Origin of the sequence: Leclercia sp. UBA5958 (genome assembly GCF_002430365.1) — a bacterium.
GTDB lineage: Bacteria > Pseudomonadota > Gammaproteobacteria > Enterobacterales > Enterobacteriaceae > Enterobacter > Enterobacter pneumoniae.
On the sequence record NZ_DJCE01000007.1, the window covers coordinates 572,900 to 628,078 of the forward strand.

Annotated in this window: 58 protein-coding genes and 2 pseudogenes (2 of these 60 only partly in view); 40 read left to right on the top strand and 20 right to left on the bottom strand. The window is 55.7% G+C overall.

Going from position 1 to position 55,179, the window contains the following annotated elements; all coding sequences use genetic code 11:
• A protein-coding gene (rimO, locus tag B2Q93_RS12130) for a 30S ribosomal protein S12 methylthiotransferase RimO (RefSeq protein WP_286933192.1) crosses the window boundary here: on the bottom strand, positions 1 to 541 show its beginning. Its footprint begins 785 nt before the window's first position; 541 of the gene's 1,326 nt are visible here — the first part of the coding sequence; it begins with the start codon at positions 539 to 541; the stop codon falls past the left edge of the window.
• A gap of 213 nt (positions 542 to 754) precedes the next feature.
• On the opposite strand from rimO, the gene bssR reads away from it, so the two are divergent.
• Positions 755 to 1,138, top strand: a complete 384-nt coding sequence (gene bssR / locus B2Q93_RS12135) for a biofilm formation regulator BssR (RefSeq protein ID WP_046886897.1) — start codon at positions 755 to 757, stop codon at positions 1,136 to 1,138.
• A 106-nt stretch (positions 1,139 to 1,244) separates the two neighbouring features.
• On the top strand, positions 1,245 to 2,363 hold the full coding sequence (locus B2Q93_RS12140) for a PQQ-dependent sugar dehydrogenase (protein WP_286933197.1): 1,119 nt from the start codon (positions 1,245 to 1,247) through the stop codon (positions 2,361 to 2,363).
• Here the strand turns inward: B2Q93_RS12140 and B2Q93_RS12145 are convergent, their stop codons facing one another.
• Positions 2,364 to 2,990 (bottom strand): glutathione S-transferase family protein, encoded by a 627-nt coding sequence (locus tag B2Q93_RS12145; RefSeq protein WP_046886895.1) that lies wholly within the window; start codon positions 2,988 to 2,990, stop codon positions 2,364 to 2,366. It abuts the gene before it with no gap.
• A gap of 255 nt (positions 2,991 to 3,245) precedes the next feature.
• Between B2Q93_RS12145 and dacC the strand changes: the two genes are divergently transcribed.
• Complete coding sequence (gene dacC, locus B2Q93_RS12150) at positions 3,246 to 4,451, top strand: serine-type D-Ala-D-Ala carboxypeptidase (RefSeq protein WP_046886894.1); 1,206 nt, start codon at positions 3,246 to 3,248, stop codon at positions 4,449 to 4,451.
• 65 nt (positions 4,452 to 4,516) lie between these two features.
• On the opposite strand, the gene deoR is transcribed toward dacC, so the two are convergent.
• From deoR to B2Q93_RS12165, 3 genes are all read right to left on the bottom strand, one after another.
• Entirely contained in the window at positions 4,517 to 5,275 is a 759-nt protein-coding gene (gene deoR, locus B2Q93_RS12155; RefSeq protein ID WP_040076415.1) for a DNA-binding transcriptional repressor DeoR, read from the bottom strand.
• Between the two features lie 65 nt (positions 5,276 to 5,340).
• Positions 5,341 to 5,949, bottom strand: coding sequence for an undecaprenyl-diphosphate phosphatase (ybjG, locus tag B2Q93_RS12160; protein WP_286808651.1), 609 nt, complete (start codon positions 5,947 to 5,949; stop codon positions 5,341 to 5,343).
• A 7-nt stretch (positions 5,950 to 5,956) separates the two neighbouring features.
• Positions 5,957 to 6,685, bottom strand: a complete 729-nt coding sequence (locus B2Q93_RS12165) for a phosphatase PAP2 family protein (RefSeq protein WP_286933203.1) — start codon at positions 6,683 to 6,685, stop codon at positions 5,957 to 5,959.
• Between the two features lie 166 nt (positions 6,686 to 6,851).
• Between B2Q93_RS12165 and B2Q93_RS12170 the strand changes: the two genes are divergently transcribed.
• Positions 6,852 to 8,087, top strand: coding sequence for an MFS transporter (locus tag B2Q93_RS12170; protein WP_046886892.1), 1,236 nt, complete (start codon positions 6,852 to 6,854; stop codon positions 8,085 to 8,087).
• A gap of 35 nt (positions 8,088 to 8,122) precedes the next feature.
• Here B2Q93_RS12170 and B2Q93_RS12175 read toward each other — a convergent pair whose 3' ends face one another.
• Positions 8,123 to 8,935, bottom strand: coding sequence for a Cof-type HAD-IIB family hydrolase (locus B2Q93_RS12175; protein ID WP_040076412.1), 813 nt, complete (start codon positions 8,933 to 8,935; stop codon positions 8,123 to 8,125).
• Positions 8,935 to 10,143 (bottom strand): MFS transporter, encoded by a 1,209-nt coding sequence (locus tag B2Q93_RS12180; RefSeq protein WP_040076411.1) that lies wholly within the window; start codon positions 10,141 to 10,143, stop codon positions 8,935 to 8,937. Before B2Q93_RS12180 ends, B2Q93_RS12175 begins: the two co-directional genes overlap by 1 nt.
• Before the next feature lie 81 nt (positions 10,144 to 10,224).
• Here B2Q93_RS12180 and B2Q93_RS12185 point away from each other — a divergent pair, with 81 nt between their 5' ends.
• The 7 genes from B2Q93_RS12185 to crtB all read left to right on the top strand — a co-directional run bounded on the left by B2Q93_RS12185 (position 10,225) and on the right by crtB (position 17,362).
• Positions 10,225 to 10,776 carry a TetR/AcrR family transcriptional regulator gene (locus tag B2Q93_RS12185; RefSeq protein WP_207293317.1) on the top strand — a complete coding sequence of 184 codons (552 nt, stop codon included), beginning with the start codon at positions 10,225 to 10,227 and terminating at the stop codon, positions 10,774 to 10,776.
• A 223-nt stretch (positions 10,777 to 10,999) separates the two neighbouring features.
• The gene (locus B2Q93_RS12190) at positions 11,000 to 11,578 is read left to right on the top strand and encodes a YrbL family protein (protein WP_046886889.1); all 579 of its coding nucleotides are present in this window, start codon (positions 11,000 to 11,002) and stop codon (positions 11,576 to 11,578) included.
• 260 nt (positions 11,579 to 11,838) lie between these two features.
• Positions 11,839 to 12,753, top strand: coding sequence for a polyprenyl synthetase family protein (locus B2Q93_RS12195; protein ID WP_207293318.1), 915 nt, complete (start codon positions 11,839 to 11,841; stop codon positions 12,751 to 12,753).
• Positions 12,750 to 13,781, top strand: a complete 1,032-nt coding sequence (gene fni, locus B2Q93_RS12200; protein WP_286933211.1) for a type 2 isopentenyl-diphosphate Delta-isomerase — start codon at positions 12,750 to 12,752, stop codon at positions 13,779 to 13,781. The genes B2Q93_RS12195 and fni overlap by 4 nt, the downstream gene beginning before the upstream one ends.
• Complete coding sequence (gene crtY, locus B2Q93_RS12205) at positions 13,778 to 14,956, top strand: lycopene beta-cyclase CrtY (RefSeq protein ID WP_286933214.1); 1,179 nt, start codon at positions 13,778 to 13,780, stop codon at positions 14,954 to 14,956. The genes fni and crtY overlap by 4 nt, the downstream gene beginning before the upstream one ends.
• On the top strand, positions 14,949 to 16,427 hold the full coding sequence (locus B2Q93_RS12210) for a phytoene desaturase (RefSeq protein WP_286933217.1): 1,479 nt from the start codon (positions 14,949 to 14,951) through the stop codon (positions 16,425 to 16,427). Before crtY ends, B2Q93_RS12210 begins: the two co-directional genes overlap by 8 nt.
• A complete protein-coding gene (gene crtB, locus B2Q93_RS12215; RefSeq protein WP_040076405.1) occupies positions 16,424 to 17,362 on the top strand; it encodes a 15-cis-phytoene synthase CrtB in 939 nt (312 codons plus the stop codon). The genes B2Q93_RS12210 and crtB overlap by 4 nt, the downstream gene beginning before the upstream one ends.
• Here the strand turns inward: crtB and B2Q93_RS12220 are convergent.
• Complete coding sequence (locus B2Q93_RS12220; RefSeq protein WP_286933220.1) at positions 17,289 to 17,837, bottom strand: sterol desaturase family protein; 549 nt, start codon at positions 17,835 to 17,837, stop codon at positions 17,289 to 17,291. The two genes, crtB and B2Q93_RS12220, sit on opposite strands and share 74 nt — an antisense overlap.
• Before the next feature lie 159 nt (positions 17,838 to 17,996).
• Complete coding sequence (locus tag B2Q93_RS12225; RefSeq protein ID WP_267936184.1) at positions 17,997 to 18,569, bottom strand: GIY-YIG nuclease family protein; 573 nt, start codon at positions 18,567 to 18,569, stop codon at positions 17,997 to 17,999.
• A 228-nt stretch (positions 18,570 to 18,797) separates the two neighbouring features.
• Here B2Q93_RS12225 and B2Q93_RS12230 point away from each other — a divergent pair.
• The 3 genes and pseudogenes from B2Q93_RS12230 to B2Q93_RS12240 form a co-directional block, all read left to right on the top strand.
• A pseudogene (locus B2Q93_RS12230) lies at positions 18,798 to 19,495 on the top strand (replication endonuclease); the annotation flags it as partial.
• 573 nt (positions 19,496 to 20,068) lie between these two features.
• Positions 20,069 to 21,082, top strand: a complete 1,014-nt coding sequence (locus B2Q93_RS12235; RefSeq protein WP_286933225.1) for a hypothetical protein — start codon at positions 20,069 to 20,071, stop codon at positions 21,080 to 21,082.
• The gene (locus tag B2Q93_RS12240) at positions 21,079 to 21,405 is read left to right on the top strand and encodes a hypothetical protein (protein WP_286933228.1); all 327 of its coding nucleotides are present in this window, start codon (positions 21,079 to 21,081) and stop codon (positions 21,403 to 21,405) included. Before B2Q93_RS12235 ends, B2Q93_RS12240 begins: the two co-directional genes overlap by 4 nt.
• Before the next feature lie 62 nt (positions 21,406 to 21,467).
• On the opposite strand, the pseudogene B2Q93_RS12245 reads toward B2Q93_RS12240, so the two are convergent.
• Together B2Q93_RS12245 and B2Q93_RS12250 are read right to left on the bottom strand one after the other, a co-directional pair.
• Positions 21,468 to 22,275 (bottom strand): annotated as a pseudogene (locus tag B2Q93_RS12245) (phage portal protein); the annotation flags it as partial.
• Positions 22,276 to 22,637: 362 nt separating this feature from the next.
• The gene (locus B2Q93_RS12250) at positions 22,638 to 24,323 is read right to left on the bottom strand and encodes an aspartate:alanine antiporter (protein WP_040076401.1); all 1,686 of its coding nucleotides are present in this window, start codon (positions 24,321 to 24,323) and stop codon (positions 22,638 to 22,640) included.
• A gap of 278 nt (positions 24,324 to 24,601) precedes the next feature.
• On the opposite strand from B2Q93_RS12250, the gene B2Q93_RS12255 reads away from it, so the two are divergent.
• Positions 24,602 to 24,991 (top strand): inner membrane protein YbjM, encoded by a 390-nt coding sequence (locus B2Q93_RS12255; RefSeq protein ID WP_040076400.1) that lies wholly within the window; start codon positions 24,602 to 24,604, stop codon positions 24,989 to 24,991.
• A 13-nt stretch (positions 24,992 to 25,004) separates the two neighbouring features.
• Here B2Q93_RS12255 and B2Q93_RS12260 read toward each other — a convergent pair whose 3' ends face one another.
• Positions 25,005 to 25,274 (bottom strand): GrxA family glutaredoxin, encoded by a 270-nt coding sequence (locus B2Q93_RS12260; protein ID WP_040076399.1) that lies wholly within the window; start codon positions 25,272 to 25,274, stop codon positions 25,005 to 25,007.
• A 183-nt stretch (positions 25,275 to 25,457) separates the two neighbouring features.
• Here B2Q93_RS12260 and nfsA point away from each other — a divergent pair, with 183 nt between their 5' ends.
• The 11 genes from nfsA to B2Q93_RS12315 all read left to right on the top strand — a co-directional run bounded on the left by nfsA (position 25,458) and on the right by B2Q93_RS12315 (position 36,116).
• On the top strand, positions 25,458 to 26,180 hold the full coding sequence (gene nfsA, locus B2Q93_RS12265) for an oxygen-insensitive NADPH nitroreductase (RefSeq protein WP_046886879.1): 723 nt from the start codon (positions 25,458 to 25,460) through the stop codon (positions 26,178 to 26,180).
• A 72-nt stretch (positions 26,181 to 26,252) separates the two neighbouring features.
• Complete coding sequence (gene rimK / locus B2Q93_RS12270; protein WP_046886878.1) at positions 26,253 to 27,155, top strand: 30S ribosomal protein S6--L-glutamate ligase; 903 nt, start codon at positions 26,253 to 26,255, stop codon at positions 27,153 to 27,155.
• A 61-nt stretch (positions 27,156 to 27,216) separates the two neighbouring features.
• Positions 27,217 to 27,693 carry a YbjN domain-containing protein gene (locus tag B2Q93_RS12275; protein ID WP_286933233.1) on the top strand — a complete coding sequence of 159 codons (477 nt, stop codon included), beginning with the start codon at positions 27,217 to 27,219 and terminating at the stop codon, positions 27,691 to 27,693.
• 346 nt (positions 27,694 to 28,039) lie between these two features.
• On the top strand, positions 28,040 to 29,152 hold the full coding sequence (gene potF / locus B2Q93_RS12280; RefSeq protein ID WP_040076395.1) for a spermidine/putrescine ABC transporter substrate-binding protein PotF: 1,113 nt from the start codon (positions 28,040 to 28,042) through the stop codon (positions 29,150 to 29,152).
• A gap of 94 nt (positions 29,153 to 29,246) precedes the next feature.
• Positions 29,247 to 30,380, top strand: a complete 1,134-nt coding sequence (gene potG / locus B2Q93_RS12285) for a putrescine ABC transporter ATP-binding subunit PotG (RefSeq protein ID WP_207293326.1) — start codon at positions 29,247 to 29,249, stop codon at positions 30,378 to 30,380.
• Between the two features lie 9 nt (positions 30,381 to 30,389).
• Entirely contained in the window at positions 30,390 to 31,340 is a 951-nt protein-coding gene (potH, locus tag B2Q93_RS12290) for a putrescine ABC transporter permease PotH (RefSeq protein WP_040076393.1), read from the top strand.
• Complete coding sequence (gene potI / locus B2Q93_RS12295; protein WP_040076392.1) at positions 31,337 to 32,182, top strand: putrescine ABC transporter permease PotI; 846 nt, start codon at positions 31,337 to 31,339, stop codon at positions 32,180 to 32,182. Before potH ends, potI begins: the two co-directional genes overlap by 4 nt.
• Positions 32,183 to 32,239: 57 nt before the next feature.
• Entirely contained in the window at positions 32,240 to 32,728 is a 489-nt protein-coding gene (locus B2Q93_RS12300) for a YbjO family protein (RefSeq protein WP_040076391.1), read from the top strand.
• Between the two features lie 40 nt (positions 32,729 to 32,768).
• On the top strand, positions 32,769 to 33,899 hold the full coding sequence (rlmC, locus tag B2Q93_RS12305) for a 23S rRNA (uracil(747)-C(5))-methyltransferase RlmC (protein ID WP_286933238.1): 1,131 nt from the start codon (positions 32,769 to 32,771) through the stop codon (positions 33,897 to 33,899).
• A gap of 70 nt (positions 33,900 to 33,969) precedes the next feature.
• On the top strand, positions 33,970 to 34,662 hold the full coding sequence (locus tag B2Q93_RS12310) for a response regulator transcription factor (protein WP_040076389.1): 693 nt from the start codon (positions 33,970 to 33,972) through the stop codon (positions 34,660 to 34,662).
• Positions 34,659 to 36,116 (top strand): sensor histidine kinase, encoded by a 1,458-nt coding sequence (locus B2Q93_RS12315; RefSeq protein WP_233801365.1) that lies wholly within the window; start codon positions 34,659 to 34,661, stop codon positions 36,114 to 36,116. Before B2Q93_RS12310 ends, B2Q93_RS12315 begins: the two co-directional genes overlap by 4 nt.
• Positions 36,117 to 36,148: 32 nt before the next feature.
• On the opposite strand, the gene artJ is transcribed toward B2Q93_RS12315, so the two are convergent.
• The 6 genes from artJ to B2Q93_RS12345 all read right to left on the bottom strand — a co-directional run bounded on the left by artJ (position 36,149) and on the right by B2Q93_RS12345 (position 40,677).
• Positions 36,149 to 36,880 (bottom strand): arginine ABC transporter substrate-binding protein ArtJ, encoded by a 732-nt coding sequence (gene artJ, locus B2Q93_RS12320; protein ID WP_040076387.1) that lies wholly within the window; start codon positions 36,878 to 36,880, stop codon positions 36,149 to 36,151.
• Positions 36,881 to 37,051: 171 nt separating this feature from the next.
• Positions 37,052 to 37,720, bottom strand: coding sequence for an arginine ABC transporter permease ArtM (artM, locus tag B2Q93_RS12325; protein ID WP_040076386.1), 669 nt, complete (start codon positions 37,718 to 37,720; stop codon positions 37,052 to 37,054).
• Positions 37,720 to 38,436 carry an arginine ABC transporter permease ArtQ gene (gene artQ, locus B2Q93_RS12330; RefSeq protein ID WP_040076385.1) on the bottom strand — a complete coding sequence of 239 codons (717 nt, stop codon included), beginning with the start codon at positions 38,434 to 38,436 and terminating at the stop codon, positions 37,720 to 37,722. The genes artM and artQ overlap by 1 nt, the downstream gene beginning before the upstream one ends.
• A gap of 6 nt (positions 38,437 to 38,442) precedes the next feature.
• A complete protein-coding gene (artI, locus tag B2Q93_RS12335; RefSeq protein WP_040076384.1) occupies positions 38,443 to 39,174 on the bottom strand; it encodes an arginine ABC transporter substrate-binding protein ArtI in 732 nt (243 codons plus the stop codon).
• A gap of 16 nt (positions 39,175 to 39,190) precedes the next feature.
• Positions 39,191 to 39,919: an arginine ABC transporter ATP-binding protein ArtP gene (artP, locus tag B2Q93_RS12340; RefSeq protein WP_040076383.1), complete on the bottom strand. Its 729-nt coding sequence runs from the start codon at positions 39,917 to 39,919 to the stop codon at positions 39,191 to 39,193.
• A 239-nt stretch (positions 39,920 to 40,158) separates the two neighbouring features.
• Positions 40,159 to 40,677, bottom strand: coding sequence for a lipoprotein (locus tag B2Q93_RS12345; protein WP_286933242.1), 519 nt, complete (start codon positions 40,675 to 40,677; stop codon positions 40,159 to 40,161).
• Between the two features lie 111 nt (positions 40,678 to 40,788).
• On the opposite strand from B2Q93_RS12345, the gene B2Q93_RS12350 reads away from it, so the two are divergent.
• From B2Q93_RS12350 to B2Q93_RS12360, 3 genes are all read left to right on the top strand, one after another.
• Positions 40,789 to 41,109: a heavy metal-binding domain-containing protein gene (locus tag B2Q93_RS12350; protein ID WP_040078541.1), complete on the top strand. Its 321-nt coding sequence runs from the start codon at positions 40,789 to 40,791 to the stop codon at positions 41,107 to 41,109.
• On the top strand, positions 41,109 to 41,957 hold the full coding sequence (locus tag B2Q93_RS12355) for an N-acetylmuramoyl-L-alanine amidase (RefSeq protein ID WP_040076381.1): 849 nt from the start codon (positions 41,109 to 41,111) through the stop codon (positions 41,955 to 41,957). Before B2Q93_RS12350 ends, B2Q93_RS12355 begins: the two co-directional genes overlap by 1 nt.
• A 272-nt stretch (positions 41,958 to 42,229) precedes the next feature.
• Positions 42,230 to 42,853: a helix-turn-helix domain-containing protein gene (locus B2Q93_RS12360; protein ID WP_286933424.1), complete on the top strand. Its 624-nt coding sequence runs from the start codon at positions 42,230 to 42,232 to the stop codon at positions 42,851 to 42,853.
• Here the strand turns inward: B2Q93_RS12360 and B2Q93_RS12365 are convergent.
• Both B2Q93_RS12365 and B2Q93_RS12370 read right to left on the bottom strand, forming a co-directional pair.
• Positions 42,847 to 43,368: a hypothetical protein gene (locus B2Q93_RS12365; RefSeq protein ID WP_286933247.1), complete on the bottom strand. Its 522-nt coding sequence runs from the start codon at positions 43,366 to 43,368 to the stop codon at positions 42,847 to 42,849. The two genes, B2Q93_RS12360 and B2Q93_RS12365, sit on opposite strands and share 7 nt — an antisense overlap.
• A gap of 1 nt (position 43,369) precedes the next feature.
• The gene (locus B2Q93_RS12370) at positions 43,370 to 44,932 is read right to left on the bottom strand and encodes a peptidoglycan-binding protein (protein WP_286933250.1); all 1,563 of its coding nucleotides are present in this window, start codon (positions 44,930 to 44,932) and stop codon (positions 43,370 to 43,372) included.
• A 255-nt stretch (positions 44,933 to 45,187) separates the two neighbouring features.
• Between B2Q93_RS12370 and gspC the strand changes: the two genes are divergently transcribed.
• The 11 genes in view from gspC to B2Q93_RS12425 are tightly spaced (at most 15 nt apart) and all read left to right on the top strand, a layout consistent with a single transcriptional unit that may run on beyond the window.
• Positions 45,188 to 45,961: a type II secretion system protein GspC gene (gene gspC, locus B2Q93_RS12375; RefSeq protein WP_286933253.1), complete on the top strand. Its 774-nt coding sequence runs from the start codon at positions 45,188 to 45,190 to the stop codon at positions 45,959 to 45,961.
• Between the two features lie 13 nt (positions 45,962 to 45,974).
• Positions 45,975 to 47,906: a type II secretion system secretin GspD gene (gspD, locus tag B2Q93_RS12380; protein ID WP_286933256.1), complete on the top strand. Its 1,932-nt coding sequence runs from the start codon at positions 45,975 to 45,977 to the stop codon at positions 47,904 to 47,906.
• Between the two features lie 8 nt (positions 47,907 to 47,914).
• Complete coding sequence (gspE, locus tag B2Q93_RS12385) at positions 47,915 to 49,393, top strand: type II secretion system ATPase GspE (protein ID WP_286933259.1); 1,479 nt, start codon at positions 47,915 to 47,917, stop codon at positions 49,391 to 49,393.
• The gene (gene gspF / locus B2Q93_RS12390; RefSeq protein WP_046886866.1) at positions 49,393 to 50,601 is read left to right on the top strand and encodes a type II secretion system inner membrane protein GspF; all 1,209 of its coding nucleotides are present in this window, start codon (positions 49,393 to 49,395) and stop codon (positions 50,599 to 50,601) included. The genes gspE and gspF overlap by 1 nt, the downstream gene beginning before the upstream one ends.
• 3 nt (positions 50,602 to 50,604) lie before the next feature.
• Positions 50,605 to 51,054 (top strand): type II secretion system major pseudopilin GspG, encoded by a 450-nt coding sequence (gene gspG, locus B2Q93_RS12395; RefSeq protein ID WP_046886865.1) that lies wholly within the window; start codon positions 50,605 to 50,607, stop codon positions 51,052 to 51,054.
• Positions 51,054 to 51,539, top strand: coding sequence for a type II secretion system minor pseudopilin GspH (gspH, locus tag B2Q93_RS12400; protein ID WP_046886864.1), 486 nt, complete (start codon positions 51,054 to 51,056; stop codon positions 51,537 to 51,539). Before gspG ends, gspH begins: the two co-directional genes overlap by 1 nt.
• Entirely contained in the window at positions 51,532 to 51,912 is a 381-nt protein-coding gene (gene gspI / locus B2Q93_RS12405; RefSeq protein WP_046886863.1) for a type II secretion system minor pseudopilin GspI, read from the top strand. The genes gspH and gspI overlap by 8 nt, the downstream gene beginning before the upstream one ends.
• Positions 51,909 to 52,571 (top strand): type II secretion system minor pseudopilin GspJ, encoded by a 663-nt coding sequence (gene gspJ / locus B2Q93_RS12410; RefSeq protein WP_046886862.1) that lies wholly within the window; start codon positions 51,909 to 51,911, stop codon positions 52,569 to 52,571. Before gspI ends, gspJ begins: the two co-directional genes overlap by 4 nt.
• Positions 52,568 to 53,575, top strand: a complete 1,008-nt coding sequence (gene gspK, locus B2Q93_RS12415; protein ID WP_046886861.1) for a type II secretion system minor pseudopilin GspK — start codon at positions 52,568 to 52,570, stop codon at positions 53,573 to 53,575. Before gspJ ends, gspK begins: the two co-directional genes overlap by 4 nt.
• A gap of 15 nt (positions 53,576 to 53,590) precedes the next feature.
• Complete coding sequence (gene gspL, locus B2Q93_RS12420) at positions 53,591 to 54,736, top strand: type II secretion system protein GspL (RefSeq protein ID WP_286933264.1); 1,146 nt, start codon at positions 53,591 to 53,593, stop codon at positions 54,734 to 54,736.
• Positions 54,733 to 55,179: the 5' portion of a type II secretion system protein M gene (locus tag B2Q93_RS12425; protein ID WP_286933266.1), read on the top strand. Its footprint extends 39 nt past the window's final position; 447 of the gene's 486 nt are visible here — the first part of the coding sequence; the start codon lies at positions 54,733 to 54,735; its stop codon lies beyond the right edge, outside the window. Before gspL ends, B2Q93_RS12425 begins: the two co-directional genes overlap by 4 nt.

Consider the following 55,179-nt stretch of genomic DNA (forward strand, 5'->3'; position numbering starts at 1 on the left):
GACGCTTCGCTTCCGCCAGCACTTCGCCAATCGGGCGGCTCACCAGATCGCCACGCATGGACGGGATGATGCAGAACGTGCAGCGATGGTTGCAGCCTTCAGAGATTTTCAGGTAGGCGTAGTGACGCGGGGTCAGCTTCACCCCCTGTTCCGGCACCAGGCTCAGGAACGGGTTGTGCTTCGGTTTCGGCACGTAGTGGTGAACGTGCTCCAGCACCTGCTCATAGCTGTGCGGCCCGGTGATCTCCAGAACCTTTGGATGCACTTCGCGGATCTGGTCCACTTTGGCGCCCAGGCAGCCGGTCACGATCACTTTGCCGTTTTCGGTGAGGGCTTCACCGATGGCTTCGAGGGATTCCTGCACGGCGCTGTCAATGAAGCCACAGGTATTCACGATAACCATATCGGCATTGTCATAGCTCGGCACCACATCATAGCCTTCGGTACGAAGCTCAGTGAGGATGCGTTCTGAATCCACCAGGTTTTTTGGGCAGCCCAGGGAGACGAAGCCGATTTTCGGCGGGTGGCTAACATTGCTCATAGATTAAAAAGTAGTCAGTTATAGGATTCTCAGGGCAGGGATTGTACAGCGTTCCACAGGCTATTTATAGCGATCTGTGCAGGCTACTTATCGGCCAGGTTGTAACATTGTAAATAATGTTAATTCGTTAATATTTATTGACCTGAAACATTAATTTGTACAAAAAACAGCCATAATCTAACTGGGCACATAGCTGACAAAGGGGGGAAAAGCATGTCCGTTGACAGACTCAAACGCGATCTTCTGAGCAAACTGATTAACGCCCGCATCGATCTGGACACCTATTTGACGCTAAGGAAAGCGAAAGGGTATATGTCAGTCAGCGAAAGCGACCATCTGCGAGATAACTTCTTCGAACTTTGTAATCACATGCGTGAGAAAGCGCCTCTTTTGCGTGAGCACTGCAGCGCTGAGGAGCAGGCGGTACTGTACCGCGCTGCGCAGTCGCTCTCTGCCGTAGGCGTTTGCATGATGACCGGGGGACACGACTGCCCCACTTTTATCGCCGTTAACGCAGAGAAGCTGGAGGTCTGTTTGACAGATTTAACCCGCTGTATTCAGTCTCTGAAGACGCAGCAACCGCTCAATCAGAATTAAGCCCCGGGGGAGGCCACTCCCCCTTATGTTTAAGTTTATGTAAAAGTGTTAACGCCCCTGCGCTATCTGGCTAATCTTTAAGCCATACGTCGAAAAGGAGTGCGTTATGCGTCGATCTTCGCTTATTTTACTGCCATTCATGCTGGTCTCCACCGCTGTGCTTGCCGCGCCTGCTGAAGTGAAAGTGGATGTGCTGCAAAACAAACTCGATCACCCCTGGTCGCTCGCTTTCCTGCCCCAGAATCAGGGCATGTTAATCACCCTGAAGGACGGTCAGCTCAAACGCTGGCAGGCCGGAAAAGGCCTCTCCGACCCGATTGTTGGCTTGCCTGACGTCTGGGCTAAGGGGCAGGGCGGCCTGCTGGATGTGGTGCTGGCGCCGGACTTCGAAAGCTCGCGGCGGGTGTGGCTCAGCTATGCCGAGGCCGGGAGTGACGGTAAAGCCGGAACCGCCGTAGGCTACGGGCGCTTAAGCGACGATTTCTCTCGTCTGGAGGCCTTTAAGGTGGTCTTCCGCCAGCAGCCGAAGCTCTCGACGGGCAACCACTTTGGCGGCAGGCTGGTCTTTGATGGCAAAGGCTATCTCTTTATCGGTCTGGGCGAGAACAACCAGCGTCCCACGGCGCAAGAGCTGGATAAATTGCAGGGTAAGGTTGTGCGGCTCACCGACGAGGGCGAGATCCCCAATGACAACCCCTTCGTAAATACCTCGGGCGCACGTCCGGAGATCTGGTCTTACGGTATCCGCAACCCGCAGGGCATGGCGATGAACCCCTGGAGCGACACGCTATGGCTCAATGAGCATGGCCCGCGCGGCGGCGATGAGATCAACATTCCAGAGAGGGGTAAAAACTACGGCTGGCCGCTGGCGACCCACGGTATTAATTACAGTGGCCTGAAGATCCCTGAAGCGAAGGGTGAGCACGTCGAGGGTACTGAGCCGCCGCTGTTTGTCTGGAAAAAATCCCCGGCCCTGAGCGGGATGGCTTTCTACAACAGCGATGTTTTCCCGCAGTGGAAGAACAAACTCTTTATTGGTGCGCTGAAAGAGAAAGACGTGATTGTCATGACGGTAAATGGCAACAAGGTCACGGAAGAGGGGCGGATTCTGGGGGAGAGGGATCAACGCATTCGTGATGTGCGGGTCGGCCCGGACGGCTACCTATATGTGCTGACGGATGAAACGGACGGGCAACTGCTGAAAGTTAGCCCGTCCGGTACCTGATTAGCTCACCGGGATCATGACCACTTTGCGGTAGGCAGGTCGCTCACTTAGGGCGGCCATCCAGCGTTCGAGGTGGGGGCGCGGCGTCCAGCTAAGGCCGATGTTGGTCAGGTTCCAGACAAAAGGCGCGACGGCGATATCCCCCAGACCGAAGGCGTCACCGGAGAGCCATGGCCCGGCGGCCAGCGTCTCATCCAGCATGGCAAACAGTCCTTCGAGGGTCTGCTTTGCCGCCTCAATGGCAGCGTGGTCGCGCTCAGCTTCTGGCGTTCTCACCAGCCCCATCAGCACCACCCGGTGCGCAGGGGAGAGGGTCTGGTTGGCCCAGTCCATCCATTTCTCGCCGATCGCGCGGGCGGCCGGGGCATCAATCCATAGCCGGTTAAGCCCATACTGTGCGGCCAGGTAGCGGACGATGGTGTTTGACTCCCACAGCGTGACGTGGGTTTCGTCGTCTCGCAGCAGCGGCACCAGCCCGTTTGGGTTCATCGCCAGGTACTCCGCCTCCTGGTTCACGCCATACTGCAAACCGGCCATGATCTGGTTGAACGGTAAATCGAGCTCCTCCAGCGTCCAGAGCACTTTTTTGACGTTGGTTGAGTTATTTCTGCCCCACAGCGTAATCATAATCACCCCTTTAAATGACAAACAACCGGCGGTTGCGATTCAATGTCCAGGGGGCATAGAGTGAGATAATCCAAACAATTACGCAACAAAAGAGAAAAAAATCGACAGCGTCAAAGCGTATCGGGGGGTTATTGCATAAACTTTAAAAACTTTACCAGGATTTGGTTTTATTGAACGCATTAGTACGTTATTACTCATCGTTTCTTGCGACGCGGTGACGTGGCGTGATTTTTGAATGGAAACTCGGGTGGCATTATGACGCGAAAAACAACTTCTCTGCGCAGTCTGGCGGCAGGCTCAGCGCTTCTTTTTCTTTTTGCACCTACGCTCTATGCAGCAGAACAGGCGGCACCGGAAGCCCCGCCGGTGGATGCACGCGCGTGGATCCTGATGGATTACGCCAGCGGCAAAGTGCTGGCAGAAGGGAATGCAGATGAAAAACTCGACCCGGCCAGCCTGACAAAAATCATGACCAGCTATGTCGTTGGTCAGGCGTTGAAAGCAGGAAAGATCAAGCTCACCGATATGGTCACCATTGGTAAAGACGCCTGGGCCACCGGTAACCCGGCGCTTCGCGGCTCGTCGGTCATGTTCCTGAAGCCGGGCGACCAGGTGGCGGTCTCGGACCTGAATAAAGGCGTCATTATCCAGTCGGGCAACGATGCCTGCATCGCGCTGGCGGATTACGTGGCGGGCAGCCAGGATTCGTTTATTGGTCTGATGAACGGCTATGCGCAAAAGCTCGGCTTAACCAATACCACCTTTAAAACCGTGCACGGCCTTGATGCCCCAGGGCAGTTCAGTACCGCCCGCGATATGGCGCTGCTGGGTAAGGCGCTGATTCACGACGTGCCGGAAGAGTATGCCATCCATAAAGAGAAAGAGTTTACCTTCAACAAGATCCGCCAGCCGAACCGCAACCGCCTGCTCTGGAGCAGCAATGTCAATGTCGACGGAATGAAAACCGGTACGACCGCCGGTGCTGGGTATAACCTGGTGGCCTCGGCAACGCAGGGGGATATGCGCCTGATCTCGGTGGTGCTGGGCACCAAAACCGACCGCATCCGCTTTAATGAATCGGAAAAACTGCTGACATGGGGCTTCCGCTTCTTCGAAACGGTCACCCCGATTAAGCCGGATGCGACGTTCGTTAGCCAGCGCGTCTGGTTCGGCGACAAAAGCGAAGTGAATCTCGGTGCCGGTGACGCCGGTTCGGTGACCATTCCACGTGGTCAGCTTAAAAATCTGAAAGCCAGCTTCACCCTGACCGATCCTCAGTTGACCGCCCCGCTGAAAAAGGGCCAGGTGGTGGGCACTATCGACTTCCAGCTGAACGGGAAATCTATCGAGCAGCGCCCGCTTATCGTGATGGAAGCGGTGGAAGAGGGCGGTTTCTTTAGCCGGATGTGGGATTTCGTCATGATGAAATTCCACCAGTGGTTTGGCAGCTGGTTCTCTTAAGCAAACGCAAACGGCAACCCGAAGGTTGCCGTTTTCATATCTACTGTTCTGAGATGGGCGAAAAATTAATACATCAGCTTAATCTGCTGCGCCTTCGCCAGCGCCACCATCTCATCGTCCGGACGGCAATTACTGACAATCACGTCAAATTGCCCTAAATCCCCCATCCGCGCCGGGCGTACTTTGCCAAATTTACTGTGGTCGGCCACCAGAACATGCTGTTGCGCCATACTCAGCGCCCAGTGTTTCACCGGTAACTCATCCAGATTGAAGCAGGTCGCCCCGTGACGGGGATGCAGGCCTGCCGCGGAGTAGAAGGCGATATCCGGACAGAGGTTGTTTAAGGTGTCATGCAGATTCAGCGGTTTGAAAATCGCATTACTGGCATGGAACTCGCCGCCGCAGAGAATCACCCGGCACGCCGGTTTTTCCTGAAGCGCGAGAAAAGTATTCAGCGAATAGCAGACCCCGGTAAAAGGCAGGGCGTTATCGATAGCGTCGATAATCCAGGGAGTGGTGGTACCGCAGTCAAAAAAGAGCGTCTGATGAGGCTGCACCAGGGTGGCGGCCAGCCGCGCCGCCTTGCGCTTCTCTTCTACCAGCCGGGTCTTCTGGTCACTCAGTAAATAGTGGCTGGCGCTGCGTGGCTCCAGCACGATATAGCCACCGAGAAGCACAACCGGACCGCTCTCACTATTAAGATCGCGCCGCACCGTCATCTCCGAGACGCCAAGCAGGGCGGCCGCCTCTTTCAGATGCAGTTTATCGCTGCGCTTGAGTGCGTTAATCAGTTGAGCCAGACGTTCTTCGCGACGTGTTTCCATAGGTCCTCGGCAGTTGGTAAGCCCCCGCTACGCTGGGGGCTCAAGTGTAACCTGCCGAACCAGGGTTAGTCACGTATCCAGCCTTTACGGATGGGGAGGGCGAAACAGATGCGGTACAGCTGAGAGAGGGCGCGATAAAGCGTCTCGCCAAAAAGGTTCCACAGGATCTGCGCGCTGAGGCAGCCCATCATCCCCACCATCAGTCCGCCGAGCATATCCAGCGGCCAGTGAACGCCGAGGTAGACGCGAGACCAGGCGATAGCGAGGGCCACCGCCATCAAGATGATTCCGGACCAGAGGCGATGCCAGAGGACGAAGGCCAGGGCAAAGGTGAAGATCACCGTGCCATGGTCGCTCGGGAAAGAGTCATCGGCGGCATGGTGCAGGAAGTTATAGCCAATATGATCAACGAACGGACGATCGTGCGGGAAGGTGTGGCCCAGCCCCCAGGAGGCCAGCAAGCTCACGCCCAGCGCCATCGCAATCTTGATGACCAGTTGACGCTGGGCACCTACCTGTTTGCGGGGTCCCCACAGCCAGAGAATGACCACCAACGCCGGGACGATATTAATTAAGTCTTTTGCCACAAAGGTGGCGAAGTCGATCATCCACGCCGGCGAAGTGGGGGTGGCATTGATCCAGTAAAACAGTCCATAGTTCAGATTTTCTAACATACCCTCGTCACTCTTTTGCAAACCAGCGGGTCATCAGCGCATAGGCTGCCAGCTGGGAAAACCAAACCCACCAACCCGCCCACAGGTTGTGTGAGAAAAAATGTGCGCCACGCATCACCTGGCCGTACCCCATCACCAGCCCGAGCACCACCCCGAGTGCCATCATTCCCCAGGCGAGGCGGGGGCGATCGTGCCAGAAGGCAAAAAACAGCCCCATCACCATAAAGCCGCTCGACGAATGGCCGCCGGGGAAGCAGCGCCCGGGGCCGCTGTTCAACGGCGTGGTGCCAAATAGCGGAAACGAGACGGCATCACCGCCGTACTCCACCAGATCCCAGGGGCAGCTATGATGGCTAACCGCTTTCAGCGTGCCCACTACCAGCGTGCCCAGCCCCATCAGCAGCGCCCCGACGACCAGCTGCGGATTACGTCTCCAGACCCCGTAGAGCAGCGTGACTGCCGCCAGGATGATGGTGAGATATTTCGCAAGCCGATGGTTAAGCACATCCAGCAAGACATTCTGCTTGAGCGGAAAGGTGTGCAACGCGGCGTCGTACCAGTAACCGGTCAGTAGCCTGTCCAGGGTTTCATCCCGGCCTAACCAGCTAAAAAGCGCGGCCAGAATCAGTAGCGCAATAAGCTGATAACCATAAAAACGGTTCGGCAAGGGGTAAAGTCTTTTTGTCTTAGTTGTCTTTAACTTAGACAATTCTGAAGCCGGGGTAATCTGTGTCATAATAAAGGTCAATGACGGAAAAACCTCAAGCATACGGATGCCAACTTAAGGAAACCTTAAACGACAGCGAAATGTGCGCAATTTCGGCTGCGTCTGGTTAATTTGCTACCGCTGGGGCGGCCATTTCATTACACTCAGCGCGATTTTTATCTAAGAAAGAGACTCCATGTTAAACCGTTCTTCTTCCGGCAACCGTCTGGGTCGTCAGGCGTTGCTGTTTCCTCTGTGTCTGGTGCTGTACGAATTTTCGACCTATATCGGCAACGATATGATCCAGCCGGGTATGCTGGCGGTCGTCGAGCAGTACAACGCGGGGATTGAGTGGGTACCCACGTCCATGACCGCCTATCTGGCCGGCGGGATGTTTTTGCAGTGGCTGCTGGGGCCGCTGTCGGATCGCATTGGCCGCCGCCCGGTGATGCTCACCGGGGTGGTCTGGTTTATTGTTACCTGTCTCGCCATCCTGCTGGCGCAGAACATTGAGCAGTTTACTTTCCTGCGTTTCTTGCAGGGGGTAAGCCTCTGCTTTATCGGTGCCGTGGGCTATGCCGCAATTCAGGAGTCGTTTGAGGAGGCGGTCTGTATCAAGATCACCGCGCTGATGGCGAACGTCGCGCTGATTGCGCCGCTGCTCGGTCCGCTGGTGGGCGCCGCCTGGGTCCACGTGGCGCCCTGGGAAGGGATGTTTATTCTGTTTGCGTTGCTGGCGGCCATCTCATTCTTTGGCCTCTGGAAAGCCATGCCCGAAACGGCGACCCGGCTGGGTGAGACGCTTTCCATGCGGGAGCTGGGACGCGACTATAAAGCGGTGATGAAAAATGTGCGCTTCGTGGCGGGGGCGCTGGCGACCGGCTTTGTTAGCCTGCCGCTGCTGGCGTGGATTGCCCAATCGCCGGTGATTATCATCAGCGGCGAGCAGCTCAGCAGCTATGAGTATGGTCTGCTGCAGGTGCCGATCTTTGGCGCGTTGATTATCGGCAACCTGGTGCTGGCGCGGCTCACCTCGCGTCGTACCGTGCGTTCTCTCATCATTATGGGGGGATGGCCAATTACGCTGGGCCTGCTGCTGGCCGCAGTGGCAACGGTCGTTTCTTCGCACGCTTACCTGTGGATGACCGCCGGGCTAAGCCTCTATGCGTTCGGTATTGGCCTGGCCAACGCCGGGCTGGTACGTCTGACCCTCTTCGCCAGCGACATGAGCAAGGGTACCGTCTCGGCGGCGATGGGAATGTTACAGATGCTGATCTTTACGGTGGGAATCGAGGTGAGCAAGCACGCGTTCAGCTTCGGTGGCAATGGTCTGTTCAGCCTCTTCAATCTGGCAAACGGTCTGCTGTGGCTGGTCCTGATGGTGATATTCCTGAAAGATAAACGGGTCGGAAACGCGCTGCAGCCCGATTAACCAGCAGGCCGGGCGATGGCCCGGCCTGTCAGTAGTTAATTAAACGGCGCTTCGCGTTTTAACACTTTATCAATCACCTGCAGCACACCCTCTTCGTTGTTGTGCGGCGCTTCAAAGCGGGCTACCGCTTTGATGTGATCCCCGGCGTTAGCCATCGCAAAACCAAATCCCGCCTGTTTGAGCATCTCGACGTCATTCCCGCTATCGCCAAACGCCACCACTTCATGATCTTCAATGCCCCACAGCGCCTGCAGCAGGCGCAGGCCATTGGCTTTATGCACGCCGGGAATAATCAGGTCGATGCTGCCGTTGCCGGTATGAACGGGCACCATGATGTCGCCCAGTTCGTCGTGGATCAGCGCCTGAATGCGTGGGATCTCTTCATCCGACACATTGAGGCCAAACTTGAAGAAAATATCGTTGAAGTTATCGAAATTCTCTACCTTTTCCAGGCGATGATAATATTTTGCCGCAATCTCGTGAAAGGCATCGCCATAGTGTTTTAGGGTGTAGGCGCTGTTCTTACCGCAGGCGATCACCTCTATTCCCGGCAGGGTGCAGAGATAGCGTGAGACGGTGGCGAAGTGCGATTGCGTCAATTCGCCGTTAAACACATCCTCTCCGGCATTCACTACCCAGCCGCCGTTTTCGGCGACAAAAGCGATCTCATGGGCAATCTCCGGGAAGAAAGAGATGAGCTGGTAATACTGATTGCCGCTGGCAACCACAAAACGTATTCCCTGTTCCTTCATTTGCGCGTACTGCTGCAAAAAGCGCTCGCGATTGTACTGCTTGCTATCGCTTAAAAAGGTGCCATCCATATCCACTGCAATCAGTTTGATGCTCATTATCCATTCTCCGTGGCAGATTCTGCCTGAGGCGCCGGTTTTGCCACCGCTCGCGCCACCAGCGCAGCAATAATCACTAACCCTAACACGACCAGCATTGCACTACGTAACCCGTAATGCTCGCCCAGGAATCCTAACAGCGGCGGGCCTACCAGGAACGCAAGGTAGCCGGTTGTCGCCACTACGCTGACGCGGGTTGGCGCATCCGGACCGGTATCGCTGGCCGCCGAGATAGTGAGCGGGAATCCCAGCGAGGCGCCCAGTCCCCAGAGGATCACCGAGACGCCGGCTACCCAGTCCACATCTACAAAGATAATCAGCGCGATGCCCAGGCCACCCAGCAGGGCGCTGGCGCGCACTACGCTGACGCGGCTGTAACGGTCGATGAACCAGCCGCCGGTGAAGCGTCCTACGGTCATACCCAGCGTAAACCCGGCATAAATCAGCGAGCCGGAGGTAGGGCTAAAGCCGTGGCCGTCCACCATCAACAGCGGCAGCCAGTCGTTGGCGGAACCCTCGGCAAAGGCCATGGCCAGCACCACGACGCCAATCAACATCAGTTGAATATCGCGATAGAAGGGCAGCCCTTTTTCGCCCCCGCTGGCCTCTTCGCCGGCGTTTTTTCCGGTGCCGTCAGGAATGGCGGTAATGCCAAGCAGGATCGGCGCGATACAGACCAGCGCTGCAAAAAGGATGTGCAGATTTGCGGCCACGCCAGAGGCGGTGAGTGCCATGCCCACCCCTGCGCCCGCCAGGGTACCGAGACTGTAAAAGCCGTGCATCATAGGCAATACCGTTTTGCCCATCTCGCGCTCGACCGCCGCTCCTTCGACGTTGATGGCCACTTCCGCCGCCCCGAAGCTGCCGCCGAAGACGGTAAGTCCCAGGGCAAACATCAGCGGTGACGTGAACCAGAGCGCCGTGCTGAGGATCACCATTCCTACCACTGCGCAGCACATGGTCGTGCGAATCACTTGTCGCGTACCAAAACGCTTTACCAGCCAGGCAGAGCAGAGAATGCCGCTCATCGAACCGACGGAGAGGCCAAACAAGACGATCCCCATCTCTGCCGTCGATACCGATAAAATATCGCGGATAGCGGGGGTACGCGTGGCCCACGAGGCCATGAGCAGCCCGGGAATAAAGAAGAACATAAAGAGCGCCCACATACGGCGCTGCAGAACTCTGCGAGGCGAAATGGCAGTCATGTTTTGTTCACCAGAGGGAGATTACTGACGACAACAGTAGCAAGCTTGTGTACATTTGTACACAAACTGGCAGAGGGTAAAATGAGCAGACGACCAAACGATCCGCAGCGCAGGGAGCGTATTCTTCAGGCGACGCTGGACACCATCGCCGAACACGGTATTCATGCCGTTACCCATCGTAAAATTGCCAGCTGCGCAGGCGTGCCGCTGGGTTCGATGACCTACTATTTTGCGGGCAAAGATGCGCTGCTCGAAGAGGCATTTACCTGGTTTACCCAGCAACAGATGTCCGTGCAGTACCGTGACTTCTTCGCTGGCGTCACCGGGCCCGAGATGGCGTGCGAGGCGATCACCACCCTGATATACAGTTCCCAGGTCACCACACCGCACAATATGGAGCTGATGTACCAGCTCTATGCGTTTATGAATCGCAGCGCTCCGCTAAAAAGCGTCATGCAGGACTGGATGAAAACCAGCCAGACGACGCTTGAGCAGTGGTTCGACCCGGTCACTGCCCGGGGGCTGGATGCCTTTATCGAAGGGATGACGTTGCACTTCGTAACGGACAGAAAACCGCTCACGCGGGAGGAGTTGCGTGCCATGGTGGGGAGAATTGCGGGAGAGGGGGGCTAAACGGGGCCCGCCACGCTAATATTGAAATAACACCCTAAATAAAAATAAATAACGCAGTGTGTTACTCGTCCTCTATTTTGCGCGTCTGACGGATATATCCACGGACGCCCGCCCTCTTAATTTGCATATTTGTGCGACTCTGGTGTCAGGATAATAATGACCCAGCCCTCGTTTAACATTTGTTTAGAAAGCAGAGGCGATCATTATTCATATAAGGAGAAATATGATGATGAACCTGCATAAAACAATTGGACGTGGCCGACACCGCATTTGCTATCAACATCCGCAGGATAGTAGTAAGTGCATTAAAATTCTCTACAATCCGGACGACGGCGGAGTAAAAGAGGTACGCCGCGAGGTTGGCTACTACCGCAAGCGCTTAACGCAAATTCAGCACAGCCGCGCGATCCCTGATTTTCATGGTAAAGTGGAAACGGCGCTTGGCGAAGGGTACGTTTTTGATCTGATAAGAGATTATGACGGCGAAATATCCAAAACGCTGGGGCACTACATTAAAAACGATTTACTGAGCGCCGAGGAAATTGACAACCTCCTCTATGAACTGCGCAATGATTTAATTGCCCATCGCATCGCGACCATGAACCTGAAGGATTATAATATCCTCTATCGCCGTACCTCAGAAAAAGACGGCTACCTGGTGGTCATCGATAATATTGGCGAATCTGAATTTATCCCGGTTGCTTCGTTATTTAGCAGCCTGCATCGCCGCAAAATTGACAGAATTTTCGCGCGTTTTATGGATACGCTCCCTCTGGCACCCGCCTGTGCTTCGCGATCCTGATCACTGATGCCGGCATGTCCCTCCTGCCGGCAGCGTTTTTTGTTCGCTCTAAATCTATACAAATGTAAATTCTTGTGTAATTTTAGGTTGTCCATACCTGTTAATCCATTGATTTAAAATATCAAATTTCGCTACCCATAATTCTTTTTCGTTCGCTAAAAACAAAACGCAAAAGGATGCGCTACGCTTTCTACATCCTCCCCGGGATCCGTTTACCCATCTTCTGCGGAGCTCGCCATAACAATAACGGGAAAGCGACTATGACTCTCAGCCATGAAGATGATGCAAAGATACTTCTGTCTGCGTTTGAACAACGCCTCGAGCAGCTTCTCCCTGCCGGTGAACAGGTAGGGCAGGTCTATGCGGCAATGCGCGATGCAACGCTTATAGCCGGCAAGCGGATGCGTCCGTTATTGCTGGTGTTGGCCGCCACAGACATGGGGTGCAAACGCGAGCAGCCGGGCCTACTGGATCTGGCCTGTGCCATCGAAATGGTCCATGTTGCCTCGCTTATCCTGGATGATATGCCCTGCATGGATAATGCGCAGATGCGCCGTGGGCGGCCGACCATTCACTGTCAGTATGGCGAAAACGTCGCCATACTTTCTGCGGTCGCGCTCCTGAGTCACGCCTTTAACGTTATCTCACGCGCGCCCGCGCTCACGCATGAGGCGAAAGCCCGCGCCATTGCCGAACTCTCTATGTCCGTCGGGCATATGGGGCTGGTGCAGGGGCAATTTCGCGATCTCAACGAAGCCCGGCAGGCGCAAAATGTGGATGAGATCCTGCTGACCAACGAGCTAAAGACCAGCAGCCTGTTTAACGCAACGTTGCAGCTGGCGGCGATTGCGGCCCAGGCTCCGCCTGCGGTTAATGAGCGGCTACGTTTTTTTGCCCGCGATCTGGGGCAAGCATTTCAGCTGATTGACGATCTTACTGACGGCTCCAATACCACCGGTAAAGATCCCCATCAGGATGAGGATAAATCCACGCTGGTGGCGGTCCTTGGCGCCCAGACCGTTTTTCAGCGTCTGCTTGAGCATGTCAACAGCGCCGACCAACACCTGGCGACAGCCTGTCAGCACGGAAGTGCCGCCCGCCGCTATATTCGTGCATGGTTTGATAAACAGTTGTCGCACATCAGCCAGAGCCTTTCCCTTTCGGAGTGTCAATGACCAGTCTGTCGCAACGGAAAAGCGATCATCTCGATATCGTCCTCAGGAATGCCGCAGGTGTCAGGAAATGCACCAGCGGCTTTGAACGCTGGCGGTTTGAACACTGCGCCCTGCCAGAGCTGCACCTTGATGAGGTTGATCTTTCAACCTCCCTGTTTGGCCGAACCCTGCAGGCACCGCTGCTCATCAGCTCCATGACCGGGGGCACGCAGCGGGCGACTTTGATTAATCAAAACCTGGCCAGGGCTGCCCAGACGCTGGGGCTGGCAATGGGGGTGGGATCGCAGCGCGTAGCGCTTGAAAGCCCCGCAACCCAGGGGTTGACCCGTTCCCTCCGGGATGCGGCACCGGATATTGTCCTGCTGGCGAATCTGGGCGCGGCGCAAATTGCCGGTCCTCAGGGACGCGATTTCGCGCAGCGCGCGGTAGAGACGCTGGCGGCTGACGCACTGATCATCCATCTCAACCCTCTGCAGGAGGCCTTGCAGCACGGCGGTGACCGCAACTGGTCCGGCGTGCTTAATGCCATTCAGCAGACGGTAGAAGCGCTGCCGGTACCGGTGGTGGTGAAAGAGGTGGGCAATGGTTTATCGGTGCCGGTTGCGCGCCAGCTGGCAGAGGCGGGGGTCGCCATGCTCGATGTGGCCGGTGCCGGCGGAACCAGCTGGGCCGCCGTAGAGGGTGAACGCGCCATCTCGGCGCACGACCGTGCGGTGGCCATGGCTTTCACCGACTGGGGGATTCCTACTGCGGTGGCCTTAAAAGATCTACATCAGGCGCTGCCGGAGATGCCGCTCATCGCCTCGGGCGGTATTGCCAACGGCGTGGAGGCGGCGAAGGCGCTCTGCCTGGGGGCCAGCCTGGTCGGACAGGCGGCTGGCGTTCTGCAAAGCGCGCTGATCTCCAGCGATGCGGTCATCGCCCATTTTGAGACCATGATTGCCCAGCTTCGGGTTGCCTGCTTCTGTACGGGCAGCGACAGCCTGGCGGCGCTTCGCAAGGCCACCCTGGTAGCCGGGACCCCATGACAACACGCCAATGGGATCTGATTCTGGCGGGAGGCGGGCTGGCCAACGGGCTGATCGCCTGGCATCTATCGCAACGTCGTCCTGAACTTCGCGTCCTGATGCTTGAAGCGCAGACGCGCCCTGGCGGGAATCATACCTGGTCCTTTCACCAGGACGATCTGACCCCTGACCAGCACCGCTGGCTGGCTCCGCTCGTCAGTTACCGCTGGCCGGGTTACGACGTCCGTTTTCCGGCGCTGACGCGTACGCTGCCAAGCGACTATCTCACGCTCACCTCAGACCATTTTGCCGATGTGCTCAGCCAGGATCTGGGCGACAGCCTGCAAACCGGGGTGAGCATCGCCTCCCTCACGCCGACGAGCGTTACGCTGACGGACGGTACCTTACTGGAGGCCGCGGCGGTGATTGATGGCAGAGGCTATCAGCCAGAGGCCCATTTACGTACCGGCAGCCAGTCTTTTCTCGGCCAGCAGTGGCGGCTCAAGAAGCCGCACGGCCTGACGCGCCCGATCCTGATGGATGCGACGGTCGACCAGCAGGGCGGATATCGCTTCGTCTATACCCTCCCATTTTCGGCCACTGAGCTTTTGATCGAAGACACCCACTATATTGATGATGCCCGGCTTGAGAGCGTCGATGCGCGGCAACATATCGCTGACTATGCCCGCCAGCAGGGCTGGCAGTTAGAGACGCTGGTGCGCGAGGAGCAGGGGCATCTGCCGATTATGCTCTCAGGGGATGTTCACGCTTTTTGGCGGGCACGTGAGGGACAGCCCTGCAGCGGCCTGCGGGCGGGGCTTTTTCATGCCACCACCGGCTACTCCCTGCCGCACGCCGTTACCCTTGCCGAAGCCGTTGCCGACGCGAAGGATATCAACGCACAAGCCTTGTCCCGGCTGATTCACCGATATGCCCTGCGCCAGTGGCGCGCTCAACGTTTTTTCCGCGTCCTCAACCGCATGCTTTTTCTGGCGGGAGAGGCGGATAACCGCTGGCGGGTGATGCAGCGATTTTACGCCCTGAATGAGGGGCTGATAGGCCGTTTTTACGCCGGGCAGCTTACGCCCGGTGATAAAGCACGAATACTGGCAGGCAAACCGCCTGTTCCGGTCGGCGAAGCGATGCTCGCCATTTTGCAACTTACTCCCCGGCTGCGAGCCTTTTATCATGACTAAAACTATTATTATCGGCGCCGGATTCGGCGGCTTAGCGCTCGCCATCCGGCTACAGGCGCAAGGGATTGACACGCTGCTGCTGGAGCAGCGCGATAAGCCTGGCGGGCGTGCTTACGTCTACCATGAAAAGGGGTTTACGTTTGACGCAGGGCCGACGGTGATCACCGATCCCAGCGCTATTGAAGCGCTCTTTACCCTCGCCGGAAAGCGGATGGAAGATTACGTCGAGCTGCTGCCGGTCACTCCGTTCTACCGCCTGTGCTGGGAGACGGGGGAGGTATTTGATTATGACAACGTCCAGGACAAACTGGAGGCGCAAATCGCGCGCTTCAATCCGCGCGACGTCGAAGGCTACCGCAAATTTCACGCCTACTCGCGGGAGGTCTTTAAAGAGGGGTATCTGAAGCTCGGCACCGTTCCTTTTTTATCATTCCGCGATATGCTGCGGGCCGGCCCCCAGTTAACCCGCCTGCAGGCCTGGCGCAGCGTTTACAGCATGGTCTCCCGCTTCATTGAGAACGAACAGCTTCGCCAGGCATTCTCCTTCCACTCGCTGCTGGTAGGGGGAAATCCCTTCGCCACCTCCTCAATTTATACCCTTATTCATGCCCTGGAGCGGGAGTGGGGAGTCTGGTTTGCCCGTGGCGGCACGGGGGCGTTGGTACAGGGGCTGGTGAAGCTCTATCAGGATCTTGGGGGCGAGATAAGGCTGAACGCCGAGGTGACCCGGCTGATTGCCGACAACAACCGCATCCGCGCCGTTGAGCTAAAGAACGGGGAAACTATCCAGACCGCGGCGGTGGCGTCTAACGCCGACGTGGTGCACACCTACGAAAAGCTGCTCGGCCATCATCCTGCCGGCGCGGCGCGTGCGGCCTCCCTGAAGCGTAAGCGGATGAGCAACTCGCTGTTTGTGCTCTATTTTGGTCTCAATAAGCAGCACGATCTGGCGCACCATACCGTCTGCTTTGGCCCGCGCTATAAAGCCCTGATCGATGATATTTTCAATAAAAACACCCTGGCAGAGGACTTTTCGCTCTATCTGCATGCCCCCTGTGTGACCGACCCTTCCCTGGCGCCGCCCGGCTGCGGCAGTTATTACGTGCTGGCGCCGGTGCCCCATCTGGGTACTGCCGATCTCGACTGGAATACTGAGGGGCCGCGCCTGCGCGACAGGATCTTTGACTATCTTGAAAAGCACTACATGCCGGGCCTGCGTAGCCAACTGGTGACCCATCGCATCTTTACCCCCTTTGATTTTCGTGACCAACTGGGCGCACACCTCGGTTCGGCCTTCTCCATTGAGCCCATACTGCGCCAGAGCGCGTGGTTCAGGCCGCACAATCGCGACAGCAAAATCGAGAACCTTTATCTGGTGGGCGCAGGTACCCACCCGGGCGCGGGAATTCCGGGAGTGATCGGTTCGGCAAAAGCGACCGCGGGGCTGATGCTGGAGGCGCTTTCCGGATGAATAACACCCTGATGGAGCACGCTGACCAGACTATCGCCGTCGGCTCGAAAAGCTTTGCCACCGCGGCGAAACTGTTCGATGCCCCCACCCGACGCGGCGTGCTGATGCTCTACGCCTGGTGTCGTCATTGCGATGATGTGATAGACGGGCAGGCGCTGGGGTTCAATATTGAGACCCCGGAAGCGACGCCGGCGGAGCAGCGCCTGGAGACGCTCAAAAGCGAAACCCGCCGTGCCTGGGAAGGGGCCGTGATGACGGAGCCGGCCTTTGCTGCTTTTCAGGAGGTGGCGCTGGGCCACAATATCCCCTTGCCGCTGGCACTGGCCCACCTTGAGGGTTTTGCCATGGACGTGCGCGAAACCCGCTACGAAACCTTCGAGGATACGCTGCTCTATTGCTACCGGGTCGCGGGGGTGGTGGGGTTGATGATGGCAAGGATCATGGGGGTGCGCGACGAAGCGGTGCTCGATCGCGCCTGTGATTTGGGTCTGGCATTTCAGCTAACGAATATAGCCCGGGATATCGTTGAAGATGCCCGCGTGGGCCGCTGTTATCTTCCTGCCCGTTGGCTGGCGGAGGTAGGCCTTACACCGGAGCAGGTCGCCGACCCTGGAAAGCGTCAGCAGGTTGCCCGCCTGGCACAGCGACTGGTGGCCGAGGCCGAGCCTTATTATGCGTCAGCCCGGGCGGGGCTGGCCGGTCTGCCTTTGCGCTCGGCGTGGGCGATTGCCTCCGCGCACGGCGTTTACCGGGAGATTGGCGTAAAGGTCAGCGCAGCAGGAGAGCAGGCCTGGGATAAACGCCAGGGCACCAACGCCCTGGAGAAATCCGCATTGTTGATGAAAGGCGCCGCCCTGGCGCTCACTTCTCGTTTCGGCTCTCAGGCGCCGCGACCGGCTGGTCTGTGGCAGCGTCCGCTTTTGGCGAGCGCGTAGCCTGCGCATCGGCCTTACGCTGACGTAAGGTCGCCTGCAACTTCTCCACCGGCGGGGCATAGAGAAAGCCAAAGGAGACGCAGCCCTCTTTTCCCCGCACCGCATGGTGCAGGCGATGGGCCAGGTAGAGTCGCTTCAGATAACCACGGCGCGGTATATAGCGGAACGGCCAGCGCTGGTGCACCAGCCCGTCATGGACCATAAAGTACAGCGCGCCGTAGAGCGTCATGCCTGCGCCAATCCACTGTAGCGGCCACATCCCCCAGGTTCCCCATGCAATTAAGCCAATCGCTAACAGCGCAAAGACGACGGCATAGAGGTCGTTGACCTCAAACCAGCCCGTGCGGGGTTCGTGGTGAGAGAGATGCCATCCCCATCCCCAGCCGTGCATGATGTACTTATGCGCAAGCGCCGCGATGAGCTCCATGGCGGCAACGGTTAAGAGTACGATCAAGGTGTTGTAAAGCGCGAGCATGCTTGCTCCTGTTTATAAGTCCTGGTGATTAAGCGTAACACCTAATTGCGGGAGTGGAGGGGGAGAGGAGAGATTTGTTGGGGGATTTTGGGGGATAAAAAGCAATTGGTCCCGGCAGCGGGATTTATCATTAAATCATCCCTCAAAGGCATCCCGTACTTACAAGACTTGCTGTACGGCCTTGGCTACTTTGCTCCGGCTAAAACCTGTTTCATCAGCGATCTCCATCAGCTTTGCCTCTGCCATTGCTCTGCTGCGCATTGCAGAAAGGACCGTTTTAAAAGGGTGTTTATTACCCTGGATATTCAATGGAAGAGAGACAGTGGCAATCAACGTTTCCTCCAGTACCCAGGGTTCTTCGTGGGGTATCCAGCATACCTTCGCATTCTCTTCCATCCACAGATCGAGCCACTGCTCACCCAGGTGAGTAAATGTTGTTCTCGTGCCAGATCCTACCCGGCGGAGCGGAAAATGACTCTCCTTCGCAAGCAACACCCCCAGAGTACGTCTGAGCGTTGAACCTTCAGCATTGCCACTGTAATGCGTCTTGATGCGAGTTTTGAGGTTGGCACGGCTGTTAGGTTTACCTTTTTTATCTGGGGAGATTCCCACATAGAGCAGGGTGTAACCTTCGTGAGTTAGACAGCCTTCAGTCGGTACGCATGGAGGGATTTCTTTAAACCACCAAAAATAGACGCCATTTACCGCGGGAACGGGCGTCGGTCGGCTCATAACTTCCGTTCTGCTGAACGTTTTATCAGGATAAAAAGGTAACACTGATATTCTCCGTGCTGATTGATTCCTGATATTTTACAGAATTATCGATTGATGTTGTTTGATTCGCGCGAGGATTGGTATGAGTTTAAACATCACGACACAGCACGTTGATACCTGGAAGAAACGTATCCAACGGGATGGATTGAAAGGGTCGACATATTTTGTCAGCAGGGAGGGACAGTATGGGTTAGCGCATCAGCCGATCATCAGGCCATCTGTCAGCGTGTATTAGGGAAAGATTCTGGAACCAGTTCGTTGGCAAGTTACCTACGTTGGGCATCCCTGCACCGCGTTCAGCTGTTTCGTTTCTTAAGCATTCCGGGCTGCCACGCATACCGTGAGTTGCGCCAGCTGGCAGAGCGCAGCGTGATAAAAAAGCAGGTGCGCTGGTTCTAATAAATACGCGACTGGATGTCGTGCTGGCTGCCACTGATGCGGGCTGCTTTTCCACTTACCTCATGAAGCAGGGCGGCCTTCTAGTTCCTCGCAAACATAACCTTAATCGAGCAGCTTACGAGCTAACAACGAGCCGGGCACCTACGGCGATCACGGCATCCGTAGCTATGGCATATGGTCCACGATTATTGAGGGCCGGATCTGCACGCACGCGATGAAGTGGAAGATGGTTCGTAAGGCCGTTGACGTTCAGGAGGCGACAGTCGACCAGGGCGCTCGCGCCCCTGGACTTGTGGCAATAACTGTCCCCTGTTGAAAAAACTTACTATACAGGGGGCGAACTACCGGGCAGCGAAGAACCTGCAGCGCTGCCGGACTTCGAAAGCATGAGCAAAAAGGAACTGCGCGAACTGACGGCAAGGCTGCGGCTGTTTTGCCGGAACCAGCGCCTACAGGAGGATGACAAATGGCGACAGTGGAACTGACTGTTCAGAGAAATAGCATAATTATTTATCAGAGAATTAGCTGAAATAAATAACTATCTCAGCTTTAAAATCATATGAAGAACTGTATATATAATTAGTCGATTAGAAGGGAGTTGTGAACGATTTGTTTATGGAGTCACTTGCACTGCAGCGGAGAGAACTTATGGCCCGGTTGGTTGCCAGCTACAGATTGTAGCGATGATGACAAAACGGTTACGATTTCATGACTGTCGGAGCTGATAAGCTATCTGGTTATCAGGCTGAATGACTATGGAGTAGGGCAGGGTGAGAGTAAGCATTAGTGATTTTGCACCGTGGGAAATTCCCTCCCGTACGGCATTCAACGGCATGACGATGCTGTGCATGTCTATGAAGCATGGATTCGCATGATCCAATAAGGATCACCATGGGTCGGTGCCGTCAGAACTGGCGCGCTTTCCGGCCTGTCATACAGCGCATGAAAACCACTTCATAAAGCGGGCAGGCGTGGCGGGGATACGATTGCGCGCTAAGGCCGAAAATGTTATTTTTAATTTACTTTGGATATAAATTAAATTGACAAAGGCTGGTCAAGTGAACTTGCTAACTGATTTAGGAAAACGTATCGAACGTTTGCTTTATTTGAGTATTTTTATAATGGCAGTTTGTTGGGGGTTTAATTATTTTGCCCAGACTGTTCTTTATACTCAAAAACTGAATCCTAATGGCTATGATGCCTTGATTAATGGGCTTGACGAAAATATTGACTATCTAAATGGTTTATTTTCTAATAAAAACGAAGCGTTGGATGATCCACTGGAGTTATTGCGATTAAATAAGGTCAGGGAAAAACTGGGTCTGGAAAGAAAAGAATCTAAGAAGCCCGTAAAACGTATGTCTTATGAGAATCAATTATCCATTATTGCTCAGGGTGCAGTTCGTATTAGTGGGATTGATTATGATGTTTTAATGGGGCAAATAGATTCTCGAATCAGCCCTTCTGATAATATTAAAAAATTACAGGAGCAGCGTAGTAAAATTAATGATATGTCAATAAACGTTTGGGGTATAGAATCTCCCAGTAAATTGCTATTATCTTATGGTGATTCTAAATATAAGGTTGCAAATAACCTCATAACGACAATTTTATTATATCTCACCCCATTGTTAATTATTGTTTGGCTTAGCTCTTTTTATATGACAAGAAATAGAGAGGCGAGTTTAATTAGAGATGCTAGTGATTATCGGATAACATACCCTCATATTCTTAATTTATTTTTTGTAACAAGCATTGACATGTCAAGAGAAAGTTGGGAGCTGCGTTTTGTTAATGCGAAAAATAAAAAAATAACTGACCAGTGGCTGTGTAGGCTATACACTCTTGTAAGAGTTATTATAATTGCCGTTCTGCTCTCTTTAATTTTCTATCCCTACGTTAGTGGCCTAAAGGCCATGTGTTCTGTTTCAAATTATAATGCTTATTTCATGTATGCTATCCATATTGTAAGCGTTATTATAATGCTGATTTTTTCTTTATCTTTATTGTTCGTCGAGATTACGTTTACTAATAAGATTTTTTCTGGGCGATTGGGTGGGGTCAAAATATGAAAAAAATCACACTTCTTTTGCTGAGTATCTTATTTGTGGGAGAGGCTAATGCTTATCCTACTTATGGGATCTCAGAATGTCGATATTGGATTGACGCTGAAAAGGGATCAGATAAGGACTCATTAGGCCTAAAAGTTTTATCCTTGAAGTCTTGGGTTTCAGGCTATATTTCAGGTATGAATACGGCACTCAAAATTGACGTTGCGAATGGAGCCGATGTTGTCACGACATATGACTATATAATTTATTATTGTTCTAAGCATAAAGAAGGGACATCATTTGATGCAATCGCTGATATGATAGATAAACTGTCAATTAAATAGATTGTGGGAGTATCCAATACTCCCACTTTAATTCATTATTCTTTATGTTTGATTAATTCAATTCATATTTTGAGAGATTTAATAATCTCTTCGCCTAACCATGTGTTAATTTCATTTATTATTTTTTTGAAGAGGTAATAGTTCATTCCTAACAATAACATTTGCCGCCTTCTCCACATCCCCAAATCCCCTAACATTACTCGGCATAATCCCCATCATCTGAGGCGGTACCCGGTGAGCCGCCATCATGTCATCCCGGCTCACGTTCTTGATGTTCAGAAACTCATCTTTTGCGGCCACTTCTGACAGCGGGATGATCTGAATGCCGTCCTTTTTGCCGTTAGGCGAGTACATAAACAGATTGCGGAAGTTACCCGACCCTTTGGCGCTTTTCATCGCATGGCGGATGTTGTTCACGTCCTCCTGGTTCTGCGCGGCATCGGTCTTATACATCATGAACCCCGCATGGTTGCCGTTGATGTAATACTTGCGGCGGAACAGGGTAGCGGACTCGTTCAGCAGGGCAGAAGGGATGGCGGACAGGTATTCCGGCAGGCCGTAAATCTCCAGGGTCAGCTCCGACACCATCAGGTGAAAGATGCTGCCTGTGGTGAACTCATACGGCTGCGTGGTCATGCCTTACTTAACAAACCAGTAAGTATCCAGATCCACACCGCGTCGGGTGTATTTAGCCAGCGATGGCTCCAGCGACAGAATACCGCCGAGCCGGTTGGTACGCTTCTCCAGATAGGCGTTACCGAACACCAGATAGTCCGGCACAAACCGGCTGAATGCCTGCTGGCGCAGCATCGGATGCGGGATTAAGGCGTTTGTAAGAATGTTGCGTTTGGCCGCGATCGGTATGCTGTTTGTTAGACGTTCCGCAAACAAAAACCAGGGCCTCACCACTACGACCGAAAAGGTCGCAGGAACAATTAGCTTACTGGTATTAATACGAGGCTGATGGATTTTATTGCCTCTTTTCGCCATCACTAAAGCGCTGCCGTCGCCTGGTCGCCAAGCGTGAAAATGTGGTTTCGTAAATGGTTGATTCAGAAGTTCATGAATTTCACCCAACAAAAAACCCATCAACCTTGAACCAAAACGGCGGGGTTGATGGGCTCCACAAATTGGGGACATCAAAGAAAAGCAGTGGCAATAGTTATGACTGACGTCTGGAGGAAAAGTTCTGTGCAAAGCGAAAATATTTTCATCTTTACGCAAATTTTCCGTTAGCCCAGTCCCGGCCAGATAATGATGATTAAGGTCCCCGCCAGCGTTAACAGGACGTTAGCGATAGCATAGGTGCCCGCGTAGCCCAGCGCTGGAATGTTGCTGCGGGCGGTATCGCTGATAATCTCCATTGCCGGGGCGCAGGTGCGTGCCCCCATCAGCGCGCCGAACAACAGGGCGCGGTTCATGCGCAGCACCCACACGCCGAAGAGGAAGCTTAATACTACCGGCACCAGACTGACGATAAGGCCTGCGCCCAGCATCTGCCAGCCGACAGACCCCAGGCTGTGGCCAATGCCGCTGCCCGCGCTCAGGCCCACACCGGCCATAAACACCATCAGACCAAACTCTTTCACCATATTCAGCGCACCCTGTGGGATATAGCCAAACGTCGGGTGGTTCGCACGTAAAAAGCCGAGCATGATCCCGGCAAACAGCAGGCCAGCGGCATTGCCGATGCCAAAACTAAAGTTGCTGAACTGGAAAGTGATCATCCCAATCATCAGGCCAACGATAAAGAAGGCGCAAAACGCCAGCAGGTCGGTCACCTGGCTGTGAATAGAGATAAAGCCCACGCGGTCAGCCACGGTTTTAACGCGGCGCGCGTCACCGCTCACCTGTAACACATCGCCTTTGTTCAGCACCACGTTGTCATCGATCGGCATCTCGATCTGGCTGCGGATCACCCGGTTCAGGAAACAGCCGTGATCGGTCAGCTTAAGCTGCGACAGACGGCGACCAACGGCGTTGTGGTTTTTCACTACGATCTCTTCGGTCACAATACGCATGTCCAGCAGATCGCGGTCAAACACCTCTTTACCGTTACGGAAGCTCGGATCAAGGCGGGCATGGGCATCCGGGTAGCCGACCAGGGCGATATCGTCCCCCATCTGCAATACCGCGTCCCCATCGGGGTTCGCCAGAATGCCGTTACGCCGAATACGCTCGATATAGCAGCCGGTCTGACGATAAATGCCCAGCTCGCGCAGGTTCTTACCGTCGGCCCAGGCGACCAGCTCTGGCCCTACGCGATAGGCGCGGATGACTGGCAGATAAACTTTGCGTTTACTGTCCGTATCCAGACCACGCTCACGCGCAATCTGCTGCGCGCTGGTCTGTAAGTCCTGATGCTGTAATTTAGGCAGGTAGCGGGCGCCGACGATCAAACTCACCAGGCCAATCAGGTAGGTGAGGGCATAGCCCAGGCTGAGGTGATCCAGGGCAAGAGAGAGCTGGGCATTATCCAGGCCGAGATGACGTAGCGTATCCCCCGCGCCTACCAGTACCGGCGTGGAGGTCATCGAACCCGCAAGCATGCCCGCGGTTAACCCGATATCCCAGCCAAACAGCTTCCCTAAGCCCAGCGCGATCAGCAGGGCACTGCCGACCATGACCAGCGCGAGCATCAGATAATTCTTACCGTCGCGAAAGAAAATAGAAAAAAAGTTGGGTCCGGCTTCCACGCCAACACAAAAAATAAACAGCATAAACCCGAGATTCAGGGCGTCGGTGTTAATGCTGAAATGTTGTTGGCCTAATAATAAAGAGACCACTAAAACGCCAATGGAATTACCAAGTTGTACTGAACCGAGGCGTAATTTCCCGAGGCAAAGACCCAGCGCCAGTACGACAAATAATAACAGGATGTAATTCCCGTTTAACAAATCTGCGACGTTTATATTCACGGAGGATAACTTCTTGTTTACCAGTAAGTGGTTGAATAGATGGGGTATTTAGGCTACTGTTTCTGCTATCAGAAGAGAGGCTAACAACGCCTTTTTTCGCAACATAATATATCCCAAACAATAATATCAGACCATTAGTTTAATCGTTACGGTGCACTGCCTCCGACAACGGTTAGGCAACCATGCAGCGTGTTTTGGCAAGGAATGCCGCATATCGTATCAAATTGGGCGTCCGGGGGACGATAAATTTATTTGAATGAAGAGAGGCAGGGGGTTGTTTGGATATTAAACGTCACTGGCCAGGAGTTGCTCGCTGTTTTTTACTGTACACGGCAGTCTGTCTCTGCCTGACATTAAATGTAAAAGGGGCATTTCTTGCTGGCAGGCATCCTGAGTTAGGGCTGCTGTTCTTTATCATACCCGGTGCCGTTGCCAGTGCGCTTACGCGCAGCGGAGAGGTGGTGAAGCCGTTGCTGGGGGCGACGCTGGCGGCGCCGTTCTGCCTGCTGGTGATGCGTCTGTTTACTGTCTCTGGGCGCTCCTTCTTTCAGGAGCTGGCGTGGTTGTTAAGCGGCGTCTTCTGGTTTGCTCTCGGCGCGCTGGTCGTTATGTTTGTGCGGCGGGCGCTCATCCATCCGCGTCGCAAAATAAAAACGCCCTCAAAGTGAGGGCGCTTTAACATTACTGAGCGGCAAACAGGCCCAGATTCTCTTTGGCGTAGGCTTCAAAATCGGTAAAGCCGCCAATGTGGGTCTGGTCGAGGAAGATTTGCGGCACGGTTTCAACCGGTTTACCCACGGTCTTTTCCAGATCCGCTTTGGTAATACCTTCCGCGTGGATATCAACATAACGGTAGTTGAAATCGTCACGCTCGGCGGTCAGTTTCTCTGCCAGCTCTTTAGCACGTACACAGTACGGGCAGCCCGGACGTCCAAAAATAACTGCAAACATGGTTCTCTCCTGAATTGAAAGCCTGACGGCGAATAACGCTATATTGCCGATAACTTACGGTAATAGAAAGCAGGTTTCGCCTGTTGCATTGATATCTTCAGGCTATGTTTCGCCAATTACAGCGCCAGATTCTTTGCCTATACTGGCTCCATTGCTGTTTTTAGCCAGGAGAAGAGAGACATTATGACCCCGACGATTGACCTGTTACGCGCTCACCGTTCCATTCGCCATTTTACCGACCAGCCCATTACTGATGCTCAGCGCGACGCAATCATTGCCGGGGCGCAGGGGGCCTCCAGCTCCAGTTTTCTGCAATGCACCTCAATAATCCGCGTTACCGATCCGGCGATGCGTGAACAGCTGGTCGGCCTGACGGGCGGGCAGAAGCATGTGGCCCAGGCGGCGGAGTTCTGGGTCTTTTGCGCCGATTTTAACCGCCATCTGCAGATCTGCCCGGACGCGCAGCTCGGTCTGGCGGAGCAACTGCTGTTAGGCGTGGTGGATACGGCGATGCTGGCGCAGAACGCGCTTACGGCGGCGGAGTCACTTGGGCTGGGTGGCGTCTACATCGGCGGCATTCGCAACAGTATCGAGGCGGTAACGGAGCTGTTAGCGCTGCCCAAACATGTGTTGCCGCTGTTTGGCCTGTGCCTGGGCTGGCCGGCAGACAACCCGGATGTGAAGCCGCGCCTGCCCGCCGCGCTGGTGGTGCATGAGAATCACTACCAGCCGGTCGATAAAGCGATTCTGGCCCAGTACGACGACGAGCTGGCCCACTACTATATGACGCGCGGCAGTAATAACCGTCGCGACACCTGGAGTGACCATATCCAGCGCACCATCATTAAAGAGAATCGTCCGTTCATCCTCGATTATTTGCACAAACAGGGCTGGGCAACGCGATAACCCCATTTTTCCTGCGCCAGCCTGCGTGTATGATACGCAGGCTTTTACCAGATCATGTCTGAGAGGTGCAGGGTGAAAATTGCCATATTGTCCCGGGATGGAACGCTCTATTCGTGTAAACGCCTGCGTGAAGCGGCGGCAAAACGCGGCCATCTGGTGGAAGTTCTCGATCCGCTGTCCTGTTATATGAATATCAGCCCGGCGGCATCCTCCATTCACTACAAAGGGCGCCAACTGCCGCACTTTGACGCGGTGATCCCCCGCATTGGCTCGGCCATCACCTTTTACGGTACCGCCGCGCTGCGTCAGTTTGAGCTACTGGGTAGCTATCCGCTCAATGAGTCTGTCGCCATTACCCGCGCCCGGGATAAACTTCGGTCCCTGCAGCTGCTTGCCCGTCAGGGAATCGATCTGCCCGTGACGGGCATTGCCCACTCCCCGGATGATACCAGCGACCTGATCGACATGGTCGGCGGCGCGCCGCTGGTGGTGAAGCTGGTTGAAGGCACGCAGGGCATCGGCGTGGTGCTGGCCGAGACCCGCCAGGCCGCAGAGAGCGTTATCGACGCCTTTCGCGGCCTGAATGCCCACATCCTGGTGCAGGAGTATATCGAAGAGGCCAAAGGCCGCGATATCCGCTGCCTGGTGGTGGGTGATGAAGTGGTGGCCGCCATTGAACGCCAGGCCAAAGAGGGCGATTTTCGCTCTAATCTGCACCGGGGTGGCGTCGCCAGGGTAGCCAATATCACCCTGCGTGAGCGGGAGATCGCGTTGAAAGCCGCCCATACGCTGGGGCTTGATATTGCGGGGGTGGATATTCTCCGCGCCAACCGCGGTCCGCTGGTGATGGAAGTGAACGCATCGCCAGGGCTTGAGGGGATCGAAAAAACCACCGGCGTGGATATTGCCGGTAAAATGATCGCCTGGATCGAACGTCAGGCAACGCCTGGCTTCTGCCTGAAAACGGGCGGATAAATAGATTGCCGCGCACATATTGCGTAAGCTATGCGAATTACAGTTAAGAGGCTCAACCTTTATGGAAACTCTCGTCGTACCCACGTTGGATACGCTACGTCAATGGCTCGACGATATGGGCATCAGCTTTTTTGAATGCGATACCTGTCAGGCATTACACATTCCCCACATGCAGAATTTTGATGGCGTGTTTGATGCCAAGCTCGATCTGATTAACGATGTGGTGCTGTTTTCTGCCCTCGCCGAGGTCAAACCCTCGGCGCTGCTGGCGCTGGCATCCGATCTCTCGGCCATCAACGCCAGCTCGTTGACGGTGAAAGCCTTCCTCGATATTCAGGACGATAACCTGCCGAAGCTGGTCGTGTGCCAGTCTTTATGCGTGGGGGCCGGTGTGACCTATCAGCAGTTCGCCGGGTTCTTACGCCAGAGCGAAGAGCAAATTTCGATGGTGATGATGGAAGCCAGCGCACACCACCTGCTCTATAACGCGGAAGAAGAACCAGAGAATAACGATTCATCCTCCCATTTTCTGCACTAACCTCGCCTGAGTAATACGCAGCCGCCACCAGCGTGGCTGCGTAACGCCATTTTTTCTGCTGCTTTTTCCCCTCATTGATAGCGTTAATCACTTCGTAATGACTCTTTTAGCTTACCCCATAGACATTTACCGCGCGAAAAATTGATAAAAGGCGTTTTTTAATCTGGGCTATAGCCGCAGGAACGAACTACATTTATTCTTGCGAAGCTTTTTTTACTGTGAGCAAACCTGCCACCAGAGTTTTTTCTTCTGATCCCGGCAGAGCGACAAAATATGCATGATTCTTGCATAAGTGAGAATGCACATTTTAAGTTCGTTTTAATGAACTCCTGGAAGGAATAAAGCTATGACCGCCTTAAATAAAAAATGGTTATCGGGTCTGGTTGCGGGGGCCTTGATGGCGATCTCCGCCGGTACGCTCGCCGCGGAACAGAAAACGCTGCATGTTTATAACTGGTCTGACTATATCGCGCCGGACACCGTCGCGAATTTTGAGAAAGAGACCGGTATCAAAGTGGTTTACGACGTTTTCGACTCCAACGAAGTGCTGGAAGGCAAACTGATGGCGGGCAGCACCGGCTTCGACCTGGTGGTACCGTCCGCCAGCTTCCTGGAGCGTCAGCTTAGCGCGGGTGTCTTTCAGCCGCTGGATAAAAGCAAGCTGCCGAACTGGAAAAACCTCGATCCTGAAGTGCTGAAACTGGTCGCAAAACACGATCCGGAGAATAAATACGCCTTCCCGTACCTCTGGGCTACCACCGGTATTGGCTACAACGTGGATAAAGTAAAAGCGGTGCTTGGCAAAGATGTGCCTCTCAACAGCTGGGATCTGGTCCTGAAGCCAGAGAACCTCGAAAAGCTGAAAAGTTGCGGCGTCTCATTCCTGGATGCACCAGAAGAGATTTTTGCCACCGTGCTTAACTACCTGGGCAAAGATCCAAACAGTAGCAAAGCGGATGACTACACCGGTGCGGCGACTGACCTGCTGCTGAAGCTGCGTCCGAATATTCGCTACTTCCACTCCTCACAGTACATTAACGACCTGGCGAACGGCGATATCTGCGTAGCAGTCGGCTGGGCGGGCGACGTCTGGCAGGCGGCTAACCGCGCGAAAGAGGCGAAAAACGGCGTGAATGTCTCTTACTTCATTCCGAAAGAGGGGGCGCTGGCCTTCTTTGACGTCTTTGCGATGCCTGCCGACGCGAAAAATAAAGACGAAGCCTATCAGTTCCTCAATTACCTGATGCGGCCAGAAGTGATTGCCCACATTAGCGATCATGTCTTCTATGCCAACGGCAACAAGGCCTCGGTACCGATGATCAGCGCGGAAGTGCGTGACAATCCGGCTATCTATCCGCCGGCAGATGTCTTTGCCAAGCTCTTCACCCTGAAAGTGCAGGAACCGAAAATCGACCGCGTACGTACCCGTGCGTGGACGAAAGTGAAAAGCGGTAAATAACGTCTGACGTCCTTGCCGGGTAGCCCGTAGCTGCCCGGCCACTGCACGTTGTTAGTGCAGTGGCACTGTTTTAGTTTATGCCGGAGAGCACCCCGTGAACGACGCGACCCCCCGCCCACAGGCGAAAACCCGTAAAGCGCTGACCCCGCTGCTGGAAATCCGTAATCTGACCAAATCTTTCGACGGCCAGCACGCCGTGGATGACGTCAGCCTCACTATCTATAAAGGCGAAATTTTTGCGCTGCTTGGTGCATCGGGCTGCGGCAAGTCGACGCTGTTGCGAATGCTGGCGGGCTTTGAGCAACCCACCGCCGGGCAGATTATGCTCGACGGGGTAGACCTCTCTCAGGTGCCGCCTTATCAGCGTCCAATCAATATGATGTTCCAGTCTTACGCGCTGTTTCCGCATATGACCGTGGAGCAGAACATCGCCTTCGGCCTGAAGCAGGACAAGCTGCCGAAAGCGGAAATCGCCAGCCGCGTGGCGGAGATGCTCAGCCTGGTACACATGCAGGAGTTCGCGAAACGTAAGCCGCATCAGCTGTCGGGTGGGCAACGCCAGCGTGTCGCGCTGGCCCGTAGCCTGGCAAAGCGCCCTAAGCTGCTGCTGCTGGATGAACCCATGGGCGCGCTGGATAAAAAACTGCGCGATCGCATGCAGCTGGAAGTGGTGGATATCCTCGAACGCGTGGGGGCCACCTGCGTCATGGTGACCCACGACCAGGAAGAGGCGATGACCATGGCCGGGCGTATCGCCATCATGAATCGCGGCAAGTTCGTGCAGATTGGCGAGCCGGAAGAGATTTACGAACACCCGACAACCCGCTACAGCGCCGAATTTATCGGCTCGGTTAACGTCTTCGAGGGGCTACTGAAAACCCGCGAAGAAGACGGGCTGGTGATTGATTCGCCCGGGCTGGTCCACCCGCTGAAGGTCGACCCGGATGCCTCGGTCGTGGATAACGTGCCGGTTTACGTGGCCCTGCGCCCGGAAAAAATCATGCTCTGCGATGACGTCCCCGCCGATGGCTACAACTTTGCCGTGGGTGAGGTGGTACATATTGCCTATCTCGGCGATCTGTCGATCTATCACGTGCGCCTGAAGAGCGGACAGATGATCAGCGCCCAGCTGCAAAACGAACACCGTTACCGGAAAGGCCTCCCGACCTGGGGCGATGAAGTTCGCCTCTGCTGGGATGCCGACAGCTGCGTTGTGCTGACGGTATAAGGAGTGGCCATGAGTAAAATTGACTCACCGATGCCCGCGCGCGCTGCGGGCGGGACCCGCTGGCTGACGCGCCTGCAGATGGCGCACGGGCGCAAGCTGGTGATCGCGCTGCCTTATCTGTGGCTGGTTCTGCTGTTTTTACTCCCTTTCCTGATCGTCTTTAAGATCAGCCTCGCCGAGATGGCGCGGGCGATCCCGCCCTATACCGATCTGATGGAGTGGGCAGACGATCAGCTCTCGATCACCCTGAATATCGCCAACTACCTGCAGCTGACGGACGATCCACTCTATTTCGAGGCCTACCTGCAATCGCTGCAGATTGCCGGGGTATCCACCCTCTGCTGTTTACTGCTGGGGTATCCGCTGGCCTGGGCAGTGGCGCACAGCAAGCCCTCGACGCGCAATATCCTGCTGCTGCTGGTCATCCTGCCCTCGTGGACCTCTTTCCTGATCCGCGTGTACGCCTGGATGGGGATCCTGAAGAACAACGGGGTACTGAATAACTTCCTGATGTGGCTTGGGGTCATCGACCAGCCGCTGGTGATCCTGCATACCAATCTCGCGGTCTATATCGGGGTGGTGTATGCCTATCTGCCGTTTATGGTGCTGCCTATCTATACCGCCCTGACGCGCATTGATTACTCGCTGGTGGAAGCCTCGCTGGACTTGGGGGCCCGCCCGCTGAAGACCTTCTTCAGCATTATCGTGCCGCTCACCAAAGGGGGGATCATTGCCGGCTCGATGCTGGTCTTTATCCCGGCCGTGGGAGAGTTCGTGATCCCGGAACTGCTCGGCGGGCCGGACAGCATCATGATTGGCCGCGTACTGTGGCAGGAGTTCTTCAATAACCGCGACTGGCCGGTGGCCTCTGCGGTAGCGATTGTGATGTTACTGCTACTGATCGTGCCGATCATGTGGTTCCACAAACATCAGCAGAAACAGATGGGAGACCACGGATGAACAACTTACCGGTCGTGCGCTCGCCGTGGCGCATCCTGATCCTCATCATCGGCTTTACCTTTTTATATGCGCCGATGCTGATGCTGGTTATCTACTCTTTCAACAGCTCGAAGCTGGTGACGGTGTGGGCGGGCTGGTCGACGCGCTGGTACAGCGAACTCTTCCATGACGACGCCATGATGAGCGCGGTGGGGTTGAGCCTGACGATTGCCGCCTGTGCGGCGACGATGGCGGCCATTCTCGGCACCATTGCGGCGGTGGTAATGGTGCGCTTTGGCCGTTTCCGCGGGGCCAACGGCTTTGCCTTTATGATCACCGCCCCGCTGGTAATGCCTGACGTGATTACCGGCCTGTCGCTGCTGCTGCTGTTTGTGGCCATGGGGCATGCCATTGGCTGGCCTTCGGATCGCGGTATGCTCACCATCTGGCTGGCGCATGTCACCTTCTGCACCGCCTATGTGGCGGTGGTGATCTCATCGCGCCTGCGCGAACTGGATCACTCCATCGAAGAGGCGGCGATGGATCTCGGCGCGACCCCGCTGAAGGTCTTTTTTGTGATTACCTTGCCGATGATCATGCCCGCCGTCGTCTCGGGCTGGCTGCTGGCCTTCACCCTGTCGCTGGATGACCTGGTCATCGCCAGCTTCGTATCAGGCCCGGGCGCCACGACCTTGCCGATGCTGGTCTTCTCCAGCGTGCGTATGGGGGTGAACCCGGAGATCAACGCCCTGGCGACGCTGATTCTGGGCGTGGTAGGTATTGTTGGCCTGATCGCCTGGCTGTTGATGGCAAGGTCTGAAAAACAGCGTGTACGTGATATCCAGCGTGCAAGACGCGGCTGAAGCTCCTAAAATCAGCCAACAAGCTTAACGGGTGCCGCGACAACGCGGCGCCGTTTCATGGAAGACACCACGTTGGGACTGATAAGCAAATCAAGCCATTCACACGCCCGCCTTAACGTTCCTGCCCTGGTGCAGGTGGCGGCGCTCGCCATTATTATGATCCGCTGCCTCGATTTACTGATGATTTTTAATACCCTGGGTCTGCGTGGACTGGGCGATTTTATCCATCGCAGCGTTCAGACCTGGAACTTAACGCTCATCTTCCTCGGCAGCCTGCTGCTGGTCTTTATCGAAATCTTCTGCGCTTTTTCGCTGGTTAAGGGGCGAAACTGGGCGCGGCTGATCTATCTCAGTACCCAGGTGATAGCCACGCTTTACCTGTGGGCGGCCTCGCTGGGCTATGGTTACCCTGAGCTGTTCAGCATTCCGGGGGAGTCCCGGCAGGAGATCTTTAAAACGCTGGTGATGCAGAAACTGCCGGACATGCTGGTGCTGCTGCTGCTGTTTGTGCCCGCCGCCAGCCGACGGTTTTTCCGGCTGCAATAACGTGTATAATCGCTGCCCCCAGACGTATTAAGGTTTCTGTATGCAGTGCGCACTCTATGACGCCGGCCGCTGTCGCTCCTGTCAGTGGATTGAACAGCCGGTCTCGCAACAACTTTCCGCTAAAATGGCCGATCTGCAGACCTTGCTGACAGGGTTGCCCGTCGAAGCGTGGTGCGCACCCGTCAGCGGTCCTGAACAGGGTTTCCGTAATAAAGCCAAAATGGTGGTCAGCGGCAGCGTAGAGAAACCGCTGCTGGGGATGCTGCATCGCGATGGCACACCAGAAGATCTGACCGACTGTCCGCTTTATCCTGCCTCCTTTGCGCCGGTGTTCGCCGCATTGAAGCCCTTTATCGCCCGCGCCGGGCTCACCCCCTACAACGTGGCGCGCAAACGGGGTGAGTTAAAATACCTGTTGTTGACCGAAAGCCAGAAAGACGGCGGCATGATGCTGCGCTTTGTTCTGCGCTCCGTCAGCAAGCTGGAGCAACTGCGTGCGGCTCTGCCGTGGCTGCAGGCGCAGTTACCGCAGCTGAAGGTCATTACCGCCAACATACAGCCGGTGCATATGGCGATTCTGGAAGGGGAGGAGGAGAACTTCCTCACCGAGTCCCAGACGCTGGCCGAAACCTTCAACGGCGTGCCGCTCTGGATCCGCCCGCAGAGTTTCTTCCAGACCAACCCCACCGTAGCGGCCAGCCTCTATGCTACCGCCCGCGACTGGGTGCGGGCTTTACCGGTAAATCACATGTGGGATCTCTTCTGCGGGGTTGGCGGCTTTGGCCTGCACTGCGCCACGCCCGACATGACCCTGACCGGCATTGAGATCTCCCCTGAAGCCATCGCCTGCGCGAAGCAGTCCGCCGCCGAACTGGGGCTGAAGAATCTGCACTTTCAGGCGCTAGACTCCACCCAGTTCGCCACCGGGCAGGGCAGCGTGCCGGAGCTGGTGCTGGTCAACCCGCCGCGTCGCGGCATCGGCAAGGCGCTGTGCGACTACCTCAGCCAGATGGCGCCGGCGTATATCATCTATTCCAGCTGCAACGCCCAGAGCATGGCAAAAGATCTGCACCATCTGCCAGGCTATGCCATTGCCCGCGTGCAGCTTTTCGACATGTTCCCCCATACCGCCCACTACGAAGTGCTGACCCTGCTGGTACGTAAAGTTTAAACAAAATGTGAACTCTTCCGCCGCCGGAAACGGGTAAGCTTGAGTAGTACCAGGAATGAAAGGCTAACCGATGAAACAGATCTTATTGGTGGAAGACGACGGCGATATCGCCGCTTTGCTACGTCTCAATTTAGAAGACGAAGGCTACCAGATTACCCACGAAGCAGACGGTAGCCGCGCGCTGCTGGCTATCGAAGATACGCGCTGGGACGCGGTGATCCTCGACCTGATGCTGCCGGGGGTGGATGGCCTGCAAATCTGCCGTCGCATTCGTCAGATGAGCCATTACCTGCCGGTGATCATTATCAGTGCCCGCAGCAGCGAAACGGAGCGCATTCTGGGTCTGGAGACCGGGGCCGATGATTATCTGGCCAAGCCCTTCTCGGTGCAGGAGCTGGTCGCTCGCGTTCGGGCGCTGTTTCGCAGGCATCAGGCCATGGGACAGCAGCCAGCCGGGCGTATTGAGGCGCACGGCATGACCATTGATCCGCTGGCCCGTAGCGTGACCCTGCATGGCCAGGCGCTGGATCTCACCCCGCGTGAATTCGATCTGCTTTACTTCTTTGCCCGTCATCCGGGTGAGGTGTTCTCCCGGCTGGCCCTCCTGGAACAGGTGTGGGGCTATCAGCACGAAGGCTACGAACATACGGTTAACACCCATATCAACCGCCTGCGCATCAAAATCGAGAAGGATCCCGCCGAGCCGGAGGTGATACGCACCGTCTGGGGCAAGGGCTATAAGTTTATGGGGAGTACATCATGACGCTCACCCGCCGCCTGACGCTGCTATTTGTGTTACTGCTGGTGCTGTGCGCCGCGGTGGCTTGCTCGGTGCAGCTCTGGACCAGCAAGCAGTACGGCAACGCCATGATTCAGCGTCTCTCAGGCGGGCTGGCGCAGCATATTATCCAGCGTGAGCCACTGCTGGATAACCAGGGAAGGGTGGATCGCACCGCGCTGAAACCGCTCTTTGACCGCCTGATGACCTTCAACCCCAGCGTTGAGCTGTATGTCCTCTCGGCGGATGGCGAGATTCTGGCCGATGCTGCTCCGCCGGGGCATATCAAGCGCCAGCGGATAGACATCAACCCGGTGCTGCGCTTTATGGGCGGTGAGATGATGCCGGTTTACGGTGACGACCCGCGCAGCCCGGATCGGCAGAAGGTCTTCAGCGCCGCGCCGCTGCGTCAGAATGGTGAGCTGCGTGGCTATCTCTATATCATTTTACAGGGCGAAGAGCTGAATGCGCTGGCTGAGATGGCCTGGGAAAAAACGCTCTGGCATACGCTTCTCTGGACGCTGTTGCTGGTGGTGCTCTTTGGCTCTCTGGCGGGTGGGCTGGTCTGGTACTGGGTTACTCGCCCGGTGCGGGTCTTAACGCAGGAGGTCAGCTTTCTTGACCAGGACAGTATCCGCGCCATTAAACAGCTGGCCGCCCAGCCGCAGGAAGAAAACCCCGCCAGCGAGGTTGCCTTACTGCGCAACACCTTTATTGAACTGGCTCAGCAGATAGCGTCTCAGTGGGATCGTCTGGCCGACAGCGACCGGCAGCGCCGGGAGTTCACCGCTAATATCTCCCATGATCTACGCACGCCGCTCACCTCGCTGCTGGGTTATCTTGAGACTCTATCGCTGAAAGCCGATTCATTGACGCCAGAAGAGACGAAGCACTACCTGACCATTGCGCTGCGCCAGGGGCAGAAGGTTCGCCACCTTTCGCAGCAGCTGTTTGAACTGGCACGGCTGGAACACGGCAGTATTCGGCCTCAGCGCGAGCGCTTTGCCCCCGGGGAGCTGATCTCTGATGTGGCGCAGAAGTTCGATCTGATCGTGCAGACGCGGCAGCTACGTTTAAAAATTGAGGTGCCGCAGCAGTTACCGATGGTCAACGCCGACCTCTCGATGATTGAGCGCGTGGTGACGAATCTGCTCGATAACGCGGTTCGCCATACGCCACCGGGCGGCGAAATCTGGCTGAAGGTGTGGCAGGAGGGCGAGGCGCTGCAAATGGAGGTGAGCGACAGCGGGCCGGGTATTGATGCCGCGATGCGTGAAGAGCTCTTCCAGCGACCCTCAGCGTTAAAGCCGGAGGCGCGCGAGCATCGCGGCGGGCTGGGATTGTTGATTGTTCGCAGAATGCTGGAGCTACACGGCGGCGGGATCAGGCTGATGGAGGCGGAGCAGGGGGCGCGTTTTCGCTTCTACGTGCCCCTGTAAATAAGGCCGGGGCATGCCCGGCCTGAGAGCCTTTACTGCGGGAACCACTGGTCGCTGATTTTCTGATAGGTGCCGTCAGCTTTGATCGCTTTCAGCGCGCCGTTCAGTTTCTCGAGCAGGGCTTTGTTATCCGGGCGAACCGCAATGCCCAGGCCAGTACCGAAGTACTGTGGATCGGTGACTTTCTCGGTGGCTGTACCCAACTGCGGGTTGGTTTTCAGCCACTCATTCACCACGGCGGTATCGCCGAATACCCCATCGATACGGCCATTTTTCAGGTCGATAATCGCGTTCTGGTAGCTGTCATAAGCCACCGTTTTCACTTCCGGGTGCTTGTCCTGCAGGTACTTCTGGTGCGTCGTACCGTTTTCCATGCCGATGCGTTTGCCTTTCAGCTGCTCGAAGGATTTATAGGTATCTTTCTTCGCAATCACCACCGCCGAGTTGGCATAGTACGGGTCAGTGAAGGAGACCTGCTTGCTACGCTCCGGGGTGATGTCCATACCGGAGATCACGGCGTCATATTTTTTGAATTTCAGTGACGGGATCAGGCTGTCAAAGGCGTGGTTAGTAAAAGTGCAGTCGGCCTGCATTTGCTTACACAGCGCTTTAGCCAGGTCGATATCAAAACCGACGATCTGGTTGCTGGCATCCAGCGATTCGAACGGTGGGTAAGTGGCTGAAACGCCAAAGCTGATTTTATCGGCAGCCGTTGCGCCAGCGGCGAAGGTTGCCAGTAATGCGGCCAGAACTAACTTTTTCATTTTGAAGCTCCCGTCTGTCTATCTTGTCGTTATATACCGTGTCTGCGGCTGGGAGTAACAATGTCAGAAAATGAATTTATATTCAATAAAAATGATTAAATATTTCTTAGGGAATAAAAAAAGACGGGCGGCGATGAGACTTGCCCGTCTTTGTTACTTTGCGTTATGCACTCAGTTGCGGTGTTCGAACGCCAGCGCTTTACGTTCAATCAGGCGCATCATCAGCGTCAGCAGGCCGTTCACAACCAGGTAGATGAGTCCGGCTGCGCCAAATACCATCACGTCATAAGTGCGGCCATAGAGCAGCTGCCCGTGACCCATCACTTCCATCAGGGTAATGGTGTAGGCCAGAGAGGTACTCTTAAAGACCAGCACCACTTCGTTGGAATAGGAGGAGAGGGCGCGCTTAAAGGCGTACGGCAGCAAGATTGCCAGGGTGTCTTTCTTGCTCATCCCCAGCGCACCGCAAGATTGCCACTGGCCTTCCGGAATAGCGCGAATCGCCCCGTAAAACAGCTGGGTGGTGTAGGCTGCGCTATTCAGCGACAGCGCAATCAGCGCACAGAGCCACGGCTCAGAGAGCAGATGCCAGATAACCGGATACTCCTGCAGGGTCGGGAACTGGCCCGGGCCGTAGTAAATCAGGAAGATCTGTACCAGCAGCGGCGTACCGGTAAACAACGTAATATAGCCGCGCACAATCCACACCAGCACCGGCGTTTTTAACGTCAGGACGATGGTGAAGATCAGCGCCAGGATCAGCGCCACAATAATGGAAGCGACCGTTAAGGTCAGGCTGGTGTGCAGCCCTTTCATTAGCTCGGGTAAGTAATCCAGCATCAGCCTGGTCTCCGTTCAAAACGCGTTGCGCGCAGGTCAATACGCTTCAGGATGTACTGACTCAACAACGTGATCACCAGGTAGATGGCCGCCGCCACGATATACCAGGTAAAAGGCTCCTGGGTGCGGGTGGCGATGCTTTTGGTTTGCAACATCAGGTCGTTAACGCTGATCAGGCTGACCAGCGCGGTGTCCTTTAACAGCACCAGCCACTGGTTACCCAGCCCTGGGAGCGCATGGCGCCACATCTGCGGCATTACCAGACGGAAGAAGATGGCGGTTTTCGACATCCCCAGCGCCTGGCCGGATTCCCACTGCCCCTGAGGCACCGCTTTCAGCGCACCGCGCAGGGTCTGCGAAGCGTAGGCGGAGTAGAGCAGGGAGAGGGCAATCACACCGCAGAGGAACGGGCTGACGTCGAAGTTCTCAATCTGCATCTGAATTGGGATCTCGACGATCCCCAGATTGAGGGTAAAGCCGTCAGACAGCGTTAACAGCAGCTGCGACGAGCCAAAGTAGATAAACAGCACCACCAGAATCTCTGGCAGACCGCGCAGTACGGTCACCAGCCCGGAGCCAATCCATGCGACGGGACGCCATTTCGCTGACTCCCATACCGCAAAGATCATCGCCAGCACCAGGCCGATGAGCAGCGCACAAACGGCAAGGCCGACGGTCATCCCGGCGGCGCTTGCTAATGGAAACATTTCGTTCATCAGATCTTACTTCTGGAACCATTTTTTGTAGATGGTATCGTACGTGCCATCTTTCTTCACTTTTTCCAGCGCAGTATTAAATTTCTGCTGCAGCTCGGTGTTGCCCTGACGTACCGCGATACCCAGACCGGTACCGAAGTAGGCTTTGTCGGTCACGTTCTCGCCAACCGCCGCCAGCTTATCGTTCGTTTTCAGCCACTCGGTCACGACCGCGTTATCACCGAAGACGGCATCAATACGCCCATTCTGCAGATCCAGTTTGGCGTTCTGGTAGCTGTCGTACGCCACGGTGGTGATTTCCGGGTGTTTGTCAGTGATGTATTTCTGGTGCGTAGTGCCGTTCTGTACGCCCACTTTCTTGCCTTTCAGCTGATCAACAGAGGTGTATTTTCCCTTCTGACCAATAAACAGCGCGGCGTTGTCATAATATGGGGTTGAGAACAGAACCTGTTTTTCGCGCTCAGGGGTGATATCCATCCCCGCCATGACCGCATCAATGCGGCGGAATTTCAGGCTCGGGATCAGGCTGTCGAACGCCTGGTTCGTGAAAGTACAGGTCGCGTCCATCTCTTTACACAGCGCATTGGCCAGGTCTACGTCAAAGCCAACAATCTTGTTGTTCGCATCTACCGCTTCAAACGGAGGGTAAGAGGCTTCTGTCGCAAAACGAATGGTCTGAGCCGCGGCAGCGGAGAGGCTTACGCTTGCAAGCAGGGCGGCAATCACTAGTTTTTTCATTATCGTTCTCTCGATGTTAGTGAGACAGGTAGTTTCTGAAGGCGTCGGTCTGCGGCTCGGCAAAGCAGCGCGCATCCCCTTGCTCGACGATGTGACCGTTTTCCATATAGACCACGCGGCTGGCGGTTTTACGCGCCACTTCCACTTCGTGCGTCACGATCACCTGAGTAATATTGGTTTCCGCCAGTTCACGGATGATGCTCACAATCTGGGCGGTGATTTCCGGATCCAGCGCGGCGGTCGGCTCATCAAACAGCAGCACCTGAGGCTCCATCATCAGCGCGCGCGCAATGGCCACACGCTGCTGCTGGCCACCCGAAAGGTGCAGCGGATAGCGATCGCTGTAAGGCTTCAGGCGCAGGCGCTCGAGGAGTTTTTCCGCTCGGGCTAACGCCTGCTCTTTGGTCAGGCCCAGCACGCGGCAGGGGGCTTCAATCAGGTTTTGCTGTACGGTGAGGTGCGGCCAAAGATTATATTGCTGGAAGACCATGCCGACATTTTGACGTAAATCGCGGATCGCTTTGTCCGACGGTGCCTTCGCGAAATCAAAGTGATTGCCGGCAATATCCAGGGTGCCTGAACGTGGCATTTCAAGCAGATTCAGCACGCGAAGCAGCGAGCTTTTACCCGCGCCGCTTGGGCCAAGCAGAACCAGCGTTTCGCCTTCTGGACAGTTCAGCGTGATATCGAACAGCGCCTGGTGTGCGCCGTAAAAGCAGTTAATGCCATTTAGTTGAATACTCATCGGGGCAGTCTTTACTCATCCAGGCAATCTATAGCAATTGAGGCCGCAGATAGTACCGTTGACAGAATAGTTATGCAATATTTATGCGTTAAAAGTTAAATATAAACCGTATTCAGTAGTAAACATAGCACAAAATAGCGAGAGGTCAGGGGGGTGAGAATAAATGTCGGCATTCCAGATGAAATGCCAGACATTTTACGGGGGTTAACGCTTTCCCGGGGCGCGGATAACCTGCTTTATTAGCGGTTTTCGATGGACTGGCGTAGCGTACCGGCAGAGGCGTGAACGCTGCCGCCCAGATAGCGCACATCATCAACGGCCCAGCACTGACCCTCGCGGATCATCAGCACTTCATCCTGCCAGGTCTGGCTACCCTGCATCAGTTTCACCCGCAGCGGAATATTGCGCGCGTCAGTATTCGGAATGGTCGACGCGCTTTCCACCACGGCGCTATCCGGCAGGGTGCTCTGGCTGGAGAACGGATCGGATTTCAGCAGCGCGCTGTGCTGCGGGTCACGGCTGGCCTCGTTCAGCTGTTGCGCCAGCCGATCGCTCAGATATGGGCGCAGGGCGGTAACATCATTACGGCGGGTCGAGATGCGGGTGTCATAAAATTGTTGAGCGACGGCATCCGGGCCGCCTTCAATGCAGGGGCCGCTGCGGGTGCCAATATCCTTGAAAGCCGGTGTCACCGGCGTGGTGCAGGCGCTGAGCAGCAGCGCGCACGGCACTAAAAGCGTCATAGCGGAGTAGCGCATGTTCATTTCCTTTTGGCTAATAATTAACTCACCTTTCAATGATAGCGTAACGATCCGATAATGGTTTTGATCTTATACGCTTAGGCACAGAATGCGACGAGGATGAAACTGATGAAATATTCAACGACCCCAACCCTGGAAGGACAGCCGATCACCGAGTACTGCGGCGTGGTAACCGGCGAAGCTATTCTTGGCGCGAATATATTTCGCGACTTTTTTGCCGGCATTCGCGATATCGTCGGCGGTCGCTCGGGCGCTTATGAGTCAGAGCTCCGCAAAGCGCGGGAAATTGCGTTTAAAGAGCTGGGCGAGCAGGCGAAGGCGCTGGGGGCCGATGCGGTGGTGGGCATCGACATCGATTACGAAACCGTCGGTAAAGACAGCAGCATGCTGATGGTGAGCGTGAGCGGCACCGCGGTGAAAACCCGCTGATGCGGCGCGCAATTGCACTCGGCGTGCTGGCTTTACTGCTGGCAGGATGCAGCAGTAAAGAGAAGAAGGACGCCGGGCAGGTTATCGTCGATAAAGGCGCCTATGAGCTGGACGTCAGCCGCCAGGCCCAGGCGGCTTATCCCCGTATCAAGGTGCTGGTGATCCACTATACCGCCGACGATTTTGACCGCTCGCTCACCACGCTTACCGGCAAAGACGTCAGCTCGCACTACTTAATTCCGGCTATCCCCACCCTGCATAACGGCAAACCGCGTATCTCCCAACTGGTACCCGAGCGCGATCTCGCCTGGCATGCGGGGGTCAGTTTCTGGCGCGGGGCCACGCGCATTAACGACACCTCTATTGGCATCGAGCTGGAAAACCGCGGCTGGCAGAAAAGCGGCGGCGAAAAGTTCTTCACCCCGTTTGAGCCCACGCAGATCGCCGCCCTGGTTCCGCTGGCGAAAGCCATTATCGCCCGCTATGACATCAAACCGCAGAACGTGGTGGCGCATTCGGATATCGCTCCGCAGCGAAAGGTCGATCCGGGGCCGCTCTTTCCCTGGCAGGCGTTGGCTGCACAGGGAATTGGTGCCTGGCCGGATGCTCACCGGGTAGCGTTTTATCTGAACGGGCATTCCCCTCATGAACCCGTGCAGGCAAGGCAGCTTCTCGATCTGCTGGCCCGCTACGGCTACGAAAATGCCGTTAACGCCACGCCGGCGCAGCAGAAGAGGGTGATTATGGCCTTTCAGATGCACTTCCGCCCCCGGCTGTGGAACGGCTTTGCCGACCGCGAAACCATGGCTATTGCCGAAGCATTGCTGGAGAAATACGGACAGGGGTAATACTTTGGTATTACCCCAAACAGCATGATTCGTTTATTTTATTTGAGATTCATCTTAAGTGAATTGTAGATTCATTTTTAGTTAATTGACTTAAAAATCACTAGGTTTAATATGACTGCATAGCTTGCTAAGCAATGCCAGAAGAAAATCAATTATTTTCATTTTCCGTCAGGATGACACTTATCATTTAATTCAGGTTAAATTTATCTGAACCCACAATGATTTTATTTTTGTGGGCTATTGAAAACTTCAAATACCTTAGAGACAAAAAAATGTTAAGTATCTATGCAAGTAATTTGCGTCCTCAGCCTGAGGTCGATGCTATTGTGTCTGCAACAGCGTCTTTTCCTGAGCGTAATATAAAAAAGTGGCAGAAAATTCCTCTCTACGGCTCGGACTACGTCCATGTGCTGCACAGCGGTGAAATTGAATTACGCCGCACCTCGGACGATCTGAGCATGTTTACCATCAGGAAACAGCTTATTCTGGGCATTAGCGCTATGTTTTATAACAGTGAACATACCTATGCCATCGCACGAACCAATGCCGTGATTTGTTCAATTAAAAAAGAGGACTTTATTCAGCTTATCACCGAAAAGAATCTCTGGCCGCAATTAACCAAAGTGCTTTCCTGGTATATTTGTGCCATGGGTAAACGTGACGATATTCTCATCGCCCGCAGCGCTTATTCTGTTGTGCGTGAATTTTTACTCGAGATCCATGAGCTGATGGTTAACCATAACCGTGATATTAACATCTACGATTATATTCAGGAATATACCAACCTCGCCCGTAGTACCATCATTAAAATTCTCTCCGACCTGAAAAAAGGTCACTATATCGTGGTTGAAAAAGGCAAATTAGTCTCTTTAAACTCTTTGCCGGAGCGCTATTGAGTCTCCTTCGTGACCTCATCACCGCTTTCATCGGGTGGTGAGGGAACCTTTCCTTGTGCATAGTCCCGTTCCTGCTCTTTCAAAGCCATCATAAAGCGTTCTTTTAACGACGTATCATTACTCACTTCTTCTGCTCCCGGTAACGGTTGGGTTGAAAGATCGCCGTCGGGCGCCTGCTGCCAGTTGGCCTCGTTATCGACAACGGGCGACGCCATCTGCAGCGGCGGCAAGGTTACGGGTTTCGGTTCCGGGAAGGGCTTCGAAATGTATACATAGTGCATCGCCGAAGGGCGGGCCTCGGGCTGAACCACCTTCGCCGGTTTTGGCGCCGGGGCCGGATGGCGAGCCTGCCAGAACATATGCGCATAAAGCCCGGCGATGACCAGCGCGCAGAGCCAGAATGCACCGCCCATCAGGCGGGTGAAGACCTGCCGGGGAGAAGGCAGCCGCCAGGAGAAGTAAACCGGTTCCTGGGTGTAATAGCTGCGCTGGGCAGCCAGACAAATCGTGGACATCTTACCGTTTTCCTTGTACTGACGCGGTGCTGACCGGCGTCAGGATCGCCGGGGTACTGTTATTTACGCGCATTAACGCCATCAACGTCTGTTCACCGGCGAGGCCATCCACACGCAGCGCCGTCTGGCTCTGGAATGCGCGGGTACGCGCTGCCAGCGCAGCGGTCCAGGTTGTGGCATGGGTTTTCGGCTCATGCAGCGCTTCGCTGAGCTGGTCATCAAGCCAGCGCATCTCCTGCGAATCGCTGCTGGCGCCGATACGCTCTTTGCCCTCCGGCGTCAGGCGATGCAGCAGGGTATAGTTCCCGGTGGCATGCTGGGTATACCAGTTGCGGCTGACTTGCCAGGTGCGGTTATTCATCAGCAGATCGAGGGAATCTTTCCCGGCCCGGACCACGACCGCATAGTTCATATGGTTGCCGCTGTTCAACTCGCCGATCCAGGGATAGCCCTCTCTTTCAAGGTCGGCGAGCGTGGCGTGGCCCTGTTTACAGGCCAGATTGACGCGGCCAGCGCTTTCGCAGCGATTCTCATCCGTGGATGCGTCATACCCCCAGACGGTATAGAGCTGGTGCAGGGCATCCGGCTGGTTCACCACTTCATTATTAATATCAGGCAGCGCCGGCGCGACCGGGGCAGGGGTATGCAGAGTCCAGCGTGCAGGCACCGACAGCTGAAGCGGGAGCTTCGCGTGAATGGCGGCGGTAAAATGCCAGCCGCAGGCGGCGAACAGCACGGAGGCAAACAGCCCCACCATTGCGTTACGCCGGGTATTGCGCTGGCGCGGCAGCAATTCCCCCGCGGCCAGGCGCAGGTGGCGTGCACCCACCTGCGGCGCGCGCTCTGTCCAGCTGGCGAGCAACGCCAACTGCGCCAGGGCGTTCAGTTTGCCAACGGATCCTTTGGTCAGGGCGTGCATACGGCGGATCCGGGCGGGAACAAAAGGCGAGGTCTCAGCCCCATGATGCGTCACTTGGGCCTGCACATAGCCAATGAATTCGCGGCAGGTGAGAGGACGCAGCGTATGACAGGTATGCAGACGCGATCCCAGAGCTGACGCCTGGCGCGCCCGCGCCTCTTGCTCGGGCGTACCGGTAATGACAATGCTCAGTGGGAAGGCTCTCTCCTGGGCACGGGTCAGCAACATGCCCAGAACCTCCCAGCCGCCTTCACGCAGGGCCTGTACGGCGCTGATGGCCAGCACCATGCCCTTTTTGCCGCAGGCGGGGAAGGTGTCGAGCCAGAGGCTCAGAATGGCATCGATAGCCTGCAGGCGATTTTTGTCCTCTTTTGCCTTCGGGTTTAGCTTATAGAGAAGCGCACTGGCGTTCAGCTTTGGAAACGCATCGAGGGTCACCATCGCTCTCTTCTGCGCCTGCAGCTCGGCAATAAAGGCGCCGAGCAGCGCATCGTCGTCAGAAAAGAGTCCCACCACGCCGGGCGCACAGCTTTTCTCATCCAGCAAACCAAACACATCCTGGTGATAGGGCACCAGGAACTCACCTGGCGCGCGGGTCACCGTCCGGAATGGCTGGCCCGTGAATTTGAAATGACTCAGATACATAACGACTCACCGAATAATGGCATTAATAAGGAATAGCGGCTGAAAATAAGGCAGGGGGCGGACGTAAGCAAAATATTCAGCGGAGAAAAATAACCACGCTTTGTCGCTAACATCTGGCTATTTTCGGGTCAACAGATTTCTCAATTAAAGTTAATAGCGAACCCGGTGGAGGTACGCGCAAGCGATATTTACTATTGCCGCCATTGGTACAGCGGCATGCTGTTATTTTTCTGCATATTAAAAGGCCCGTTAAAAATGAGGATGCAGCGTTTTTCCGGACTCTTCACCCCCGTCATCATGTTTATGGTGCTGCTCTTTAGCGGGCATCAGGGTTATGTCGTGCTCAAAAACTACAAAAAGGCCAGCGATAACATGAGTGAAGCGGAACAAACGCCCGTCTCTTCTCCGGTCCAGCGTAGCGTATTTACCCTCTTTCAGCCGGCCGTGCAGCAACGGGCTGAGCAGGCGATCGTCAAACAACCCTTAAATGTGGAAGTGGAAGGCATCATCAGTAGCGATGAGTCCTGGCTGTCGTTTGCCATGGTGAAAACCCCTTCCGGCGTGCAGAGTTATCGGGAGGGGGAGAGCCTGGTGGGGTTTAACGACGCGTGGATTGAAGAGATCAATACCGACAACATAGTCGTCAGTTATCAGGGGGTTGAGCAGAAGCTGGCCCTCAAGCGCCCCGACTACTTTAAAGGGGAGACAGGCACGAAGCCGCTGCCTCGTCCGGCTACCGACGCTGGGCTGGAGAATATCCATCTGAACGATGTTCTGGTTCTGAAACCCTATATCGACCACGGCCAACTCGAAGGCTATCAAATAAAGCCCAGAAATGCCTCCAGCTGGTTCCACGACGTGGGGCTGCAAAAAGGGGATGTGGTCGTAAAAATCAATTCCGTTGATATGACGAAAGAAGAACAGGCGAAAAATATGCTCGCCAGCTGGTCGAAATTAAGAGAGGCCAACGTGGTGGTTAAACGTCACGCTCACCTCGAAAATATTCGGGTTAATGTTGTAAACAATTAACAAGTGTAAAGAGATGAAGAAATTTCCCCGGGCGTGTATTGCATTGACCGTCGCGTCACTCTATTCCGGTTCGTTGCTGGCCGCTAATTTTAGCGCCAGTTTTAAAAATACCGATATTCGCGAATTTATCGATACGGTCAGCCGTAATCTGAATAAAACGATTCTGGTCGATCCGTCCGTGCAGGGTACGGTGTCAGTTCGCACCTATAACGTGCTGACGGAAGACGAATATTACCAGTTCTTCCTGAGCGTGCTGGATCTCTACGGTCTGTCGGTGATTCCCATGGACAACGGGATGGTGAAAGTGGTGCGTTCAAACGTTGCCCGTACCGCAGGTGCGCCGCTGGCGGACAGCAAAAACCCCGGCAAGGGGGATGAGATCATCACCCGGGTTGTACGCATGGAGAATGTCCCGGTTCGCGAACTGGCGCCGCTGTTGCGCCAGTTGAACGATGCCACCGGCGTCGGCAACGTGGTGCATTTCGAACCCTCTAACGTGCTGCTGCTGACCGGAAGAGCCTCGGTGGTCAATCGGCTGGTGGACCTGGTGCAGCGCGTGGATAAAGAGGGCGTGCAGCGCCGCGAAATTGTGCCGCTGCGGTATGCCTCTGCCAGGGAGCTATCGGATATGTTGAACAACCTCAATAACGAAGAGCAAAAAGGGCAGAACGCGCCGCAGCTCGCCACCAAAGTGGTGGCCGATGATGAGACCAACAGTCTGGTGATCAGCGGGTCGGAAGATGCGCGGGCGCGTACCCGTGCGCTGGTGGGGCAGCTGGATCGTGAGCAGAATAACGAGGGCAACACCCGCGTCTTCTATCTGAAATATGCCAACGCCGCGAAGGTGGTGCCGGTGTTGACCGGCATTGGCGAGCAGCTGAAAGACAAAGCCAGTACGGCGAAAGTGAAAACCACCAGCAGCGCTAACGAGCTGAATATCACCGCTGACGAAGCGACGAATTCGCTGGTGATCACCGCCCAGCCTAACGTCATGAATTCCCTTGAGAAGGTCATCGATAAGCTCGATATCCGCCGGCCTCAGGTGCTGGTGGAGGCCATCATTGCCGAAGTTCAGGACGGAAACGGTCTGGATCTCGGCGTGCAGTGGACCGGCAAGCATGGCGGCGTACAGTTTGGTTCGACCGGGCTGCCTATCAGTCAGATCAAGAACGGCACGATGAAGGGGGCCTCCTTCACCGGGCTGGCGACCGGCTTCTTTAACGGTGATTTCGGCGCCCTGATGACGGCTCTCTCCACCGGCTCCAAAAACGACATCCTCTCCACGCCGAGCGTGGTGACGCTGGATAACAAAGAGGCCTCGTTCAACGTGGGTCAGGATGTGCCGGTACTGGCCGGTTCCCAGACCACCAGCGGCGATAACGTCTTTAACTCCGTCGAGCGTAAAACGGTGGGCACCAAGCTGAAAATCGTGCCGCAGATTAACGATGGCGACATGATCCATCTGAAGATTGAGCAGGAAGTCTCCAGCGTAGATGCCAACTCCACCGAAGACGCCAGCCTTGGCCCCACCTTCAACACCCGAACCATCAATAACGAAGTGATGGTGCACAGTGGGCAGACGGTGGTACTCGGCGGCCTGATGGAGAATGTCACCAAAGAGACCGTCTCTAAGGTGCCGCTGCTGGGGGATATTCCGCTGGTGGGCCAGCTGTTCCGCTACACCTCGGAAGATACGTCGAAGCGCAATCTGATGGTGTTTATCCATACCACCGTGCTGCGCGACGACGATAACTACAGCGCCGCATCGAAGGAGAAATACGACCAGATCCGCGCCCGTCAGCAGCAGCGGATGGAAGAGAAAAAGCTGGGGATCGTTTCTAACGTGGATAATCCGGTGATGCCAGCGTACCCGTCTGCGTCTGCCGCAAGCGCCGCCCCAGGCAGCACACACGCCGCCACGTCACATAACCCCTTTAAAGAGTGAGGGGCAACGTGGACGAATTGACCCAATTTCTCTGCAGCAGCAGCTACGCAAAAGAGAACGGCGTGCTCTATTACCAGGATGAGGTGTATATCCGTGACGATGCCCCGGCCTTTGCGCTGCTGGAGATGCGCCGGGTACTAAGGCGCGCTTACGATCCCGCCATCCTGACGGCTGAGGCCTTTGAAGAGCTGCTGGCCAAAATCTGGCAGCAGAGCAGCGGCGTCTCGCAACAGTTGGTTGACGATATGGACGCCGACATCGATCTGATGGCTTTAACCGAGGAGATCCCCGACAACGAGGATCTGCTGGATAACGACGAAAACTCGCCGGTGATCCGCCTGATCAACGCCATTCTCGGCGAGGCGGTGAAAGAGGGCGCCTCGGATATTCATATCGAAACTTTTGAACGTACGCTGAGCATCCGCTTTCGCGTGGACGGCGTGCTGCGCCCGGTGTTGCAACCGGCGCGCAAGCTTGCGCCCCTGCTGGTGTCGCGTATTAAAGTCATGTCCAGACTGGACATTGCGGAGAAACGCCTGCCGCAGGATGGCCGTATCTCCCTGCGCATTGGCCGTAAGGCGATTGACGTGCGTGTCTCGACCATTCCGTCACAGTACGGCGAGCGGGTGGTGATGCGCTTGCTGGATAAAAGCAACCTGAAGCCGGATATCAACAAGCTCGGGCTGATTGATGAGGAGCTGGAAAAGTTAAAGGGGCTGATTGACCGCCCGCACGGCATTATCCTGGTCACCGGGCCGACAGGCTCCGGGAAAAGCACCACGCTGTACGCCATCCTGTCGGCGCTGAACGGCCACGAACGCAATATTCTGACCGTCGAAGATCCGATCGAATATGAGCTGGAGGGGGTAGGGCAGACGCAGGTGAACCCGCGCGTGGAGATGACCTTTGCCCGCGGCCTGCGTGCGATCCTGCGTCAGGACCCGGACGTGGTGATGATCGGGGAAATTCGCGACGGCGAAACCGCGCAAATTGCGGTACAGGCCTCCCTCACCGGTCACCTGGTAATGTCGACGCTGCATACCAACAGCGCGGCAGGCGCCATTACGCGTCTGCGTGATATGGGGCTGGAATCCTTTTTGATTGGCTCATCGTTGCTCGGAGTCATTGCCCAGCGTCTGGTGCGGCGGCTCTGTACTCACTGCCGGACCACCAGCCCGCTGGATGCCAATGAAAAGGCGCTGTTCAGCTTTATGGCGACGCCGCCCAGGGCAATTTATCGCGCGGTAGGCTGTGAACATTGCCGCCAGAGCGGCTATCAGGGGCGGGCGGGGGTCCATGAATTCCTGGTGGTGGACACCGCCATGCGCCGGGCTATCCACGAAGATAAAGATGAAATGTCCCTCGAAACCCAGCTGTTTAAAGAGGCGTATAGCCTGCGTGAAAACGGCTTGCTGAAGGTGATAAGCGGCATTACCTCGCTGGAAGAGGTCATGCGCGTCACCGCCGAACGTGGAGGGGACGAATAATGGCTTTCTACGCCTGGACGGCGACCAACGCGGCGGGCAAAACCCAGCGCGGTACGATGCAGGCTGAGGGGCAAAAGCAGGTTCGCCAGTGGCTGCGGGAACAAAAGTTGCTGCCCGTAAGCATCAGCGAAACGCATCAGACCGCCGCCAGTGGGAAAGCAAAGACCGGGGCAAAACTCTCTACGCCGGTGCTGTCGATGTTTACCCGCCAGCTCTCTACGCTGGTCAACGCCGCGCTGCCGCTGGAGAGTGCGCTGAAGGCCATTTCGAAACAGACGGAAGATAAAAAGCTGGCGTCGATGGTGGTAGAGATCCGCGAGAAGGTGGTGGAGGGGCATACCCTCTTCGACGCCTTTAGCCAGTTCCCGCGCACCTTCGACAAGCTCTACTGCACCCTGGTGATGGCCGGTGAAAAGACGGGCCATCTGGGGGATGTGCTGGAAAAGCTGGCGGAGTATAACGAGCAGCGCCAGAAGATGAAGAGCAAGCTGACGCAGGCGATGGTCTATCCCATCACCCTGACGGTGGTGGCTGTTGCGGTAATCAGCATTCTGCTGGTAGCGGTGGTGCCGCAGGTGATTGAACAGTTTACCCATATGAAGCAGCAACTGCCGCTTACGACCCGTACGTTGATTGCGGTCAGCGATTTTCTGCAGGCCTGGGGAATCTACATAGCGGGCGCGCTCGGCGGGGGGATAATCGGCTTTAAGAGTTGGGTCCGCAATAGTAAAAATCGCTTTCGCTACCACAGCTGGCTGGTAAACCGCTCGCCGATTAAAAAGCTGGTGTGCGCCATCAACAGCGCCCGCTATATCCGCACGCTGAGTATCCTGCAGGCCAGTAGCGTGCCGCTGCTGGAGGGGATGTACATTGCGATGGACGGTATCGAAAACCTCTACGCGCGCCGGGTGCTTGAGCAGGCGGCCGATACCGTACGGCAGGGGGCAACCCTCTATGCCGCCCTGGAACAGGCGAAATTATTTCCGCCCACCATGCTTTATATGATCGCCTCCGGCGAAGAGAGCGGGGAATTAGGCAACTTAATGGATCGCGCGGCAGAAAATCAGGAGTCGGCCTTACAGCACCGAATTACCTTAACGCTGTCGGTATTTGAACCGGCGCTGGTGGTGAGTATGGCGACCATTGTTTTATTCATTGTGCTGTCAATATTACAACCGCTTCTGCAACTTAATAACATGGTAGGTTAATAAATGGCTATGAAACGTAAAAACCTGGCTCGCCAGGCGGGCTTCACGTTGCTCGAATTAATGGTGGTAATTGTTATTCTCGGCGTACTGGCGAGTATGGTGGTGCCCAATTTAATGGGGAATAAAGAAAAAGCCGACGCGCAAAAGGCAACCAGCGATATTGTCGCCCTCGAAGGCTCGCTGGATATGTATAAGCTGGATAACCACCGCTACCCCACCACAGAACAGGGGCTGCAGGCGCTGGTTACCAAACCTGAAATTGCGCCAATTCCAAACGGTTACCGCGCGGGGGGCTATATCCGCCGCCTGCCGCAGGATCCCTGGGGCAGTGATTATCTGATGGTTAGCCCCGGAGAACACGGCGCGATCGATCTCTTTTCGGCAGGACCAGATGGCGAAGCGAATACCGCCGATGACATCACCAACTGGTCTCTCGATAAAAAAGAGAAATAATGAAAAACCAACGCGGCTTTACGTTGCTGGAAATTATTCTGGCGCTGGTGATATTCGCCAGCTGCGCCATGATGGTGGTATCAACAATACCGTCACGCAGCGGCGCCGATATATTTGGCCAGCAATTAAAAGCCGTTGTTGATTATGGATCGGATCGCGCAGTGATGGACGGAAATATCGTTGGGTTAGTTATTACCGCCGAGAAATATCAGCTGGTCACGCTCGAAGATAAAAATGGCGAACACCTGTGGGCGCCCTTATCCGCGGGCCGTATTACGACTCAGGGCGAGTTTCCGCCAGCGATGCACGTCTCGCTCTCCCCCCAGCGGCTGGCCGCCACCACGGACGCCGAGCCGCAGATTGTCTTTCTGCCGGACGGTGAAATCAGCCGCTTCACGCTGGCGCTGCAAAGCGAAGATAAAACGCATGCGTTCCGGGTGGTATCGCAGGGCGCTGCCCCGGTATCGGTTGAAAACGATGAGTAACGGTACAGCAAAGCAGCAGGGGATGACCCTGCTGGAGGTGATGGTCGCGCTGGTGATCTTCTCCACGGCCGCGCTGGCGCTGATGAACTCTGTCACCCTGAACGTGCGCTTTACCCATGGCCTGGCCAATACGCTGCAGGCCAGTTGGGTGGCGGAAAACCAGCTGGCGGAAGCGCAGCTGGAGAAAACCGCGTTTCCTGACGCCGAAGCGCAGGGCAGCGAGATCATGGGGGGCCGCAGCTGGACCTGGCGCAAACAGCGGGTCAAAACGGCGAAAGAGGGCTGGGCCAGTGACATTCGCGTATATGCGGAGGGCGACGAAAGCCAGCCGGTGATTGCCCTGCACATCATTCCTCCAGGAGAGCTGAAGTGAAACCTATGCAGCGCCAGCGCGGCTTTACGTTGCTGGAGATCATGATTGCGCTAACGATCTTTGCGGTGATCAGCACGCTCGCCTGGCAGATTCTGGACGGGGCGATGCGCACCAGCTCGGCCACCGATGCCAGCGCAGCAAAACTGAACCAGCTACAGCGTGCCTGGAGCCTGCTGGAGCGCGACTTCTTCCAGCTGCAGGCGCGCGCGCCGCGTAATGAACCGGGGCGCTTTCGGGAAGAAGAAAATGCCCTTGAGCTGACCACCCTGAGCGGCGTGAGCGGCTCGGTACAGCTGGAGCGCGTGCGCTGGCGGCTGGAAGAGGGGCGGCTGTATCGCGATGTCTGGCCGGCGATCGACAGCCCGGCCGGCGTCGAACCGGACGAGGTGCCCATTGTCAGCGACGTGAAATCCCTGCAGTGGCGCTTTTATCGCGACGGATGGTTAAAAAGCTGGAGCGACAGCGATCATCAGCCCGACGGCGTGGAGTTGACGCTGACCATGAACAATGGCGAAAGCTGGCGCTGGGTTTTCACTACCCCGGGCGATCGGCCGGAAGTAGCGGAGGCGCCGAAACAGCAAGAGCAGCCAGCGCCAGGATCGTTAACGCCGCCGCCTCCGGAGGCGACGCCCTCTCCTGACAAGGGAGCACAGCCATGAGGCAATTAGCGAAGCAGCGGGGCGTGGCCCTGCTGGTGGTCTTGATCCTGCTGGTGATGATGTCGGCGCTGGCGGCAAAAATGAGCCAGCAGTTTTGCCGCAACCTGCAAAAAACGCACTATCAGGTGAGTCAGCAGCAGCTGCGCTGGGCGATGCAGGCCCAGGAGAAAGAGGTGAAAACACGCCTGCAGGTGGATGCGAGCGGCGAAAGTAAACCGCTTGATCCCGAGGGGGAGTGGCACCATCCGCTCCAGACGCGGGGGGAAGATTACACGGTCACCGGCCAGGTTGAGGACGCGCAAGACTGTTTTAACGTCAATAACCTGCTCGCAGACGCGCCGGCGGCGGGGCAACCGGCGGGGGCACTGCCAGAAAAATCCCGGGCTGAGCAGAGCATGGAACAACTGTTAACTGACGGCGGCATCGGCCAGCACCAGGCGGAAGAGATTTACACCCAACTGATGGATTATCTCGATGGGGACAGCACCACCGTCAAAGGGGGGGCGGAGATCGATGCCTGGGCGGGCCTACAACCGGCCCGCCAGCCAGCGAACCAGATGATGACCAACATTGCGGAGATCAAACTTTTACCGGCATTCCCTGCCGCCGCCTGGCCAAAGGTGAGCAAACTGCTTTGCGCATTGCCGGACAGCGCCAGCAAGGTGGATGTGAATACGCTTCGGCCCGATCGGGCCGCGGTTCTGGCCGCACTGTTTCCCGGCAAGTTAACCGCCGATGACGCCGCGCGGGTGATCGCTGCCCGTCCCGAGGCGGGGTGGGAAAGTGGTGAAGCTTTCAGCCAGGCGCTGGAGCAACTTTTCCCGCAGTTAAAAGACGATCTGCCGCAGGTTGCCCAGCAGATCGCCGTAAATAGCCGCTATTTTCGCGTGAATTATACCGGCAATACCGACGCCCTGACGCTCAGAGTGGTGAGCCAGCTTCAGGTTAACCCTGAAGCGGGCGAGATTGTGACATGGCAGCGTCGTTACCGAATGATTGAATAACCAAAGTTGAACGTTATGAAACAGGTGCTTTTTATTCGTCCCGACCGGGATGAGGGCGGAAAAATAGGGTGGTGCGAATCCGGAAGTCAGCAGGTGGAGATGCTGGATGGCCCGGAGGCGCTGAGCACGCTGGCGGATCATCCTCTCGCCGGGCGCGTCTGCGTGTTGTTGCCTGCCAGCGAGTTTATTTTCCGCCACTTTACACTGCCGAAAAAAATCGGTGCCAACGCCTCCGCCCCTTTCTCCTGGATGGCCGAGGAGACCTTGATCGGCGACGTGGACAACCTTCACTGGACGGTGCTCGGGAAAAAGGGGCGCGAGGTGGATGCAGTGGCCATTGATTCCTCACGGCTACGCCAGTGGCTGGCGCCGTTTTACGCGGCGGGGCTTACCCCCGTTCAGGTCTTGCCGGATGCCTGGCTGCTGCCGGCTACGCCGGGAGGCAGTACGGTGGCGGTACTGGAGGGCGAATACTGGGTCCGTTTCCCCTCAGGCGAGGCATCGGTACTGGACGCAGCCTTGCTACCGCTGGTGTTGCAGCACGCGGGAGAGAGCGTGCTGCACAGTTATGGCGCGCTGCCTGCAGGGCTGACGGCGCAGGGATCCCTGCCCTGGCAACAACCGCTCGTGCTAATCCAGCCCCAGTGGCAACGCTGCCGGGTCAATTTGCTCCACGGAGCGTTTAGTCCGAAACCGCGTCACCTGGCCGCCAAAAAAGGGATGAGAACAGCGATGATCGCGGCGGGGTTGTTGTCCCTGACGCTTCTGTTAGGGCCGCGTGCCGCGCTGGCGTGGAAGCTGGTACAGCAGGAGAACCAGGTGCAGGAAGATATTGTGCAGCTCTATCAGCACTACTTCCCCAGCCTGCGCCATCAGACCAACATTAAATACCATTTTGGTCAGAATCTTAAAAAGCAGAGCCGGGGCTTCTTCCTCCAGCTCGACGACCTTGAAGCCGTTAAAAAGGCGGTGCCTGCGATGGGCATTGATGTGCTGGAGTACGACGCCACTCACGACACCCTGACCCTGAGCGGCAGTGCGCAATCGCCCGAGGCGCTGCAGGCCTTTGTGAACCAGGCAAGTACGAAATTTGATTTTACGCTGCAGCCTGTTTCAAAGGAGGCGCCCTATACCGCCATGATCACCGGAAAATATAAATGAAAGAACGCATCGCGCAACTGACATGCAAATATCAAAATTATAGCGCCAGAGAGAAAGCGATAATAAAACTGTGTGGCGCGGCGCTGTGCTGTGCCGCTGTTCATTATATGGCAATGGTTCCCCTGGATAATATTATTCAAACCGCGCAGTTAAAACTCGACAGACAAAAGGAGACATTAAACTGGATGCGTAACGAAATCGATATTAATCATCTTCAGGTTCAGCAAATTAAAACGGACAATCCCCGCAGCGTGGTTGAAAACAGCGCCCACGAAATCGAGTTACCCCTCAGTAATATACGTCAGGAGGGGCAGACCCTCTCTTTTGTGGTCGAGCGGGTCAACATTTATGTGCTGAAAAACTGGCTGCGGGAGATCAATATCACCTCTGGCGTGCGGCTGGAGAAAATGAACCTTACTCCGGTCGATCACCTGAGCGATGTG

Excerpts from the sequence above, each read along its gene's own strand:
- B2Q93_RS12365 (WP_286933247.1), bottom strand. The coding sequence starts at position 43,368 with ATGTCCACGATTTGTCTGGCTGCCCAGCGCAGCTATTACACCCAGGAA.
- B2Q93_RS12220 (WP_286933220.1), bottom strand. The coding sequence starts at position 17,837 with ATGCTCGCGCTTTACAACACCTTGATCGTACTCTTAACCGTTGCCGCC.
- B2Q93_RS12210 (WP_286933217.1), top strand. The coding sequence starts at position 14,949 with ATGACTAAAACTATTATTATCGGCGCCGGATTCGGCGGCTTAGCGCTC.
- B2Q93_RS12145 (WP_046886895.1), bottom strand. The coding sequence starts at position 2,990 with ATGATTACGCTGTGGGGCAGAAATAACTCAACCAACGTCAAAAAAGTG.
- B2Q93_RS12300 (WP_040076391.1), top strand. The coding sequence starts at position 32,240 with ATGGAAGACACCACGTTGGGACTGATAAGCAAATCAAGCCATTCACAC.
- gspD (WP_286933256.1), top strand. The coding sequence starts at position 45,975 with ATGAAGAAATTTCCCCGGGCGTGTATTGCATTGACCGTCGCGTCACTC.
- B2Q93_RS12315 (WP_233801365.1), top strand. The coding sequence starts at position 34,659 with ATGACGCTCACCCGCCGCCTGACGCTGCTATTTGTGTTACTGCTGGTG.
- B2Q93_RS12185 (WP_207293317.1), top strand. The coding sequence starts at position 10,225 with ATGAGCAGACGACCAAACGATCCGCAGCGCAGGGAGCGTATTCTTCAG.
- B2Q93_RS12240 (WP_286933228.1), top strand. The coding sequence starts at position 21,079 with ATGAAAAAAATCACACTTCTTTTGCTGAGTATCTTATTTGTGGGAGAG.
- B2Q93_RS12350 (WP_040078541.1), top strand. The coding sequence starts at position 40,789 with ATGAAATATTCAACGACCCCAACCCTGGAAGGACAGCCGATCACCGAG.
- B2Q93_RS12195 (WP_207293318.1), top strand. The coding sequence starts at position 11,839 with ATGACTCTCAGCCATGAAGATGATGCAAAGATACTTCTGTCTGCGTTT.
- B2Q93_RS12140 (WP_286933197.1), top strand. The coding sequence starts at position 1,245 with ATGCGTCGATCTTCGCTTATTTTACTGCCATTCATGCTGGTCTCCACC.
- artM (WP_040076386.1), bottom strand. The coding sequence starts at position 37,720 with ATGCTGGATTACTTACCCGAGCTAATGAAAGGGCTGCACACCAGCCTG.
- potF (WP_040076395.1), top strand. The coding sequence starts at position 28,040 with ATGACCGCCTTAAATAAAAAATGGTTATCGGGTCTGGTTGCGGGGGCC.
- nfsA (WP_046886879.1), top strand. The coding sequence starts at position 25,458 with ATGACCCCGACGATTGACCTGTTACGCGCTCACCGTTCCATTCGCCAT.
- gspF (WP_046886866.1), top strand. The coding sequence starts at position 49,393 with ATGGCTTTCTACGCCTGGACGGCGACCAACGCGGCGGGCAAAACCCAG.
- crtY (WP_286933214.1), top strand. The coding sequence starts at position 13,778 with ATGACAACACGCCAATGGGATCTGATTCTGGCGGGAGGCGGGCTGGCC.
- fni (WP_286933211.1), top strand. The coding sequence starts at position 12,750 with ATGACCAGTCTGTCGCAACGGAAAAGCGATCATCTCGATATCGTCCTC.
- rlmC (WP_286933238.1), top strand. The coding sequence starts at position 32,769 with ATGCAGTGCGCACTCTATGACGCCGGCCGCTGTCGCTCCTGTCAGTGG.
- ybjG (WP_286808651.1), bottom strand. The coding sequence starts at position 5,949 with ATGTTAGAAAATCTGAACTATGGACTGTTTTACTGGATCAATGCCACC.
- artP (WP_040076383.1), bottom strand. The coding sequence starts at position 39,919 with ATGAGTATTCAACTAAATGGCATTAACTGCTTTTACGGCGCACACCAG.
- B2Q93_RS12260 (WP_040076399.1), bottom strand. The coding sequence starts at position 25,274 with ATGTTTGCAGTTATTTTTGGACGTCCGGGCTGCCCGTACTGTGTACGT.
- B2Q93_RS12310 (WP_040076389.1), top strand. The coding sequence starts at position 33,970 with ATGAAACAGATCTTATTGGTGGAAGACGACGGCGATATCGCCGCTTTG.
- gspI (WP_046886863.1), top strand. The coding sequence starts at position 51,532 with ATGAGTAACGGTACAGCAAAGCAGCAGGGGATGACCCTGCTGGAGGTG.
- gspG (WP_046886865.1), top strand. The coding sequence starts at position 50,605 with ATGGCTATGAAACGTAAAAACCTGGCTCGCCAGGCGGGCTTCACGTTG.
- gspL (WP_286933264.1), top strand. The coding sequence starts at position 53,591 with ATGAAACAGGTGCTTTTTATTCGTCCCGACCGGGATGAGGGCGGAAAA.
- B2Q93_RS12165 (WP_286933203.1), bottom strand. The coding sequence starts at position 6,685 with ATGACACAGATTACCCCGGCTTCAGAATTGTCTAAGTTAAAGACAACT.
- dacC (WP_046886894.1), top strand. The coding sequence starts at position 3,246 with ATGACGCGAAAAACAACTTCTCTGCGCAGTCTGGCGGCAGGCTCAGCG.
- B2Q93_RS12180 (WP_040076411.1), bottom strand. The coding sequence starts at position 10,143 with ATGACTGCCATTTCGCCTCGCAGAGTTCTGCAGCGCCGTATGTGGGCG.
- artJ (WP_040076387.1), bottom strand. The coding sequence starts at position 36,880 with ATGAAAAAGTTAGTTCTGGCCGCATTACTGGCAACCTTCGCCGCTGGC.
- gspH (WP_046886864.1), top strand. The coding sequence starts at position 51,054 with ATGAAAAACCAACGCGGCTTTACGTTGCTGGAAATTATTCTGGCGCTG.
- B2Q93_RS12170 (WP_046886892.1), top strand. The coding sequence starts at position 6,852 with ATGTTAAACCGTTCTTCTTCCGGCAACCGTCTGGGTCGTCAGGCGTTG.
- bssR (WP_046886897.1), top strand. The coding sequence starts at position 755 with ATGTCCGTTGACAGACTCAAACGCGATCTTCTGAGCAAACTGATTAAC.
- artQ (WP_040076385.1), bottom strand. The coding sequence starts at position 38,436 with ATGAACGAAATGTTTCCATTAGCAAGCGCCGCCGGGATGACCGTCGGC.
- B2Q93_RS12345 (WP_286933242.1), bottom strand. The coding sequence starts at position 40,677 with ATGCGCTACTCCGCTATGACGCTTTTAGTGCCGTGCGCGCTGCTGCTC.
- crtB (WP_040076405.1), top strand. The coding sequence starts at position 16,424 with ATGAATAACACCCTGATGGAGCACGCTGACCAGACTATCGCCGTCGGC.
- B2Q93_RS12360 (WP_286933424.1), top strand. The coding sequence starts at position 42,230 with ATGTTAAGTATCTATGCAAGTAATTTGCGTCCTCAGCCTGAGGTCGAT.
- B2Q93_RS12175 (WP_040076412.1), bottom strand. The coding sequence starts at position 8,935 with ATGAGCATCAAACTGATTGCAGTGGATATGGATGGCACCTTTTTAAGC.
- B2Q93_RS12275 (WP_286933233.1), top strand. The coding sequence starts at position 27,217 with ATGGAAACTCTCGTCGTACCCACGTTGGATACGCTACGTCAATGGCTC.
- B2Q93_RS12355 (WP_040076381.1), top strand. The coding sequence starts at position 41,109 with ATGCGGCGCGCAATTGCACTCGGCGTGCTGGCTTTACTGCTGGCAGGA.
- potH (WP_040076393.1), top strand. The coding sequence starts at position 30,390 with ATGAGTAAAATTGACTCACCGATGCCCGCGCGCGCTGCGGGCGGGACC.
- B2Q93_RS12225 (WP_267936184.1), bottom strand. The coding sequence starts at position 18,569 with ATGAGCCGACCGACGCCCGTTCCCGCGGTAAATGGCGTCTATTTTTGG.
- B2Q93_RS12190 (WP_046886889.1), top strand. The coding sequence starts at position 11,000 with ATGATGATGAACCTGCATAAAACAATTGGACGTGGCCGACACCGCATT.
- gspC (WP_286933253.1), top strand. The coding sequence starts at position 45,188 with ATGAGGATGCAGCGTTTTTCCGGACTCTTCACCCCCGTCATCATGTTT.
- potI (WP_040076392.1), top strand. The coding sequence starts at position 31,337 with ATGAACAACTTACCGGTCGTGCGCTCGCCGTGGCGCATCCTGATCCTC.
- gspK (WP_046886861.1), top strand. The coding sequence starts at position 52,568 with ATGAGGCAATTAGCGAAGCAGCGGGGCGTGGCCCTGCTGGTGGTCTTG.
- artI (WP_040076384.1), bottom strand. The coding sequence starts at position 39,174 with ATGAAAAAACTAGTGATTGCCGCCCTGCTTGCAAGCGTAAGCCTCTCC.
- B2Q93_RS12370 (WP_286933250.1), bottom strand. The coding sequence starts at position 44,932 with ATGTATCTGAGTCATTTCAAATTCACGGGCCAGCCATTCCGGACGGTG.
- deoR (WP_040076415.1), bottom strand. The coding sequence starts at position 5,275 with ATGGAAACACGTCGCGAAGAACGTCTGGCTCAACTGATTAACGCACTC.